Source organism: Arcticibacterium sp. (assembly GCF_055134445.1).
Genome location: NZ_JBSRVI010000135.1, coordinates 57,672 through 99,764 on the forward strand (window position 1 = coordinate 57,672; position 42,093 = coordinate 99,764).

The 42,093-nt window shown below is 37.0% G+C and carries 38 protein-coding genes (1 of these 38 cut by a window edge); 17 read left to right on the top strand and 21 right to left on the bottom strand.

From position 1 onward, the window contains the following. Nucleotides 1-880 carry the 5' portion of a malate dehydrogenase gene (mdh, locus tag ACTBZY_RS17590; RefSeq protein WP_463047664.1) on the bottom strand. Its footprint begins 59 nt before the window's first position, so only the first 880 of its 939 coding nucleotides appear in the window; its start codon is at nt 878-880; the stop codon falls past the left edge of the window. A 209-nt stretch (nt 881-1,089) separates the two neighbouring features. Between mdh and ACTBZY_RS17595 the strand changes: the two genes are divergently transcribed. The 6 genes from ACTBZY_RS17595 (at nt 1,090) to ACTBZY_RS17620 (ending at nt 6,962) form a co-directional block, all read left to right on the top strand. After that, the gene (locus ACTBZY_RS17595) at nt 1,090-1,524 is read left to right on the top strand and encodes a YkvA family protein (RefSeq protein WP_463047665.1); all 435 of its coding nucleotides are present in this window, start codon (nt 1,090-1,092) and stop codon (nt 1,522-1,524) included. A 70-nt stretch (nt 1,525-1,594) separates the two neighbouring features. Next, nucleotides 1,595-1,795 carry a Sec-independent protein translocase subunit TatA/TatB gene (locus ACTBZY_RS17600; protein ID WP_463047666.1) on the top strand — a complete coding sequence of 67 codons (201 nt, stop codon included), beginning with the start codon at nt 1,595-1,597 and terminating at the stop codon, nt 1,793-1,795. Nucleotides 1,796-2,038: 243 nt separating this feature from the next. Beyond that, a complete protein-coding gene (locus ACTBZY_RS17605; protein ID WP_463047667.1) occupies nt 2,039-3,922 on the top strand; it encodes a LysM peptidoglycan-binding domain-containing protein in 1,884 nt (627 codons plus the stop codon). Between the two features lie 367 nt (nt 3,923-4,289). Then, the gene (locus ACTBZY_RS17610) at nt 4,290-5,258 is read left to right on the top strand and encodes a threonine ammonia-lyase (RefSeq protein WP_463047668.1); all 969 of its coding nucleotides are present in this window, start codon (nt 4,290-4,292) and stop codon (nt 5,256-5,258) included. After that, a complete protein-coding gene (locus ACTBZY_RS17615) occupies nt 5,255-6,136 on the top strand; it encodes a DNA-3-methyladenine glycosylase family protein (RefSeq protein ID WP_463047669.1) in 882 nt (293 codons plus the stop codon). Before ACTBZY_RS17610 ends, ACTBZY_RS17615 begins: the two co-directional genes overlap by 4 nt. A 247-nt stretch (nt 6,137-6,383) precedes the next feature. Then, on the top strand, nt 6,384-6,962 hold the full coding sequence (locus tag ACTBZY_RS17620) for a Crp/Fnr family transcriptional regulator (RefSeq protein ID WP_463047670.1): 579 nt from the start codon (nt 6,384-6,386) through the stop codon (nt 6,960-6,962). Nucleotides 6,963-7,356: 394 nt separating this feature from the next. On the opposite strand, the gene ACTBZY_RS17625 is transcribed toward ACTBZY_RS17620, so the two are convergent. Together ACTBZY_RS17625 and ACTBZY_RS17630 are read right to left on the bottom strand one after the other, a co-directional pair. After that, the gene (locus tag ACTBZY_RS17625) at nt 7,357-8,118 is read right to left on the bottom strand and encodes a hypothetical protein (protein ID WP_463047671.1); all 762 of its coding nucleotides are present in this window, start codon (nt 8,116-8,118) and stop codon (nt 7,357-7,359) included. A 202-nt stretch (nt 8,119-8,320) separates the two neighbouring features. Further along, nucleotides 8,321-9,019: a 3-keto-disaccharide hydrolase gene (locus ACTBZY_RS17630; RefSeq protein ID WP_463047672.1), complete on the bottom strand. Its 699-nt coding sequence runs from the start codon at nt 9,017-9,019 to the stop codon at nt 8,321-8,323. Between the two features lie 240 nt (nt 9,020-9,259). On the opposite strand from ACTBZY_RS17630, the gene ACTBZY_RS17635 reads away from it, so the two are divergent. Genes ACTBZY_RS17635 through ACTBZY_RS17650 form a run of 4 tightly spaced genes read left to right on the top strand, consistent with a single transcriptional unit; the run spans nt 9,260 to nt 13,400 of the window. Continuing rightward, nucleotides 9,260-9,592: a PadR family transcriptional regulator gene (locus ACTBZY_RS17635; RefSeq protein WP_463047673.1), complete on the top strand. Its 333-nt coding sequence runs from the start codon at nt 9,260-9,262 to the stop codon at nt 9,590-9,592. Nucleotides 9,593-9,624: 32 nt separating this feature from the next. Then, nucleotides 9,625-12,057: a PspC domain-containing protein gene (locus tag ACTBZY_RS17640; RefSeq protein WP_463047674.1), complete on the top strand. Its 2,433-nt coding sequence runs from the start codon at nt 9,625-9,627 to the stop codon at nt 12,055-12,057. Nucleotides 12,058-12,108: 51 nt separating this feature from the next. Beyond that, on the top strand, nt 12,109-12,753 hold the full coding sequence (locus ACTBZY_RS17645) for a head GIN domain-containing protein (protein WP_463047675.1): 645 nt from the start codon (nt 12,109-12,111) through the stop codon (nt 12,751-12,753). Between the two features lie 50 nt (nt 12,754-12,803). Beyond that, nucleotides 12,804-13,400, top strand: coding sequence for a methyltransferase family protein (locus ACTBZY_RS17650; protein WP_463047677.1), 597 nt, complete (start codon nt 12,804-12,806; stop codon nt 13,398-13,400). 2 nt (nt 13,401-13,402) lie between these two features. Here ACTBZY_RS17650 and ACTBZY_RS17655 read toward each other — a convergent pair whose 3' ends face one another. Both ACTBZY_RS17655 and ACTBZY_RS17660 read right to left on the bottom strand, forming a co-directional pair. Next, nucleotides 13,403-15,481, bottom strand: coding sequence for a BatA domain-containing protein (locus ACTBZY_RS17655; protein WP_463047678.1), 2,079 nt, complete (start codon nt 15,479-15,481; stop codon nt 13,403-13,405). Nucleotides 15,482-15,495: 14 nt separating this feature from the next. Further along, complete coding sequence (locus ACTBZY_RS17660) at nt 15,496-16,233, bottom strand: glycosyltransferase family 2 protein (RefSeq protein WP_463047679.1); 738 nt, start codon at nt 16,231-16,233, stop codon at nt 15,496-15,498. Between the two features lie 266 nt (nt 16,234-16,499). Between ACTBZY_RS17660 and ACTBZY_RS17665 the strand changes: the two genes are divergently transcribed. From ACTBZY_RS17665 to ACTBZY_RS17675, 3 genes are read left to right on the top strand one after another with little or no spacing between them, the layout of a single operon-like run. Next, on the top strand, nt 16,500-16,850 hold the full coding sequence (locus ACTBZY_RS17665) for a YciI family protein (protein ID WP_463047680.1): 351 nt from the start codon (nt 16,500-16,502) through the stop codon (nt 16,848-16,850). Nucleotides 16,851-16,883: 33 nt separating this feature from the next. Continuing rightward, nucleotides 16,884-17,738 (top strand): RNA polymerase sigma factor, encoded by an 855-nt coding sequence (locus ACTBZY_RS17670; RefSeq protein WP_463047703.1) that lies wholly within the window; start codon nt 16,884-16,886, stop codon nt 17,736-17,738. Continuing rightward, entirely contained in the window at nt 17,726-18,145 is a 420-nt protein-coding gene (locus tag ACTBZY_RS17675; RefSeq protein ID WP_463047681.1) for a hypothetical protein, read from the top strand. The genes ACTBZY_RS17670 and ACTBZY_RS17675 overlap by 13 nt, the downstream gene beginning before the upstream one ends. Here ACTBZY_RS17675 and ACTBZY_RS17680 read toward each other — a convergent pair. The 3 genes from ACTBZY_RS17680 to ACTBZY_RS17690 form a co-directional block, all read right to left on the bottom strand. After that, complete coding sequence (locus tag ACTBZY_RS17680; protein ID WP_463047683.1) at nt 18,142-21,369, bottom strand: VCBS repeat-containing protein; 3,228 nt, start codon at nt 21,367-21,369, stop codon at nt 18,142-18,144. The genes ACTBZY_RS17675 and ACTBZY_RS17680 overlap by 4 nt on opposite strands. Nucleotides 21,370-21,606: 237 nt before the next feature. After that, the gene (locus ACTBZY_RS17685; RefSeq protein ID WP_463047684.1) at nt 21,607-23,184 is read right to left on the bottom strand and encodes a SusD/RagB family nutrient-binding outer membrane lipoprotein; all 1,578 of its coding nucleotides are present in this window, start codon (nt 23,182-23,184) and stop codon (nt 21,607-21,609) included. A 10-nt stretch (nt 23,185-23,194) separates the two neighbouring features. Continuing rightward, nucleotides 23,195-26,203 (bottom strand): SusC/RagA family TonB-linked outer membrane protein, encoded by a 3,009-nt coding sequence (locus ACTBZY_RS17690; protein ID WP_463047685.1) that lies wholly within the window; start codon nt 26,201-26,203, stop codon nt 23,195-23,197. A 643-nt stretch (nt 26,204-26,846) separates the two neighbouring features. Here ACTBZY_RS17690 and ACTBZY_RS17695 point away from each other — a divergent pair. Next, the gene (locus tag ACTBZY_RS17695; RefSeq protein ID WP_463047686.1) at nt 26,847-27,302 is read left to right on the top strand and encodes a hypothetical protein; all 456 of its coding nucleotides are present in this window, start codon (nt 26,847-26,849) and stop codon (nt 27,300-27,302) included. Between the two features lie 59 nt (nt 27,303-27,361). Here ACTBZY_RS17695 and ACTBZY_RS17700 read toward each other — a convergent pair whose 3' ends face one another. The 11 genes from ACTBZY_RS17700 to ACTBZY_RS17750 all read right to left on the bottom strand — a co-directional run bounded on the left by ACTBZY_RS17700 (nt 27,362) and on the right by ACTBZY_RS17750 (nt 35,197). Then, nucleotides 27,362-27,619 (bottom strand): nuclear transport factor 2 family protein, encoded by a 258-nt coding sequence (locus ACTBZY_RS17700; protein ID WP_463047687.1) that lies wholly within the window; start codon nt 27,617-27,619, stop codon nt 27,362-27,364. Nucleotides 27,620-27,820: 201 nt separating this feature from the next. Beyond that, nucleotides 27,821-28,282 (bottom strand): hypothetical protein, encoded by a 462-nt coding sequence (locus ACTBZY_RS17705; RefSeq protein ID WP_463047688.1) that lies wholly within the window; start codon nt 28,280-28,282, stop codon nt 27,821-27,823. Nucleotides 28,283-28,310: 28 nt separating this feature from the next. Then, nucleotides 28,311-28,826: a dihydrofolate reductase gene (locus tag ACTBZY_RS17710; RefSeq protein WP_463047689.1), complete on the bottom strand. Its 516-nt coding sequence runs from the start codon at nt 28,824-28,826 to the stop codon at nt 28,311-28,313. 33 nt (nt 28,827-28,859) lie between these two features. Next, the gene (locus ACTBZY_RS17715) at nt 28,860-29,771 is read right to left on the bottom strand and encodes a transporter family protein (RefSeq protein ID WP_463047690.1); all 912 of its coding nucleotides are present in this window, start codon (nt 29,769-29,771) and stop codon (nt 28,860-28,862) included. After that, complete coding sequence (locus ACTBZY_RS17720; protein ID WP_463047691.1) at nt 29,768-30,817, bottom strand: cytochrome-c peroxidase; 1,050 nt, start codon at nt 30,815-30,817, stop codon at nt 29,768-29,770. The genes ACTBZY_RS17715 and ACTBZY_RS17720 overlap by 4 nt, the downstream gene beginning before the upstream one ends. Before the next feature lie 3 nt (nt 30,818-30,820). Further along, complete coding sequence (locus ACTBZY_RS17725; protein ID WP_463047692.1) at nt 30,821-31,612, bottom strand: MbnP family protein; 792 nt, start codon at nt 31,610-31,612, stop codon at nt 30,821-30,823. A gap of 95 nt (nt 31,613-31,707) precedes the next feature. Further along, the gene (locus tag ACTBZY_RS17730; RefSeq protein WP_463047693.1) at nt 31,708-32,103 is read right to left on the bottom strand and encodes a hypothetical protein; all 396 of its coding nucleotides are present in this window, start codon (nt 32,101-32,103) and stop codon (nt 31,708-31,710) included. A gap of 62 nt (nt 32,104-32,165) precedes the next feature. Beyond that, the gene (locus ACTBZY_RS17735; RefSeq protein WP_463047694.1) at nt 32,166-32,675 is read right to left on the bottom strand and encodes a DUF2480 family protein; all 510 of its coding nucleotides are present in this window, start codon (nt 32,673-32,675) and stop codon (nt 32,166-32,168) included. A gap of 81 nt (nt 32,676-32,756) precedes the next feature. Continuing rightward, nucleotides 32,757-33,638 (bottom strand): hypothetical protein, encoded by an 882-nt coding sequence (locus ACTBZY_RS17740; protein ID WP_463047695.1) that lies wholly within the window; start codon nt 33,636-33,638, stop codon nt 32,757-32,759. After that, nucleotides 33,635-33,961, bottom strand: coding sequence for a nucleotide pyrophosphohydrolase (locus ACTBZY_RS17745; protein ID WP_111374082.1), 327 nt, complete (start codon nt 33,959-33,961; stop codon nt 33,635-33,637). The genes ACTBZY_RS17740 and ACTBZY_RS17745 overlap by 4 nt, the downstream gene beginning before the upstream one ends. 198 nt (nt 33,962-34,159) lie before the next feature. Then, a complete protein-coding gene (locus ACTBZY_RS17750) occupies nt 34,160-35,197 on the bottom strand; it encodes a VOC family protein (protein ID WP_463047696.1) in 1,038 nt (345 codons plus the stop codon). Between the two features lie 121 nt (nt 35,198-35,318). Here ACTBZY_RS17750 and ACTBZY_RS17755 point away from each other — a divergent pair, with 121 nt between their 5' ends. Both ACTBZY_RS17755 and ACTBZY_RS17760 read left to right on the top strand, forming a co-directional pair. Further along, a complete protein-coding gene (locus ACTBZY_RS17755; protein ID WP_463047697.1) occupies nt 35,319-36,425 on the top strand; it encodes a D-TA family PLP-dependent enzyme in 1,107 nt (368 codons plus the stop codon). 2 nt (nt 36,426-36,427) lie between these two features. Beyond that, nucleotides 36,428-36,802: a co-chaperone GroES gene (locus tag ACTBZY_RS17760; protein ID WP_463047698.1), complete on the top strand. Its 375-nt coding sequence runs from the start codon at nt 36,428-36,430 to the stop codon at nt 36,800-36,802. On the opposite strand, the gene ACTBZY_RS17765 is transcribed toward ACTBZY_RS17760, so the two are convergent. Together ACTBZY_RS17765 and ACTBZY_RS17770 are read right to left on the bottom strand one after the other, a co-directional pair. Then, complete coding sequence (locus ACTBZY_RS17765; RefSeq protein ID WP_463047699.1) at nt 36,794-37,210, bottom strand: thioredoxin family protein; 417 nt, start codon at nt 37,208-37,210, stop codon at nt 36,794-36,796. The two genes, ACTBZY_RS17760 and ACTBZY_RS17765, sit on opposite strands and share 9 nt — an antisense overlap. Then, nucleotides 37,207-38,532: a thioredoxin family protein gene (locus ACTBZY_RS17770; protein WP_463047700.1), complete on the bottom strand. Its 1,326-nt coding sequence runs from the start codon at nt 38,530-38,532 to the stop codon at nt 37,207-37,209. The genes ACTBZY_RS17765 and ACTBZY_RS17770 overlap by 4 nt, the downstream gene beginning before the upstream one ends. Nucleotides 38,533-38,702: 170 nt before the next feature. On the opposite strand from ACTBZY_RS17770, the gene ccsA reads away from it, so the two are divergent. After that, on the top strand, nt 38,703-41,228 hold the full coding sequence (ccsA, locus tag ACTBZY_RS17775) for a cytochrome c biogenesis protein CcsA (RefSeq protein WP_463047701.1): 2,526 nt from the start codon (nt 38,703-38,705) through the stop codon (nt 41,226-41,228). The last annotated feature ends 865 nt before the right edge of the window (nt 41,229-42,093 follow it).

A 42,093-nucleotide genomic window follows, 5' to 3' on the forward strand; every position in this document is an offset into this window, starting at 1 on the left:
CAGCTTTCTCTTCGTTGCTTAATCTTACATTGATGATTTTTTGCCATCCACCTTTTCCTATTACTACTGGCACACCTATACAAATATCTTTCTGACCGTACTCACCATTTAGGTAAACACAAGAAGGTATAATTCTTTGCTCATCTCTTACAATAGCTTCTACCACTTGACAAATAGCAGCTCCTGGAGCGTACCAAGCAGAAGTACCTAAAAGACCTGTTAGAGTAGCTCCACCAACTTTCGTTTTAGCAGCTACCTCGGCTAAATCATCAGAGTTGATAAATCTACTAACTGGAAGACCATTCCAAGTAGCCAAACGGGTTAAAGGAATCATAGTGGCATCTCCATGACCACCGATTACCATACCGTTGATATCGTTGGTTGAAGTATTCATTGCTTCGCCCAATCTGTAACGAAAACGAGCCGAATCAAGAGCTCCGCCCATTCCGATAACACGTTTTTTGTTGATACCCATTTCTTGAGCTATTTGATACGTCAAATAAGTCATGGTATCCATCGGGTTAGAAACGATAAGAATGACCGCTTTTGGAGATACTTCCAAGGCATTGGTAACCACCGTTTTTACAATACCCGCATTTATTCCAATTAAATCCTCACGGCTCATACCTGGTTTTCTAGGAATACCAGAAGTTACCACAATGACATCAGATTTAGCAGTCTTGCCGTAATCATTTGTAGATCCAACGATAGTACTGTCAAACCCTTCAATAGAAGCCGTTTGCATTAAGTCCATAGCCTTACCTTCCGCTATGCCCTCTTTAATATCCAATAATACTACCTCGTCAGCTACTTCTCTGCGAGCAATCACATCAGCGGCCGTTGAACCTACTGCACCAGCACCTATAACAGTTACTTTCATTATCTTTTTGTATTTTCTTAGCAATTCCCGTTACATGGAGAACCACAGGATTATAATATTAATCTCAACTGGGTTAGTCCCTAATTGTTTGACAAAAATATTGCTCGAAAGGCCTTAAACCAAAACTATCTGAGCTATTTTTGAGAAAAATGATGTAAAAAGTAATTTTTTTTAAGATACCGTTGTTTTAGTATCAAAAAGCATTCTTAATGAGTTCTAATCAAAATACAGAAGACTTAATTTCCAGGGTTCTAAATTCTATTTTCTTCAAGAGTTCTCTTGGAAAAGCCAATAGGATTTCCAAAAACTCTAAAAGCCTTTTGGCCTTGTTAAAAAATGCACTTAACAAGTCTAAGAATTTAGGTGTGGGTGGTGTATTCGATTCTATACGGACCAAACTAGTAACCATTGGTAGTTTACTGAAAGCTTATGCATCTGGAGAATATCGTGATATAGAATTAAAGAATTTGGTCATCATGATTGCTAGCCTTGTCTATTTTATTTCTCCTATTGACCTATTGCCTGATTTCTTACCCTTTTTAGGTTATGCTGATGACATTGCCTTACTTACATTTGTTTTAGGAAACATGGGGGAAGAGCTAGAAAAGTTTGATCTTTGGTTAATTAACAAAAATATCAACTGATTAAAGCGTAGTTTCCTGTTCCTTACATATCTTTTACTTATCTTTGTTTAATTATATATCTGAAAATATCATGGAATTAGCTACATTATTATTCTTGGGAAATTTAGGTGGAACGGAAATTTTCGTTATCGTCTTTGTAATATTATTATTTTTTGGTGCTAAGAAATTACCTGAATTAGCCAAAGGCTTAGGTAAAGGAATCAAAGAATTTAAAGACGCCACTAAGGATGTTAAAGAAAACATCGAAAAAGCAACGAAGGGAGAAGATTGATACTTTCATTTTCTTCATTTGAGTAAAATGCAACAGCACATTTAGGGTGCTGTTGCATTTTGTTTTGTGGCTTTCTCAGAAAGCTTTTTCAATAAAAAAACAAAAACAGCTTAGAAGTTTGACTAAACATCTATTCATAGACGTTAAAAGTTAAAATAATATTGACTTTTTGGATTTACCAACATACATTTGAACAACTTCCTAATAATAACGTGTTTCATTCGGATATAATTACTAAAATTTATGGTCAACTCTAAATCTGCTGCACTGTGTGCAGTTCTTTCATTTCTTGCAATAAATTTCAGCTTTGCACAGGCAGACTCGATAACGAATGCCATTGTTCCGGTGAAACAAATTGTTATTGGCAACAAGCCCAATAAAGAAATTAAAACGAATCAAGTTTCTTCAGAACCAGCTTCTAAAGATTCTATTTCTAAAAAAATTGCGGTCAATCCGAAAGCTACGTTTCCGGGTTCTATTACCGTAATGGACGAAAGGGATAAAGTAGAATTTCAGATTATTCCGGCAGATGATGACGTTTTAGCGGCTCGAGTGCAAGGTCTAGAAAACATTATGCCCATGCCTTACAATGAGCACGTTAAAAAATACATTGATTATTTCTTATACAGGCGTCCTAACTTTGTAAAGCAAATGCTAGAAAGGAAAGAATTTTACTTTCCAGTATTTGAAAAATACTTAGCCAAGGCTGGCATTCCTGATGAGATGAAATATCTAGCTCTTTTAGAGTCTGGGCTTAACCCAACGGTTGTGTCTCATGCAAAAGCGGTAGGACTATGGCAATTCATGTCTCCTACTGGAAGAGAATATGGTTTGAAAATCAATAATTATGTGGATGAAAGAATGCACATAGAAAAATCTACCGAAGCATCTTTTAAATACCTTACTTGGTTACACAATTACTTCCACGATTGGGAATTGGCTCTGGCTTCTTACAACACAGGACCAGGAAACATTAGAAGAGCCATCAGAAAGTCTGGCAAAACGGACTATTGGGAATTACATGATTATATTCATAGAGATACAAGGGCTTATGTTCCTCAGTGGGCAGCATTGAATTACTTAATGAACTATTCTGCTGAGCACGGTATTTTCCCTGACATCGAAAAGACCCTCTACCCTATTGCTTCTAAAGATTTGATTCTGGATGGCCCATTAAATTTGGCTGCATTTGCTGAATTAAATTATTTGGACTTAGCCACCATCCAAAGGTTAAATCCTCATATCATTACCACGGATATCCCATCTTATGCAAAAGGTCTGGACATAAAAATTCCACTAGAAACCTATGCGTATTTTAGAGATAACCAAGACTGTATCATGGAATTAGCCTCTAATTTATCTACAGTTTCCCCTACAGACGACATTGTTTCCATTACGGACGCAAAAGGCAGTTTTCATTATGAAACAAAAACTGTAAAAAAATACCATAGAGTAGGAAGTGGCGACTATCTAGGAAAAATAGCATCATCTAACGGTGTTGGAGTATCGGAGCTGAAAAAATGGAATAACCTGAACTCAAGTACCATACAAAAAGGACAAAGGTTAGTTTATTACACTACGGAATCCACTAAAGTTTATGATGAATTAACTCCTTCCAAGACAGCTAAGGTTGAGAACAAAACACTCATTGCTGAAAATACCAACGAGGAAAGAAGTAATGTAAAAGTAGTAAGCCATGAGGCAAAAGAAAATTCTAAAGTAGAACAGCCTAAGGTAGTAGCCAAAGCAGCTCCTAGTACGCCTTCATATAGAAATGAAACAAGAACTGTAAAAAAATATCATACAGTTGGAAGAGGTGATAATCTAACACATTTGGCAAGAGACTATGGTACATCCATTTCTGATTTAAAACAATGGAATAACTTAAAATCAAACGAAATCCAAAAAGGACAGCGTTTGGTTTATTTCACTACTGTTACAGAAAGAGTATACGACAAAGTAAAATCAACAGACGACACCAATATTGTGATTTACACTGTACAGGCAGGTGATACCCTATGGGCTATTTCTCAAAGATATGGTTACTCTATAGAGCAAATTAAGCAACTAAACGGTATGTCTGACAATACAGTTAAAGTTGGTCAGAAAATAAAAGTAAAAGCATAAGGCCTACTTTTCAAGTTCTTTAAGCCCGAGATGTTACACATCTCGGGCTTTTCTTTTTACCGCGAGTATGTCGACCTATCCAAAGATAGTTTACGAGTAACTAATCTTTACTTGATGAACACTTATAAGGCCATACTAGGCTTTCCGTAATTTCCAAACTGGGTGACTGCAGAAATAAAATAAAACACTAATTCCGAGTTAAATTCGAGACAAACCGCTCCTTCATTATAAGTCCCTGAATATGGCAATAGATCCACGTACAAAAAATTACTAAATCCGTTTTCAACCGTTTGTTGCTACTTCTTTTCCCTATCTATAGGTACCATAATACAAAAAGAGTTAATTTCCCTATCATAAAATAAAGGAGATGGAAAGTCATTTAGAACCCACTAAACAAGAAATCATTGACTGTCATGAAAGAATAAAACCCTATATCAATAGAACTTCACTAGTTACAAATAGAGATTTAAACAATGATTTAAATCTAGAACTGTATTTTAAATGTGAAAACGAACAAAAGATAGGAGCTTTCAAAGCAAGAGGAGGTTTGAATGCTGTTTTACAGCTCACCCACCCTGAGATCGACCGCGGCTTGGTAACACACTCCTCTGGCAATCATGCACAAGCCTTAGTTTATGCTGGTAACATCAGAAATGCTAAAAGCTGGATAGTTATGCCAGAGACGGCTCCAGACATTAAAGTAAATAAAGTAAAAGAACTCGGAGCGGAAGTTATATTTTGTAAAAATACACCGGAAGCAAGGCAAAATACTGCCAATAAAATAGTTCTAGAATATGGAGCTATTTTCATTCATCCATTCGACAATCATCATGTGATTACTGGTCAGGCCACAGTGGCCAAAGAGATCATTGAGGATATTCCAGAAATAGAAATCATTATTCCTCCCGTAGGTGGCGGTGGACTCTTAAGCGGAACAGGATTATCTGTGCGTTATTGGTCAAACAATTGCGAGGTGTATGGGGCAGAACCGGAAGGTGCCGCGGATGCCATTTTTTCATTTAAATCTGGAAAAGTAGAGCATGCAAAATACGTTGATACTATTGCAGACGGACTACAAACACATTTAAGTGAAAGAACGTTAGGTATTATCCGGAATCACGTAAAAGGCATTCTTTTAGTGAGTGAAGATGAGATCTTGAACGCTTTGAATTTGATATACAAACATCTCAATATTATAGTTGAACCTTCTGCCGCAGTCTCTTTTGCGGCATTAATAAAGCACAAAGAAAAATTTAAAGGCAAGAAGGTGGCGGTTATACTTACGGGTGGAAACCTAGATGAGAAACTAATCCCAAAATACCTAAGCAAGGCATGATAGCCATACCATTACCAAATCCATTTAACCAGAAGGCACTTTTTCAATACCTCAAAAGATCTATTCATGAAATAACTTTTACGATAGATAGTAATGATGTTATTTGGAAGGTTTTCCCTTTCGATAAAACCTTAATTTTAACCAAAATCACCTTCTCTCCTACGCATATTACCTTAAGTTTCCCTGACAAAATACCCACAGAACATCAAGCCTCAAAAATCACATACTATATTAAAGAATGGTTTGACATAGAAACAGATCTTACTGCATTTTATAAGCTTGTAGAAAATGACAAAATACTAGGAGGGTTTATTCAAGAATTTAAGGGTTTAAGGATTGTCAAAGCCCCTGAACTTTTTGAGGCACTTTCCTGGAGTATCATAGGACAGCAAATAAACTTATCATTTGCTTACAGCTGTAAAAAGGCTTTAGTAGAAAGTGCTGGAAGAACTTTAGATTTTGAAGGTAAAAGCTTTTATACTTTCCCGAGCCCTACAGCCATACTAGAAATTCCTGATGAATCCTTTAGACAAATGAAGTTTTCAAGCCAAAAAGTCAAATACATTCGTGGCGTGGCTTTAGAAATAATAGATGGCTCTTTGTCTAAGGAGCTCTTAAGTATTTTGAATTTTGAAGATGCTAAGAAACGACTTACTAAAATTAAGGGTATTGGTAATTGGTCTGCCAACTACACGCTTATGAGATGCCTAAACTTTAAGGAGGCTTTTCCGATAGAAGATGTGGGCATCCATAATGCCATTAAAAAACATTTATGTCTCCCAGAAAAACCTAATTTAAAAGAACTTGAAGACCTTTCTAAAAAATGGGAAGGGTGGCAGGCCTATGCCACCTTTTACCTTTGGCAAAGCCTACTTTAGTTCTACTTGTTTTAAATCGTCATCTCATAAAAAATGACGCTAAGATTTCTTATAGTAAATACCTAAATATTCCTATCATTCGTATCGACAAACCAGCCAGATGTCCATTTTCTTGCTTATTTTCAATCAATTTTATTGACATTTATATACATTTTATAGCCAAAAAAGTATTACACACTAACAACTTTCAAAGAATTCTGGATACCAGAATTTTCAGAATAAGTTCACACCTTTCATTCATGCCACGATGATTACATTGGAAACTACACTACAAGAACTTTTTCATTTCAAAAATGCCGAAGCATCAGAGATTCTGAAACTATTTAAGCCCGTTAATTACCCAAAACACGCTTTTTTAGTCCAGCAAGAAGAACTTTCTGAAAACATATTTTATATTACAAAAGGCTTAGCAAGAGAGTTTTTCACTTTTGATGCTAATAAAGACGAAGACAATACCATACAGTTTATTAAGGAGGGCGAATTCTACTTTTCTAATAATAGTCTTTTAGAAGTTCAAAAGTCAAAGTGTTTCACGCAGACCATAGAACCCATAAAAGCCCTTGTTTTAAGCAAAGAAAAACTTAAAGCGTTTAGCTACGAATTACCTTTTATAAACAGACTTGCTTTTTTGATGCTAAAAGAAACTGTAATTCGTCAAGAAAAAAGAACGGACATTTACATGAGGCATAGAAAAGGTGCAGACAGGTATAAGCTATTTTTAGAATCCTTCCCTAATTTAAGCCATAGAGTAAGTGACAAGTATATTGCCTCTTATTTACAAATGAACTCGTCAACTTTAAGCCGAATAAGGCGGCTTAAGGCCTAAAACATAATTAAGGTATATTAAAACCGCTTATGTATTAGAAAATCTCCCGATCGTTATCGGGACTGTAGCTAAATTGCTTCAAATCAGTTCGTAAATACACTTAAATTCAATCATCAGAACCCTTCGACTTTAGCTCAGGGTAAACTGCTATGCTAACCTCGTTTAAATGCCTGATTTATTCCACTTAAACCACTCATTACGATTCTCCAATGCATAAAACGGGTCGAAATTAGACCAAAAAATAGGCTGTCTCAAAAGTGTGAGACAGCCTATTTTTATTTAAACTCCTATCTGAGAATATTTTGAATAAGTAATTCTCAAAACTTACGTTTTACTTATGATACTTCCTCTTTTTTTGAGTATATCTGCCATCCTATTTAAAGGATTTCTGTTTCTACCTATTTAAACTACTACCCTTTTCAAGGATTTTCAATTCATTTTTTCCCATAAACTCTTTTATACTTTTAGATTTCTCCCAAGCATTAGCAAGCCTACCTAACTTAGTATTGGGTTCCCAATATACCACATCAATTCCGTCGAGTTCTGTGGAAGTAAAATCCCCGATTTCGTCATTATCTTCCTCTGCTATACGCTTAGTCCATTGTCTGTCGGAAACACCCATTACAAGATTTTCCATTTGGTCAAAATATATAAACAACAGCACAGGTTGTCTTTTATCAGTATCAAAATTCCAAGGAAGCCATTCTCCACTTTGCATCTGATTCTCTTTAAAATTTAATGGAAATGAAGCCAAAACTTTTCCTTTATGTTTAATCCCTTCATTTTCAATTTTCAAAACGTAAACCACTAAATCTTCTTTGTTTCCAACCAGCCCTCCATTACAAAGACCACCCATATAGAGTTCATTTCTGATATTCGTAATATTCGTAATTCTAAAATCTCCGTTATTACATAAAACAGAAACATCCGCCACCTTAAAGCTCTCCAAAGCTCCCTTAGGTGCACTTTTGCCAGAAACTAGCTGCATATGGTCTAATTCACCCTTGAATTCATAATTAGGTACAACCATAGACATGTCCTGTCCTTTGGAAGTAATAAAGGTGAAACACAATACAGTTATTGGCAATAAATAGCGACTCACTATTTTCATCATCTCAAAAATATTAGTTAGAGAAAGCCTTGTACAGGCTTTCATTTATAATTAAAATTGACAAAAACCATACCGACAAGCGGCTAGTCGCATAACTAAGAATATTTTTTTATTAAATAGACTGCCAAATAGCAGTCGTTTTTAATCCTTTAGCACTAACTCTAGATATTAAAAAGAAGAAATACCGCTGTAAATCACATCCCATAAGACCATTACAACAAACCTTCTGCCATTTACATATACAACCTTATTTGCTCATTTTTTTTATTGGCTGATAATCTACTTTTCTAAATTCTACCTCAGAACCTTCGGATTGCAATGCAAATCTCCCGCTTTGTGCTGTGGCATGATAACCATAATTAACAAGACTGCCATTCAACCAAACTTTTACTTTGTCCTTAAAACACTCAATCTGCATGCTATTCCACTCACCAGGTTCATTCTCCACGTTACCAGTCAAATTTGGAATTCTTCTATTTTTCTTACCATCTATTCCCCAGTCTTCCTTTGGACCTCTTCTTAACTCCATATTGGGCACCTCAATATTTTCACCGATACACCAGAAGTCTCCAGCGTTGGTATGTTTTAGCTGAACCTCCACAGACTGCGGAAACATGTCGTAAAGCCTTCTAGGCTTGGATACATGTACCAATGCACCGCAGTTTCCTGGCGTACCCACAAACCTGTATTCTAAATTTATACGATAATTTTTAAAAGATTCATCTGTAATAAGATGGCCACCCGGAGTACCCAGAGTGACGAGCTTCCCATCACGTACAAAAAATGGATTAACAGCTTCTGGATTTTTATCTATCTCAGGAACATCTATATGCCAGCCGTCTAGAGACTTACCATTAAAAAGTGGAACTACAGTTTGAGATTCTTGGGCATTACAGTAAGAAGAAATAATAATTACGAAAATAAAAGCAGTACTTAAAAGCTTCATGTTTGTTGGGTTGTTTTTATAAATATAAGGCCAAAACGTAAAACCTCAGCTTCCAAAGTCCTAAAATCTACCACTAAAACTCCCTTTAAAACCTATTATCCCGAAATACGAAAAATAATTCATATAGTATCTTGCATAACCAAGTACCTTCCATTATGTTTGTATCACAATTATGAAAAATCTAGAAACAATAATAGAAGGTGAGACCACCGTGTCTCATCTTTTAAAAATCAAAAACGAATGAAAATAGAGAATGCCAAAGTGCAGATGCGAAAAGGTATTTTAGAATACTGCATTCTGCATATTATTTCGAGAGGCGAGATTTACGCTTCCGAAATTTTAGATGAGCTCATTGAAGCCAAAATGATGGTAGTGGAAGGCACACTTTACCCCCTACTTACTCGATTAAAAAACGCAGGTCTCCTTGACTATAAATGGGTAGAATCAGTCTCAGGGCCACCGAGGAAATACTATATATTAACAGAAGGTGGAGAAACTTCTCTACAAGCCTTAGAAGGCACTTGGGCAGGTTTATCTGCATCTGTAAAAACTATTACATCTAAGAAGAAATAAGCACCATAATACTGGTTATCAATTATTTAGTTATGAAAAAGACAATACAAATAAATATATCGGGAGTGGTCTTCAACATTGAAGAAGATGCTTACGAAATTCTAAACGGCTATCTCAGCTCCATTCAAAAATACTTTTCCAATTATGAAAGTAGCGATGAAATAGTAGCTGATATTGAAGCCAGAGTTGCTGAGAAGTTCATCGGCAAAAACAAACCCGAGGAGCTTCCTGTCATTGGAGCGGAAGATGTGGCAAAGGTCATGGCCAGCATGGGGACCGTAGCCGATTTCCAAGCTATTGAAGAGGAGGAAGAAGAAGCCTTCTCTGCGGAAACCAACACAAAAACTGAAAATAAATCTGAGCAACAATCAGAAAGAAAAGCCTCTAAAAAATTATATAGAGACACCAAAAGAAAGGCACTTGGTGGCGTACTGGCTGGCTTGGCAAACCACTTCAATGTGGACGTCGTCTGGTTTAGAGTTATCTTTTTAGTAGCAGCCTTAGGCTTAATTGAGTCGGGCATTGGAGGATTCTTTGTACTTGCCTATATCATTTGCTGGATAGCCTTCCCAGCAAGCGAAAATCTCGAGGAACAAGAGAACATTAAGAAGTTTTATAGAAATGGCGAAAACAAAGTAGTCGCCGGTGTGGCCAGTGGTCTTGCGTCTTACTTTTCCTTGGATGTGGCACTTATCAGGGTCGTTTTTGTAGTAGGTGTAGCGTTCTTTGGCGTTGGTATAATAGCATACCTGGTACTTTGGGTGGCTTCACCAATAGCTCAAAGCTTAACCCAGAAAATGGAAATGAAAGGCGAACCTGTTACTATTGAAAACATTGATAGTAATATTAAACAAAACCTTTCTGATTCTTCTAGCCCAAACGTTAGTAACGAAAGTACCCTCACAACACTATTACTGTTGCCTTTCAGAATATTAGGAAAGCTATTTCAAGGAATTGGTCATTTGCTTTCTAAGCTAGGCCCCGTCTTTAGAGTTTTTATAGGCATTGGCTTAAGTGTTTTAGGATTGGGATTAACCGTTTCTGCGGTAGTAGCTACAGGAGCCTTTTTCGGACTCATGACCGAGCACTCCTGGTTTTCTCAAAATGATAGCATTGCGTTATTCACCAGAGATTTAGATCCTTCAGCTGGTATCTTTTTATTCCTAGCTACGGCCTTGCCAGCTATTGGAATATTAATTTCAGGCATTTTTCTTATCACCAACAACAGGCTCGGAAATAGAAACTTCTGGTTGACTGGACTTGGGCTTTGGTTACTAGGTTTAGTAGGTTTGGCTATTTATGGTGGAAAATACTCTATGAACTATGCTAAAAATGCATTTGTAACCCAGAATGAAACCTATAGCTTCACTAGTGATATTATTTATTTAGATGCCAATAACAACTACTTAGATAACGATTTCGACTTTAACACCCAAGTGAGAATATTAGAATCTGATAATAATGACGTAAGTGTTGAAAGAAAATATTCTGCATCTGGAAGAACGAGAGAAATAGCCAAAGAGAATGCCAAAAGTCTCACTTATAACATCGTTCAAAAAGATTCTGTATTAATTTTCGATGAAAGGGCTAGACTAGACCAAAACACAGGCTTTAGAAATCAAAAAGTCTATGTAGAAATCAAGCTTCCGGTTGGCCAAAGAGTACACATGAGCAATGAATTCGCCAGTAATCTATTAAAGGACAACTGGAATTTAAAAAGAAAATATGGTTTAGATGGAAACGACTTTGATGCCCTTATTTTTAAGATTAATAGCAATGGTGAATTAGAATGCGAGGGCTGCGAGGTTTTAGACGAAGATGCTCAAAAGGCGTTTAATAACAGAAGCCATTATGATTATAACGACAATGACAGAGATTTCGAACGTATGGGAGATGGTCCTAACCGTATTTTTGACATAAAAAACTTCGATGGAATAGAAGTGGGAGGATCTTTTCATGTTTTAATTATGCAAGGGGACACTTTCAATGTGGAGTTTATGGCAGAAAGAGAAAGGGATATTGAAGATCTAAATATCAAACTCAATGGCCGTGAGCTAGATATTGATTTCAAAGATAGATTTTTCGAGAACAGAGGCAGAGTATTGGCATACATTACCATGCCAAACATTGAATCTCTTGATATATCAGGAGCATCGAAAATCAAAGTTCTATCCTTTGAAAATGTAAATAATTTAGACATAGACCTTTCCGGAGCATCTAATGCCAAACTAGATATAGAAGCCAAAAAAGTGAGAGTAGATGCCTCTGGGGCTTCCACTTTAGAAATAAGAGGCACAGCCGAAGACATTGAACTTGACCTTTCTGGGGCTAGCAGATTTAACGGAAAGCGTGCTGAAATAGAAAGAGCATATGTGGATGCCAGTGGAGCCAGTCATGCAGATTTTGGAAAAGTAGGCTCTTTACGCTCAAACACTAGCGGTGCTAGCTCTGTAAATAGAGATTAACTGCAACCATCTTTAAGGAAGATGCATCTAACCTGCAACAAAACTATTATTATGAAAAAGCTAATTTTACTCCTTACCTTAATTTGCTCACATCTTTATGCCCAAGACGGGTTCAAAAGAAGTTACAAACTCAGCAATTTTAATGCGATTGACGTAGGTGGGTCTTTTGAGGTAAGGGTAAAACAAGCTAGCGAATACAGCGTAAAAGTTTTAGCAGAAAAGAAAAAAGACTTAGAAGATCTAGAAGTGAGCGTAAGCCATGGAGAATTAAACATTGGTTTTAATAACAACTGGAACTTCTGGGACAATATCACCGGTAGCAGAGGAAAAGTAAAAATATACATCACTATGCCAGACATTGAGTCTTTAGATCTTTCTGGTGCCAGCCAGCTCAGCTTATATCCCTTTAAGGGTCTGCATGACTTAAATGTGGATGTTTCTGGTGCAGCCAAAGCAAAAATAGCCGTCGAAACTGAGGAGTTAAATGTAGATGCTTCTGGAGCTTCTCATATAGAAATAAAAGGAAGAATAGAAAAAATGAACGTGGATTTATCTGGTGCTAGCCACCTCAAAGCAAAAGAAGCCATTGTAGGCAGAGCTAATGTAGAAGCCAGTGGTGCTAGCCATGCTTCCTTCGGAAAAGTTAAAGACTTGGATTCCGACACCAGTGGTGCTAGTCATGTAAGCAGAGATTAAAAGATATCATCTTCCATTTAAAAGTGCTAATTTCAAGTCAAAAAAAAGATTTGAAATTGGCACTTCCTACTTTATTGATTTTCTTTGGCTGGCTAGCTTATGGTTTATTCCATAGTTTATTGGCTAGTACTCAGGCTAAGGGTTTTGTAGCTCAACATTTACCTTCATTATTTAGAAAATATAGACTTTTCTTTGTTTTGTCTGCCGTAATTACACCGCTTCCATTACTATACTTTCATTTTATAACAGACTCGGAAAATGTATGGGAAAACTACCGAGAAATAAGATTAGCCGGAGGTGTTATGGCTGGATTAGGCTTAGCCATACTCAGAAAGGCCTTTAAGGTCTATGACACTAAAATGTTCTTTGGTCTTACTTTTTCCGCTACAGATACCGAACCTTTCAAAACGAATGGCATTTTAAGTAAAGTAAGACACCCACTTTACACGGCCACATTAATGATTTTCTGGGGTTGGTTTCTTTTTAGTAATACATATTTGAACTTGGCTTTTTGCATGGCAAATACCATTTACATATTGATTGGCATAAAATGGGAAGAGAAAAAGCTCATTAAACTATATGGAGACCAATACCTTAAATATAAATCTGAGACGCCTATGTTAATTCCTAAGTTCAGAAAATCCTAGCATTAGCCCTTCATAAACCTAACCATTAAGACTTCCATAAGAAGAAACACCAATGCAGCATATAAGAAATATTTCCACAGCTGTTTCCCGAAGTTTTGCTCCGCAAAAGTGCTGATAAAATCGCCATCCTGAACATTGTCAAACACGGTTATATTGGACATTCCCTTAAATGCTTCTCTTAGTTCATCTGGCGTATAGTTTCCCATTCTAGACTCTTTGGAGTCGTGATTTAGCCCTAAAACGGTTTTGGTTACACCGTCTACTTTTAATTCATAAAAGCCCGATTCTAATTCCTGGTTATCCGATAAATCTGCAGAAGAAGGCAATTCCAATAAAAGGTTATTTCCTCTTACTCTCTGTATAGGTAATATCTCAAAATCGCCTTTCTTTAGACTATAAATGGCATTTTTTGGGGCATTAGGAAACGGAATCACCAATGTACCCTCATTGAAATTATAGGCCAACTTTTGAGGTTTAATACTTAAGGCCGCTATTTTAAAAAGCGTAGGCACAAAAAGAGCATGCTCTGCAAAATTCCCGTAATTGCTGAGTAATGGGGATGATAATAAATACAAAGAACCTTTACCAAAGTCTGTTTTACTTAAAAACGACTTTCCACTCTTTAGATTTAATAATCGTTCTCCCAAGCCTGTCCACTGAATAACCGGCTGCGTGGATGGCAAGTTTAAAACCACAGAAGAGGAAGAATACTCAAACACATCAGAAAAGAAAGACTGGTTTTTGTCTGGGACTTCCAGCTCCACCCTGTTATTCACGGAAATACTGTCCATGATACCTGTAAGTGTATTTATACCTAATCCGGAAACCAACCCTTGATAAGATAAAATATCTGGACGAGTGTTAGGAATAACTATCAAACTACCGCCACTTTTCACGAAAGTCTGAAGTGCATTCCTCAAGTTTTCATCTATTACTGAAGCTCCTTCTAACAACACCAAGTCTGCGGAAGAAACCCTAGAAAGATTGACATTTCTAATGCTGAATTGCTCAAAGTTAAAAAGGCTATCATCGTCATAAAGTTTAGCCACATAATCAGAGGGGCTTTTTTCTTGAAACAGATGTAAGATATTAATGGCCGGAGAAACGTCAATGACAAAATACTGCTCATTATCAAAAGTAATAGGCTGATCATCAAAACTGACAGAGCCTTTGTGCTGCCCTTTAGTTCTAACCGTAAAATTAAAGCTGGCCGTAGCATAACTCTCTGGCCCTACCGTCACAGAAGACGTGGAAGTCTGCACACCATCAATCATCAGTTTGATAGGCATTTTCTCTACTGTCTCATTACCCGAATTATACACCTTTACATTAACAGAAGAGTTTTGCATCTCTCTTATGAAAGGTGAAGACAACCAAACGGAGTCCACAAAAACATTCCTGGAAACCTCTCCCTGCACTGGTACTAGATAGATCTTGTTCAGGCTATCCGTCTTTAGCTGAGCTAAATCTCCTGAAGTACTTTTTTGAAAGTCGGAAAACCAAAAGAAATTATTTTCTGAACCCGAACTTTCTTTCTCTGCCATGCTCACTTGCCTTCTGTAAATGGCTGCTAAGCTTCTTGCTTCCGGAGAAAACTTCACAGCCGTTAATCTATCCTTTACTTTGGTGGCACTATTGGCAAACTGGTCTTCACCAGAGAAGTCATTCGTTGTTAACTGAATATTCTGTTGATTTTTAAAAAGCGAAAGAAGTTCGTCAATTTTAACTACCGCTAAATCAATGAAACGCTTATTATCTGAGGTATTCTGCATACTCAAGGAATTATCCAGATACAATCCGTTTATTCCCAAAGCACTCGAATTCGAACTCGACCCATTTTGAGCAGGTAAAAAAGGCTGAGCAAAAGCTAAAACTAAGGCCGCTAAAAAGAGCATTCTGGCTGCCATAATGAGCCATTGCTTGAGCTTTCTGAAAGAGGAAGTTTCGGTTTCTACTTTCTTTAGAAAAGCTACATTAGTAAAATACACTTTCTTGGTTCTACGGAAATTAAACAAATGGATAACCACTGGTACCGCTAGCACCAACAAACCCCATAAAAGCCCTGGATTTAAAAACTGCATATACTATTGTAGATTTAGGATTTTTTCATGTAGTCACCTCGAGAGAAATATTTTTCAATAAAACAGTACATCAAAATGAAGAAATAACGGCTACCCATTTCTTTTATTTTCAGTTTCGACTCGCCGTACTTTCTATTAGTCCAACTGTTTGGAACTACAGCGTAAGAATAACCCCTTACCATCGCTTTGAGCGGTAGCTCAATAGTCAGATTAAAATGCGGCGACATAAATGGCTTAAGACCATCCATGGTTTCTCTTTTATACAGTTTAAAGGCATTGGTAGTATCATTGTAGTCAATTCTCATCAACATTTTAACAATAAAATTGGCCATCCTATTGATTACCCTCTTGTGCTTTGGATAATCTATCACCTTACCACCTTTAATCCATCTGCTACCAAAAACACAATCGACGTCCTTTAGCTGCATGGTTCTATAATACTTGACCAAATCCTCAGGGTCGTCTGACATATCAGCCATAAAAACTGCTACGCAATCACCAGTAAACCTTTCCAAACCATATCTTACAGCGTAGCCGAAACCGTTTGGTCCTTCGTTGGTCTCAAAAACCAGTGTTGGTATTTCTTTCTGAAGCTCTGTTAAAACTTCTATCGTATTATCTTTCGAATTATCATTGGTCACCCATATTTCATGGTCAATATTATGCTTCGACAAACAACTGTGTAAAGACCTCAGGGTTTCAGGAATAGATTCCGCTTCATTATAAGCAGGAATTACAACGCTTAATTTCATCTAGCAAAAATGCTTAGAAAAGCTGATTATGACAATTTAGTTTTGGAGTTTTGGAAGCAGGTATTTAAATCTCTTTAATTTTAAACACGAGATATGGCCTCAAATTTTAGAAAACTATCTAGCAAATCAAAAAAGCATACCTTAACCTACTGAATAATAGGTATATTATATAAACTTCAAAAATAAATCTTATTTCACTGTCCAAATAAAGCATCTGAATTCGTCTTAAACCTGAAAACGATGTTTAACAAAAAATTACAACAATCATGAACACTTACTTATTATTATTTAGAGGCGGAGACGGTCAAATGGCAACACAATCTCCAGAAGAGCAACAGGCTCACATGCAAAAATGGTTTACCTGGATGGGCGGCTTATCAGAAAAGGGTTTAATGTTAGGAGCTGAACCCTTACACCAAACGGGTAAAACTATAGCAGGAAAAGACAAAGTAGTTTCTGACGGCCCATTTATGGAAGGCAAAGAAATGGTAGGTGGCTACCTTATCTGCAAAGCAGCTAATTATGATGCTGCAGTGAAAATTGCCAACGATTGCCCTGTTCTAGAATTTGAAGAAGGCAATGTAGAAGTAAGAGAAATTCAGGTAATGAATATGTAATACCGGAATAGTATCTCTACGTCAAGCACAAATATTGAACAGTTAACAGACCATCTTTTCAGGCAAGAAGCTGGAAAGATGGTTGCTGTTCTGACCAATATATTTGGCCTAGCCAATCTAGAATTAGCAGAAGATGTGGTACAAGACACCCTAATTCAAGCTTTAAACACTTGGAAAATTAAAGGAGTACCCGACAAACCCGAAGCTTGGCTTTTTAGGGTGGCAAAGAATAAGGCCATTGACCAGATTAGAAAGAACAAACACAGCGAAAGCTTTGACTTTACAGAAAACGAAAGGCAACTTCTAAATTCAGAATACACCATAAATAACAGCCTAGAAAATTACTGGAAAGAGGAACTTATTGAAGACCAGCAGCTCAAAATGATGTATATCTGCTGTTCACCCGAAATTAGCCCAGAAAGTCAGATAGCTTTGATTTTGAAAACGCTTTGCGGTTTTAGTACCCCAGAAATAGCCAAAGCATTTCTGACCTCAGAAGACACCATTTCTAAACGACTTTATAGAGCTAAGACCTTTTTCCGAGAGCATAAAACAAAGTTTGAACTGCCCGAAAAAGAAAAACTTCAAGAGCGAACATCAAAGGTCCTAAATGCCATCTACTTACTTTTTAACGAAGGTTATAACTCTAGCAGTAATAAAAATCTGATAAGAAAAGACCTCATTCATAATGCCCTTATGCTGGGTATATTAATTACCGACAGCCCAGTTACCATCAATCAAGAAGGCATGGCTCTAGTGGCACTAATGTGTTTTCATGCGGCAAGAGAAGAAAGCAGGTTAAGCCCAGAGGGCAATATCATTTTACTAGAACATCAAAACAGAACACTTTGGAATAAAGAACTCATAAACCTTGCATGCAATATTTGAATAGGGCAAGTGCTGGTGAAAACCTTAGTTCTTATCATATAGAGGCCGCTATTGCTTTTGAGCATTGCAAAGCAACAAGTATTGAAGAAACGAACTGGAAGCACATTTTGACGCTTTACAACCTCCTCTATCAAAGTAACAAATCGCCTATAGTGGCTTTCAATCGTTTGGTGCCTTTTCACCAAATTCATGGTGCAAAAAAAGCCCTCAAAGAACTGGATAAAATTAAAGAGTTAGATAGTTACTACCTCTATCACAGCTTTAGAGCACAACTCCTTAAAGAAACTGGAGATACTAAAAAAGCCATTAGTACCTACCACATAGCACTTAAATTAACAGACTCAGAAGCTGAACAGGATATGATTATCCAGAGAATAGTCAATTACGAGAAAGAGCAAAGTGCTTAATTTGCAGTGATGTAAGTTGTAATTGGTAAACCATTCCTAGCAAAAAGTAAGATTAGGCTATTATTGGAAGATTTGACACAATGAACATCTCTTACTTCTCCTGAAATATTCAAACCACTTTCTTCAAGTTTAAGCGGAACAAATTGGCCATCACCTTTTCCTATAAGAACAAGTCCTTTATTCGCGTCATATCTACCGTACTTAACTCTAGTTCCATAAAAGTTTCCTGCTAAAATAAGATCCAATTTATTATCCTTATTGACATCTAAAACGCTAATGGCATGGATAGGAGCTAACTGTGCTGCGGAAGGTAAACTTGATAATTTAAATCTATTATTTCCTAAATTTTCAAGATAGGACGTAGCGAAAGTTTTAGCTTTTAAAGTCATGGCTTCTTTTAACGCTTTCGAAGTGAAAATATCCGTTATTTCTTTATCGGCATAAGCAGAATAATTCACGTATTTCGATTTCACAAAATCAAGTTGTTTGCTGAGATCATCTTTGGAAAATACTGGATAGTTTTTCCCCAAATAATAATTGGACAAAATTGGATCAATAGAACCATTCCCATCGAAGTCCTTGGCATATAAAGTTACAGGCTCTTCTATACTAGCTTTGAGTTGGGAGTTTAGTCCAAAATTCCCTAAAATGTAATCCATATCTCCATCACCATCAAAGTCTCCTTCTTTAATGGTATTCCACCAACCCTCTGAATCACCTAAGCCGGAACCCAATGGGATTTCTTTCATTTTTCCACCATTGTTCTTAAAAGCTCTTATAGCCATAAACTCTCCGATAACAATCAAATCCACCTTGCTATCTCCATTAAAATCGCTCCATATAGCATCCGTAACCATACCAAACGATTGAAACCCACTACCCACTACGTCAGACGTAATGTCTTTAAAGTTACCTTTTCCATCATTTTGTAGCATATAACTACCTGGAGCATTAGGGTATTTACCAGGCTCCAAACGACCGCCAACAAAAAGATCCAAATCGCCATCTGAATCATAATCTCCGGCTTTTACGCAAGAACCACTTATGAACATTTGAGGTAAAGCTTTTTTCTTAAAGCCACCTTTCCCGTCATTTATATACAATCGATCTTGTAATTCAGGAGAATTAACCGCCACCTCATTACCTCCGCTTACCACATACAAATCTTGATCGCCATCTCCGTCCGTATCAAAAAACAATACGCCAACATCTTCGCAATCACTATCTTCCATAAAAGATAAATTGGATTGCTTTACGAAACTTCCGCTGCTGGTTTGATAGAAAAGTGTTCCACTATACCCTTTAGCTCCACCAATAAACACATCGGCTAGGTTATCATTATTCACATCAGCTACGGCCATTCTAGGACCTTGAGTTGAAAGCTTGTGGGGTAACAAGACCTCTCTATTAAAGTCGATATATTCATTCTCTTGATGAATGAAAGAACCAAAAAGAGACTTTGTCATTTCTTCAAACAAAGGCTTTCCTGAATTAGGGGATTCGTCTCCGTCAATTAAAGCATTAGATTGATTGAGAGTTATGGTTTGATTAGGCTTTTGGCTACTTAATTTTTGCCTACGCCCATCGGGCCAAATAACAGTTAGGTGCTTAATTGTTTTTTGAGTCCCAAGGCCAAAGACTAAATCGTAAGAAACCGAAGATTGAAAGCCCCTTGTTGGCATAAGTTCCTGAGAAAGCGTTTTGTCTTCTAAATTTAGCTCCACTCTAGAGCCAACACCAAAGGTGTTTTTTCCCTCCCCTATGAGTTTAATTCTCAAATAATTATTCGCTGTCAGTTTCTCGCTATTGTTTCGGTAAATAAAAGCTTCAGAATCTGTATTGTTTACTATTAAGTCCAAATCACCATCATTGTCCAAATCTGCGTATGCGGCTCCGTTTGAAAGTGATTTCTGGTTTAAACCCCAATCCTTATTTACTTTAGAAAAAGTAAGATCACCATTATTGCGATAGGTATAATTTTCTTCAATGGATGAAGGTATATTTTCCAGTAGTTTGTCAATTGACATCGGAATTCCGGTCTTGTTCTCATTCAATTTTTCTTGGACCGCAAAATTCATGAAATCCATATTTGTGTAGTCCTTTTTCACCCCGTTGGTGATATAAATATCCTTTAAACCATCATTATCCAAATCACAAAATAAAGTCGACCAACTCCAATCAGTTCCTTCTACTCCAGCAAATTGACCAATCTCGGAAAAAGACAATCCATCATTATTTAAATGGAGCATATTTCTCATACTCTGTTCGTAAAAGCCATTTTTAACGAGCATTTGGTATTTATCATAATTGTCTGGACCAGAAACCATCTTTTGACGCATATTACCTTCAGGCCACATATCTAGCGTCATAATATCAGTATATCCGTCATTATTTATATCGGCAATATCAGATCCCATAGAGAAATGGGAAGTATGACCAATATAGTTTTCTAAACTTTCGGTAAATGTTCCATTTTTATTATTCAGATATAGGTAATCCTGCTCGTTAAAATCATTTGAGACGTAAATATCTAACCATCCATCATTATTAATATCCGATATTGAAATGCCTAAACCAAAGCCCAAAACATTAGCCGTAAGTCCTGCCTCTTGTCCTACTTCAATAAATTTTCCGTTTTCATTTTTATATAATTTATCCTCAAAGAATGGCTCCCTTCTTGATTTTAAACCATTGGTTACAGATCTAAAACTGGCAAATTCTTGAATTGAGTGATTGAGCACATAAAGGTCTAAATCTCCATCTTTATCATAATCAAAAAAGGCTCCTTGCGTAGAATAACCATCATCTGCTATCCCATATTCTTCCGCTTTTTCTGTAAACGTAAGATTTCCATTATTTATAAAGAGTAGGTTTTTCCTTTTATGACTGTCTTTAGCCGCTGATCTACAGACATAAATATCAAGAAGTCCATCACCGTTTACATCCGCCATAGTTGTTCCAGTATTCCAAAATCCCGCAGCAAAAACGCCAGCCTTTTCAGCTATTTCTTCAAATTCAAAGTTCCCCTTATTCAAATATAACCTGCTACCCACCATGCTCCCTGTGAAATAGATATCTTGCAAGCCGTCATTGTTTATATCACCCACAGAAACCCCACCGCCATTATAGAGATAGCCATAGGTGAGGATATTAAACTCGGGAGTTTCTTGAATTAAATTTTTAAATTTGATACCCGTCTGGTTACTAGGGAGTAGTGAAAACATTTTTGAGTCATCCACCCTATTACAAGAAATGAATAAGAAATTGAATAAGACTAAAAAGTATATAGCCGTTTTGCTTAGGTAGTTTTTCACTTAAATCAAAGATTTGTTCAATTGAACCTAAAATAATATTTACGATTGAAATAAGCTTTCAATATGCTCTTCTTTATGGGCTAGGACAAAGACAAAAAAAGCATGTGTTATAAAAACACATGCCTTTTTTAGACTCACTTCTTCAATTTAGAAATTGGCTCCACCAGTATCCCACCATAAACGTGTACCAATTTCATCTGGTCCTTTTAATTTGGCTGTGGCATCAGCAACACCTTCCGGATTACCATTTCTTTCTGCAATTACGAAAGGCATCCTTCTTAAAATTTCTCCTTTAGGAATTGTTCCCCAATCGGCGTTACTACTATTTTGATAAACCGGCGGTAATTTTGGATAACCCGTTCTTCTATGATCCATCCAAGATTCCATTTCATTGGTATAACAAGCAATCCATTTTTGAGTAATTATTTTCTCTAATTTAACCTCTTTAGATGCCGCTTCGTCCCAAGCCACCGTATTGGTAATGGCATTTTTAAAGGCATTCACTCCAGCAGGAGCTTTGGGATCAACATAATCAATTGGAAGGCTCTTACTATCGGCTAAATAGGCATCTACGCCGCCTGCACCCCATAACTCAAAGGAAGCTCTTACTCCAGACTCATAATTTGATTTTGCATCACCTGCACCAACCCATCCTCTTAATGCAGCTTCCGCTTTTAAGAAATAAACCTCATCCGCACTTAACACTTTTCTCTTGGTTACTTTAGCTGGGTCATTAAAAGTAATATCAAGCGTTGAGAAACTTAATCTATCATCTTTGGCTACTAGTGTTGCTCCATTTCTAATTCCTTTATATGGCCATCCTGGATGATCCTGCACTAATGACAAGTCTGAAACTGGATCGAAATACTTCTCTATTCTGTTGTCTTTATAACCAATTAAAATAGACTCCATAGATGCACTCATACGTGTATCTCCCCATTCGAAACAAATCTGAGCAGGGTGAAATTTAGCACCATATCCAGAAATATTGAAGTTGTCTGCATTGGATAGTATTAATCCAACAGGATCAGCAAGAGCTTTTTCTCCTTCCTTTTTAGCCAGAGCTGGATCTACCTTCGACACTCGCATGGCCAATTGTAGTCTTAACGAGTTCGCATATTTAGCCCATTGCCTCACATTTCCGCCATAGCTGGCATCAAAATTATTAAGGCCTACATAAGCACTATTTTTGCTAAATTCGGCTATGATTCTGTCCAAATCACTAAAGAAAGCCTTGTAAAGAACCTCTTCACTATCGTACTTTACAGCACCCGTTTTACCATAATTTGTATAAATAATAGGGCCTTGGTATAGGGTAACTCTAGACATTGAAATAATTTTTATCAGATTCGCCCACTCCACAAATACAGAATATCCATCTTTTTCAGCCAGCTCAATTACTTGTTTGGCTGGTGCCATTACATTATTGTACTCTCTACCCCAATACCCATTCCAACGTATGTAATAGGTCGTATTATTAACTCCACCCACAAAAGGTGTTGGTGTCGCCAAATGTTGAGAATAAGTCACATTGGTTAGGTTATGGTCAATTTGATTCCCGAAAATCTGACCAAGCATAGAAGGATAAAATGATCCTACGTGATTAAAGTCTTGTTTTAATGATTCTGTCGAGATCTGGTAGGGGTTGGTATTGATCTCTTCAAAACTGTCCGTACAGCTTGCAAACGCAAAAGCTGACGCAATTAGATATATAAACTTCTTCATGTTTTCTTATTTAGAAAGTTAATTTTAGGTTTAGACCGTAAGTTCTTGTTGAGGGCAGATTAAAGTTATCCAGACCTTGAGCATTTTGATTAGTACTCATTGCTAGTTCAGGATCGAATGGTGCAACCTTATATAAGAAAAGTAAATTGTTACCTATGAAAGAAAGGTTAGCGGCTTTAATTGGAAGCTTAATTTTAGCCAAGTTTAAATCATATCCAATATTTAGCTGTCCTACTCTAATATTTGTGCGATCGAAGATATAAGCTTCGCCAATTCCATTTCTATCGCCAATTGCTCTATACCATGTCTCAGGATCAACAGAGGTTATCGCAGCATCTGTAGATTTATCCACGCCATTTACAACAACCCCACCTGCATCTCGTGCTTCTGCAGTCCTTAATGAAACTCCGGCACCATCCAGCATAGACTCAGTTTGGCTGAAAACCTTCCCGCCAAACTTACCATTAACAAGAATACCCACATTAAGTCTCTTGTAGGTGAAATTGTTATTCCAACCCAGAGACCACTTTGGGTCTAAATTGCCTATGAGTTCTGTTGTAGCTGTTCTAAGTGGTTTTCCTCCATCGAAGATTATTCTACCTTGATCATCTCTTTGAAATTTCAATACGTATATATCATTGAATCTACCACCTTCAACTAACTTAGAATCGAAACCTTCTGAGCTGCCCAATTGAATAAACTTGTCATCATCTGGTCCTATATCGACTATTTTGTTGACGTTTCTTGTAAAGTTAAATGCTGTTACCCACTCAAAATCATTTGTTCTATATGGCGTTGCACTTATGGTAAGTTCTATACCCTTATTAGAAATTTCCCCAGCATTAATATACTCAGTGGTGTATCCACCTTCTCCAGAAATAGTAGGAACTGGGATAAATTGATCTTTACTTGTTATATCATAATAAGTAAAGTCTAAGCCTAAACGGTTATGGAAAAACCTCCAATCGGCACCAAACTCTAAACTTGTAATAATTTCAGGTTTCGCATCAAAAAATGGTTTTACCGTATTTCTTACAACCCCACCACCGGCATTTATGGTATTTTGAGGGAATATTCTATTAAACGGCACCTCATTACCCACTTGCGTATAAGATGCTCTCAGTTTACCAAATGTAACAAAAGAAGGCATTTGAAACATTTCACTCACAATACCCGTAAGTCCAACAGATGGATAGAAATATGAATCATTTCCTGTTAATGCCAAAGTTGACGCCCAGTCATTTCTTCCAGAAAGATCTAGGAACAAAAATTCTTTCAAACCAAACTGAAGGTTACCAAATAGGCCTTGCTTTACAACACTTCCATTGGTGTTAGAACTTACCTGAACATTGGTTGGTAGGTTTTGAAAGTAGAATTCATTTGGGTATAAAAGTCCAACAGTCCCTGTGGCTACATTAACTCCTACACCATAATCAGTTTTTTGATAACTACTACCTACAACCGCATTTAGACTTAATTCTTTTGTTAGGTCAGTATTGTAGGTCAAAATTGCATCTGCGTATGCCAGCTGGTCGTCATATTTGTTATAATCCCAAGCACCATTTGGATGAACATTGGTAGAGTTGGAAGTTGCTGCGTGCTGCTGTTCTAATAACTTATTAGCATAATCGAAATTTCCTCTGACTTGAAATGTCAAATTCTCAAGAATATTATAAGCAACGCTCATACTGGCAATCACCCTTTTAGAATCATTTGTTTTGGGCTCGTTATTTAGAATCCAATAAGGGTTAGATTGATGATGATCAGAAACAAACCAGTTTTGTTGGTTCAAATTACGATTCTCATTAAATATCTGGTAATTATCCTTATAATCATCGAAATTCCTTTCTCTTGGAAACATGTATAACCCTGTAAGTGGATTTAAATAATAACCCGCTGGCAATCTATTTTCCGTTTCTTCTAAAGCAAGTATAACATTTGAACTCACAGTAATTTTATCATTCAGTAACTTGGTCGATTGTTTGAATGAAAAGTTATTCTTAGCGTAGTTGTTATTTGGTGTAATACCACTCGCTTTGGTATTGGCATAAGAAAAATAGGCTTTCGTTTTATCTGTACCACCACTTATGGTCAGTGCGTTGTACATGTTATGCCCAGTTTGAAAAAAGTCTTTAACAAAAGTATCGTCGTAATTACCTGCCGTGGTAGACCAACTTTCTTTTGCATTACCTATTGCTCCATATTTATATTGTAGCTCAGGTAATTCTATAATTTGCTCATTTGTAAATCCAGAATTTAAGGTAACCGATGCTTTTCCTGAAGCCCCTGATTTTGTAGTTATCAAAACCACACCGTTGGCTCCTTGACTTCCATAAAGAACAGCTGCATTAGAACCTCTTAAAACGCTGATACTTTCAATATCCTCTGGGTTAATAGCAGAAAGCCCGTCTCCTCCATCAGTTCCTCCCCACATTCCTGGCTGGCTACCTCGGTTGTTTGCCATTGGTATACCATCTATTACAAATAAAGGAGAGCTGTCACCACTTAGAGATTTATTGCCTCTTAAAACAACCTTTGTAGAACCACCTGCCCCTGAGCTACTTTTCTTTATTTCAACACCCGCAGCTTTACCTGCAAGGCTATTCATGAAGTTAGGGTCTCTGGTTCGAACTAGCTCTTCTGAGCTTACTGTTTGCTGTGCATAAGTCAGCGTTTTTTCCGCTCTTTTTATCCCTAATGCCGTTACAACTATAGCGTCTAATTGGTTTGCATCAGTAAGTAAAGTAACATCAAGTGTACTGTTATTAGCCACCTTAACATTTTTGCTTTGCATGCCAATAAAAGAGAAAATCAATACGTCATCGTTGGCAGCACTTATAGTGTATTTTCCGTCAGAATCTGTAAGTGATCCGACAGTGGTACCTTGTATCACAACACTTACACCAGATAAAGTGGAGCCGTCATCCGAATCAGTAACGGTGCCGGAAACCGTTCTCTTCTGTGCCATGACCGGGAGAATTCCCATTATCAGCACAATAATTAGTAGTTTTTTAATCATAATAAGTTTGTTAAATAGGTTAAGGAATCGAAATTTAGATGAGTGAACATTTCTATACAATATTCCACTAAATTTTACAAAATCCTATCTTTGCCATAGATAAAACTTCAATCATCTAGATCTAGCCTCCATAACTAATATTTATTCATATTCTCAGAACAAATTTTACAAGCATTTTAATAAGCTTTCAGGATGTCAAAGGAATTAGAATGATACTTCAAACTTAGTTTTAAAGACCGGCATTTGATGTGTTTTCGCACCACTAGAGAAAAGAGAAGATTTAGCCCTTAGGGCAACATCATTTTGCTCAAATAACAAAACTAAGAGCTGTAGGTTGATTAAGCTCGATGTTCATAAATTATAATATGCCAAGTAAGCCTGAGTTCTAACATCAGTTCATATCTTATGGAAGCGACAAAAGACTAAAAATGCCACTAGCACCTTCCCAATAGATTATGAAATTAACAGACTCCGAGGAGGAAAAATGGAGCAACTGAATATTGTCTACTAATAATATTCTATCGTAAAAACCATACCATATAATAAGTTTAAAAGAATCATTTTTATATGATACATACCTTTTTTATAACTTTAAAAATGGCTTTAATAATTTTGCCTCAATCCATTTAACTATTTCATGCCAATGAAAAAACTAATCCCAATCTTAGCACTTTCATCTTTTCTAGTATCATGTGGAGATAAGGATTCCGTATCAGCGGAAGAAGTATCAAAATGTTATGTACGCAATGCAAAGACATTTATAGCAGTAGAAGGTGCGAGATATAAAGTGCAGAAAGGTCTTCTTGAAAATGGAGAAACCTATGTCAATATTTACTATGCTGAAGGTGATGATTATTTAGAGAATAAGACGACACTAAAGTATTATGTAAAAGGAGCCAGAGAACTTTTCCCTCCTAGTTTTAGAACTTGTGAAGCACCAGATTTTCTAGAGTCGGGAATGTATATTAAAGTTTGGGGAAAAGTGAATTCGGACTCCACTAGGGCATTTGACCCAGCTTTATACACAGAAGAAGCCACTGCAAACGTGAGCTTTAACCCGCCCACTTTAGAATTCTCTAAAATCGAAATAATTGACTAAGCCAGCATAATTTGAATTAGAACCTTTTAGATCCATGAGGAATCCTTGTGGCTCTAACTTTAATACATGGTATTCGGGTTGGCAGATTTCTCTGGAATTTGCTGAATAGCATCCCAGTGTTCACAGATTTTACCGTTCTCATCAAACCTGAAAAAATCCATGGTTACGTATTGGTCGTTCCCAGGCCATGTCTGATGCGTATGCAGCGAAACTAAATCGCCTTCGGCAATACACCTCACAAAGGCAATAGACTTCTCAGGATACTCTTCCTGCATTCTATTGAAATAGTCTATAAAACCTTGTTTGCCATTTGCCAAAAGGTTGCAATGACGTATTCAAGAGTGTTCGTTGGTTAAACACTTTACCCAAAAATTTTAAATAAACAATATGGAACTACTTAGATGGACCAGATTTTAGTAAGTGAGATTACTGCATTTGAACATGCTATTAAAACTCAAATACTCGCAACACATAGAAAACTTAAGCATGTGCTGTTCTTAGTACACCTTTTACACTTATCAATATTTCCCTTTTACCCAACCTTCGGGAATACTATCCCAAATATTAATTTTGGAATCATCAAAGCATTCATCCAATGAACACACTAAATCCCATCTAATTCTATGATAGTCTGGAGTAATAGTAGAAAATTGAACTAAAATATCTAATTCTTTGACTCGAACCATGTCCTCTTTTTCAATCCAGCCATAATCCATATCATCTGCTCCTATAATTTCCGAAGCATTTATGGTGTCTAAATCCGTTAGATACCAGTAGTTGATATTTAAAAATCCCTTTCTGCGATATGCTTTTTCAACAATTACTTTAGTATACTTAGAACCTTTATGTAAATATGCCGTTTTCCGTTTTTCTAATATTGTAGTACAAGTCAGAGCAATTAATGATAAAATACCACCCATAATTAGTGAGAACTTTTCCCTTTTTATCCACTCTACAACCTTATTTAGTATTTTTTCCATTTCTTCAGTAATTGACACTAAATCCGTACTACCTCTCCTCCCTCAAAAGCAAAGAAATCACAAAGTCGTATTGATTTTTTTCGTCTTTGGCGAAGAAACGAGAATCTACGGTTTCCCAACCTTCTAATAAATTGAGGTCAAAGAAAGCGTCTCCTTCTGGTTCGGCATGTACGGCGGTTAGGTGAATTCTATTGGCATCTGCCAAAGCTTGTGTATAAATATTGGCTCCGCCAATCACAAAAATCTCTTCGTTTCCATCGAGTTCCATCGCTAACGAATAAGCTTCCTCTAAAGAATGTACCACATGGCAGCCTTCTATTTTAAGGTCCTTATTTCTAGAGACAATGATGTTATGCCGTTTTGGCAATGGTCTCCCTATAGAATCATAGGTTTTCCTACCCATAATAATACTGTGCCCAGAAGTTAGCCTTTTGAAGTTTTTTAAATCTTCTGACAGCCGCCAAATAAGCGTATTATCTTTCCCAATAACACTGTTTTCTGCTACCGCAATGATAAGAGAGATGTTTCTTTCTTGATTTTCCACGGTGCCAATTTACTAAAATTGAAATCGTGGTTTTTAAAATGCTCTTAAAATACCGATAGAAAACATAGATTTAAATTCTAATTCGCCGTCAGAAAGGTTTTGAGCCACCGGCAACTGCCCATTGATGCTAAAATTAAAACGTGGTGTATATATTTCTACTCCCACATTGGCTGCTGCAAGCCAACCGCCAGTCAATTCATTTTTGATACCATTTTCTTGGTTCATGCCTGACTGCTCTGCATAAATACCCAGTAGCGGAAGTATGGTCCAATTTTGCGTGTACATGGTTCTAAAAAAAGTACCCGCTATCACAGACCTATTGGCAAAACGATAACCATCTTTATTGGTACCGTTAATTTGATAGGTAGCATTCATGTTGAACCCCATTTTCTTATGTTGCAGCGTATAAATAGCCTGCAAAGGAAAATCCCAGCTGCCCGTACCTAATTGGAAATTGGCATTGGCCACCTGCGTGGCATCATACGTGTCAAAACTAAACTTTCCCAAAGGGGCTTTTACGCCTCCTCCTAATAGCAATTGATGATTAAAATCTAAGGTCCACGCCGAATCCATAGAGGTGTTTATAACATTATAATATAACAACACACGGGCATCGCCAAAACCTTGGTCACTCTTCTTTACGCCATCATACGTTAATACCTGCTCATTAAACTGATAAGGCAAAAACGCCATCAATTGAAGGTTCTTTGCTGGATATGTTCTTAGTCTTAGCTCTGCAGTTTGAAAGTATTCTTCACTGCCTAAAAATTTGCTACTAATGTGTGATTGATAACTTTTTGAAAAGTACCTAAGCCCTATTAGTTGTTGATTCATATTGGGCATAATGCCCATAAAAGAGCCTCCATTGGCACAGCCACAAATATCGCAGGCCATGCTTACCTTAACGGAGGCTAGAAGTATAAAAAGTAAAATTAATTTTCTCATGGTAATCCAAATGCTGTATTCTTGATGAAAGTAGGGTCGTCTAAAGTTTTTAGAAAAGCCAGTAGGTCAGTCTTTTCATCTTCTGTTAATGGAATCCCCAATTTTCCTTCTTTTTTTAATTCAGGGTCTAGTGTTTTAGAATCGTAAACCCCGTTATCGTAATGTTCTAATACCTGCTTTAAAGAAAGAAACTGCCCATCGTGCATGTATGGAGCCGTATACCCCACATTTCTTAAGCTTGGCACTTTAAATTTGTAATTATCGTCTGTGTTTTCGGTAATAATAGCTCGTCCTAAATCTGGGTCTCTGGCATAAATCTGTAAACCATTATTTCTAAAACTACCATCAGTAAAAAGCTCTGTCCCGTGGCATGACGCACACTTAGTTTTGAAAATAGAAAGTCCAGCTATTTCCGAATCTGTAAAGTCTCCTCCTGGCTCATTCCTCACAAATTTATCATACTTAGAATTTGCCGAAACTAAGCTGTTCATAAACTGACTAAGAGCCTTAAGAAACCTATCGGTGGTTATTTCTTCGGAGCCATAGGCTGCTTTAAACATCTTAGGATAATCTTCTGTTGCCCTTAATTTGTCAAGGACATTGCCTAGCTGCTCATCCATTTCCACTGGATTAGTAATAGGAGCCACCGAAAAGAAATCTAAGTCAAAAACGCCTCCGTCCCAAAAGAACAATTTCATAAAAGCCGTGTTTTGAACAGCAGGAGCATTTCTAGTGCCTATTTTATCATCAATACCATGACTGATTGAATGTCCATGATGTGTAAAAGCGTAGGTCTGGCTATGACATTCTGCACAGCTGATGGTGCCATCCCTAGACAGCTTACCGTCATAAAACAGTTTACGACCTAGTTCAAAACCCTCGTCAGTTACCGGATTCTTAGAAAAATCATAGGTAGGCTGAGGAAAATTCTCTGGCTGATAAAACAGCTTTTCTCCAGTTTCCTCCACAGGGTTTGGCACTGTTGATGACCCATTACAAGCCATCAACAGTGAACCCAAAGCAGCTAAACAGATTAGCTTTTTCATATTTTAGTGTACGTGATCTACCGCAAAAGCAGATACATAATTTGCTGCCACTCGTGCTCCTGGAACTGGGCCATGAATAGCCGCAGTTTCTGCAAAAGAGATGGTATTCGTACCATCCATTACTTTAGAAACATCAAAAATCACATGTATTTGTGGAGACTTAGAAGCACTTACTTTTACGTTATTCAAATGCAGTTCAACCTCCTTGATGTTATTTTGAGCAGGTGTTTCGTAACCACCAAAACCACCAATATGGAAGGCAAACTTATTACTTCCCTTAGCATCATACACATCAGAATTTCCTTCTATTTTGAAGAAAATATAGCCCATACTCCAGCTCCACCACATATTGTCGTCTCCATAAGATGCCACATCTAAAACACCCGTTCGAACGCTAGCATCTGCAACACTTTTGGCACTATCTACACCTACTGTGAAGGTTAAATGAGCATAATTTCCGCTCGGTACTTCTGGTAAATCGATGAATTGAGAACCTGTATCTGACTCTTTTACCAAGAAATATTGGTCTGGAAAAGAAATCATTTCTCCCATGTCTGACATCAAGCTAACGTTAGAAATAAAATAGTTTAAAGTGCTTACCGTGTACTCTTCTCCGCTAGCATTAGTAGCCTTAGTAGTTCCTAAGACTAAGTCCGTAGAGCCAAATCTGTTATCAAATTCTAGTTGAACCGTATTGGTAGCGTTTGGATCTTCTACATCCATTTTATCATCACATGAAAAAGCAAAAAAAGACAGGCCTAAAAGGCCAATATATAATTTGTTAGCAATCTTCATTTCAATTGTTATTCTTAAAAATTTAGTAAATAGTTGAATAGACGCACGTAGCAGCTTCAAAACTTGAAGTGCCAAACGGTCAATACAATAAATAATTAAGAAATAAGCCGCGGAGGATGAAAGATAGAGAAAGCCAGTTCGCTCCCATTTAAATGCTGATGACCAGCAATAAGCCCTTGTAATGCTGTACTAGCAACAGTCAGAGAAAAGTGCCAATCTAAAGTATCAGATACGCACTCAAAACCTAAAAGCTTATCCACAAAAGAAGCAGTTGCTTCATTTTCGTCGTGATTTTGAGCAGCCTTTAATTGTTTAGCCAAATAACATTGACCATCACAATTTAACTCTGGACGCTCTTTATTGACACAAAAGTTTTCAATGATGAAATCTTTGCGAAGCTCATAATTGAAAAAGATAGCAGGTACCACCATTGCCTTTACCAGAAGTAAAGTCAGCAAGCTAAGTGCCCCTATTTTTCTTAAATTCTGCATCCTTTTGAATTACTTCACAAAGCTAGGACGTAATCTTTTAAAAAATATTGCGGTTGGTCATATTATCTTGGCTTTTTGTAGAGCGGCACCGTACTGCATGGCTCACCAAACATTAGGCTCTTCACTATAGGCTGAAGTTTTCGAGAGACTTCTACATATATTTCGGCTGGTACATCTACTTTGCTGCAGCCTTTTACCACCACTCTAGCATCTCGGTATTGTTCAAAATCCATATTCAGAAGTGCTTCTTGATATAATTTCACTTCTAAATCTTTCAAAGAGCCTTTTACCACACAATTTGCCACTGGTTCTAACTTTAAAGTCAAAAGCATGTACGCCCACGTAGGAATGATGACGTCTTCAGAACAAGTGATGGCCACATTCTTACCTTCGTACTGACTCCAATCATATTCTTTCAGAAAAGTCCTAAAGTCTTTCTCTTTCAGAATCATGTCCATAAAAAGGTTGTCTTTCAAGTCATACACCACACGCTCACCTGCATGATAATACTCCTCTAAATCCAAACTAACCAGCCCACTAGTGGCTACTCTATTAATGATTTCTTCTGCCATATATTAAGAACCTTCTTCTTCGTCAGAAAGTTTGGTTTCGTCCGATTCTTCATCGTTTTTGAAAGCTTCTGCTTCAAAGACTTATGCTACTATTACTGGGGGAGCTAAATTAACAGGCACTTGCTCAAAGTACTCTAAAGCCAAAGCATAATTCCAATGCTTTAAAACAAACTTGCTGAAGACAAAAAGCTGCTGAAAAACTGCCATTAAAACGATGGTAAAAGCCGAAGTCATACCTATATATTTATCTATCAACATATAAATCAATAGAAAACCAAGACCTAAGCCAATAGTCAACCAGAAGTAAAACAATGGCTTTTTCTGCCTAAAAACATAATAAAAAGCTTCCCAAAAAGGCTTCACAAAACCTATTCGCCCTTCTTTATAAATGAATACCTTAGCATAAAACCCTACGCAAAGTCCATAAGACATTAACACAAAAAGAAAAATACTGGGCGGGATAAACCATAAAACATAACCTCTTTCTGTACTACCATCCGCTATAGAAGCGAATATAAAAAAGACCAAGCCACCTACTAAAAAGAACACAAAAAGCAAAAGACCGATTAGACACAGAAGCCCAAAGTATTTAGGAAAAAGCGAAGCTGATTTCTTAAAGAAGCGTCCGAAAGAAAAATGTTTTTTTGGATTAGCCAACTGGTCAATTACCCCTCCCGAGAAGAAAGTATAGATGATGGAACCCACAAAACCAGCCAATAAACCATATCTAAAAACATGTTTAAAGGCTTTGCCTGAAGCTTCCATAAAGTCACCAAATATCATGAAGCTAAAGTCTGGCACCAACTCACTCAATATCATACTATGAGCGGCTTCCTTTTCCAATATTTGGTAAAACAGAACTAATGGTAAAGCCGTAATAAAAAGACCTATGAAGTACATATAAAGGTGTACCCGCCATTTTTTCTTAATGACTTCAAAAGATGTGCCTAGCGTTGATTTCATTGTAACTTCTTATTCTCTTTATGACGGTTTAAGTCACGTTTGGTCTTTTTCTCCAGATTCTTTTTCAATGCGTCTGTCAGGTCTATTCCAGTTTGGTTTGCCAAACAAATCAACACAAAAAGCACATCCGCCATTTCATCCGCAAGGTCTTTATCTTTATCTGATTCCTTTTCTGACTGTTCCCCATATCGGCGAGCCATAATACTGGCCAACTCCCCTACCTCTTCGGTAAGAATCGCCGTGTTGGTTAGCTCGTTAAAATAACGCACGCCTATGGTGTTGATCCACTCGTCTACTATTTCTTGAGATTCTTTTATGGTCATTCTTTATCTAGATTTAAGACAATAGATGTTAGACGATAGACTTTTTTGCCCGAAATCACTGTCTGCCGACAGGCAGGCGTGGAATCCGTGTGCTAATTTCCGTGTGCTTTAATATTTGAAGAGGTTAGTCTGTCTTCCCAGCCTGCCGACAGGCAGGGACTTCGCTCCTCGCCTATCGGACGAGCAGGGAACTGACATTTATGGTTTCACCTTACCCCAACCTAGCGTTCCAATCATCCAGTTTGGTAATGGCTTACGCATACCTCTCTTTTTTAGGTCAATGGAAATATTAAATTTCTTAAAAACAGGAACTTTATGTGTTTCTACAAACTCCAAAAGTGTGCCATCTGGATCGGCAATGTAAGAAAACCTTCCACCAGCATCACTCATTCCAAAATACCCTCCACTATCTACTGTAAAAGGGAAACCACTATCAGACGCCTTCTTTTTAAAAGCATCCATATCTAAACAATCAAAACAAAGGTGAATGAAGCCTAAATCTCCCCAACTTCTATCTTTCATTATCGTATTGACAGCACAATCTATCGCTTGTATCAATTCAATTTCTATGTTGCCGAAAAGTTTATAGAAGGCTCCGTCTGCCGTTTCCGTTTTCTTTAATAATACTCTTCTCACTTTTCTTTCACCACCCTTAAGGCCTTTCAAATCTGAGAATACGCCGGTTTTATCATAAATCACTTCAGAAATCCCCAAGGTATCTTTATATAGTGTTAAAGCTTTCTCCATATCACTTACACCTATGATAGCACCCAAAACACCTCCTGTATTATTCGGTTTCTTTTTAAACCAAGAGTTATCAGAAACTATTTGAAGTTGATTTCCGTAAGGGTCTTTTATCCAAGCATAAGGTGCTCCTGCAGGAGATGCTACCGTTTCCAGACCCAACTCCATGGCCAGTTGAGAGACATTCGAAGACTTTATTTTAGCTGCAAAAATGCCTAAATCGCCTATAGCTGGTTGCTCCACTGGAGCTATTGGTAATGGATCTTTTGATTCCCAAATTTCTGCACCACCACCTCCTGCTATGTTGACCGCCAAAATAGCACGTCTTTCTCTTACTATTCCGTTGGTATGTGGTGTCATTAATTCCGCTCTCGCCACGTCGTCAAAAACTGGCACATTTAAGCCTAAATGCTTATTGTACCATGAAAAAGCCGCACCAGCATCTGGTACACCAATCCCTATTTGCTGAATACCTGTCAATAAATTCGCCATCTATGAAATTCATTTTTAAATTCGAATGGCAATTAAATCACTATTCTGATTAAAATGAAGTCAATCAATTATTATCCTTCTATTTGATATTACTTTTGAATAACAAAACACCCTCGAATACATGAATTGGTACGACATTGAAAACATTGACGAAGTAGATTCTCCATCCCTTGTTTTATATGAATCACGTATGGATGCCAACATCCAAAAAATGATTTCCATGGTGAATGGCAAAGTCGAAAACCTTATGCCACATGTCAAAACCAATAAAACACCTGAGGTAGTTAAAAGAATGGTGGATGCTGGAATTGTCAATTTCAAAGCCTCAACCATTTCAGAAGCAGAAATAGCAGCCGAACAAGGTGCCTCTGAAGTGCTGATAGCTCATCAATTGGTTGGTCCCAAAAGAAAGCGACTCGTAAAACTTATAATGGCTTATCCAGCAACCATATTATCCACCATCATTGATAATCTTGATTCTTTAGATAAACTAAATTCTTTAGCTATCGTCCAAAATATCACCATTGATTTTTATATAGACATCAATAATGGGATGGACAGGTCTGGTATTAAATTAGGAGCTGTTTTAGATGAGCTAATAGCCCAAATCCCTAGTTTCAAAAACATGCGTTTCAAAGGACTCCATGTTTATGATGGCCATCTTCATCAAAAATCTTTTGACGAAAGAAACACCAAAGTAGAAGCTGGTTTTGTGGAAGTAGAAAAACTCTTTGCTAGGCTAGAAACAAAGTTTAATGGTATTAAATTAATTTCGGGTGGTACGCCATCTTTCACTTCTCATTTGAAAAACTCTCACCGAATAGCCAGCCCTGGAACCTGCGTATTTTGGGATTGGGGTTATGAAGAAAACATTGAAGAACAAAGTTTTGATGCAGCGGTCTTGCTAGTTACCAGAGTTATTTCAAAACCTACCGAAGACATTGTCACCATTGACCTTGGTCACAAATCTGTAGCCGCAGAAAACACGATTGACAAAAGAGTGAAATTGTTAAATTTGACCGATTATAAGTTGCTTTCGCAAAGTGAAGAACATGGTGTATTGAAAGTTAAAAACTGGGAGTCAATAAAAGTAGGAGACGTTTTTTATGGAATTCCTTATCATATTTGCCCTACAGTAAACTTGCACGACGATCTTTCTGTTATAAAAGACAATCGCAAAGTTGATACCTGGCAAATAACTGCCAGAAGGAGAAAAATTAATATTTAGAAATGGAAATCACACCAGATAATAAGTTGAAACGACTAGAAGTAGTAGGGGATAAAATATTAATTAAACCTAAAAATCACTCTGGAAAAACCAATTCAGGTTTATTCTTACCACCCACGGTTACAGAAAAAGAAGAAGTGCGTAGTGGTTATGTGGTAAAAGTAGGTCCTGGGTATCCATTGCCAAATCCTGTGGAAGACGAGCCATGGAAAGGAACAGAAGAAAAAGTAAAATATATGCCATTACAGGCAGAAGAAGGCGATGTGGCTATTTATTTGCAAAGACACGCTATAGAAATCCAATACGAAGGAGAGAAATATGTTATAGTACCGCAAAGCTCTATTTTAATGCTAGAACGCTCAGAAGATCTATTTTAAGCTTAAAGCAAAGTCTGCCTCTTCTATCATTCCATCTGGCGTAAACACGCCTTCAAGGCGATATAGTACTTCCCCATTTGGCTTTAAGAAAAGGTAAGTGGGGTATGCATTTATATTATAAAGCCTTGCTATTTTAGCCCCTTCTGGACTCTGAATGTTTACCTTATAATTCACAAATGAGGCATTGTATTTTAGGCCAACGGCTTCTTTATTAAATACCTCTGCCTCCATTTTTTTGCATGGTCCACACCAAGTAGCGAATAGGTCTACAAAAATAATTTTATGCTGATTTTCGGCCTCTTTCTTTATAGATTCAAAGTCATAGGTCTCTCCCAATTTAAAGTCTATTCCCTCCGAAGCAAAAACTCCAATTAAAGTCAGTAAACAAAAAACTATTACTCCTTTCATTTTATTTTTTGAAATGCTTGTTTGAACGAGCTTGTTTCTAAATCCGCTTTTTGAGCTATTTTCAGGGCTTGTTTCATCGCTTTTCTAGCATCTTTATTTCTTCCTGATTTTTTCAAAAGAAAGGCGTACGTCTCCCAGTTAGCCGGTGTCGGATCTAATTTAATGGCATAAGCAGACCATTTAATCGCATTTTTAAAATCCATGTCGTCTGATGCCATTTCATAGTAACCTCTAGCAAAATCATTCAATTGAAAAGAAGCAGCTTTAGCAGCACCGTTTTCTAAACCGGCCAACATAGACTTAAATCTTTCGGTGGATTCTGGAATACCTCTCTCCTTAGCCATCCTTTTAAATTCAGAAATAGTAAACTCCGACTCCTTATTAAAGTCTTCCAAACTTTTACTCAATATTTGGGTTGCTTCTTCTTGTGCAATTAGTTGAAAGTGTGGAAAGTTTTTAGTTAGCTTGGCATAATCATACCTAAACTGCCTTTCTTCCGCAAAAGCAGCTTCCATACTGTATGAGGTGGCATGTACCGCGTCAATAAGCACATCGAAAAGTTGATCGTCTTTGTTTTGAACAGCTTTTCTAAAAGTAAATTTCTTTGAATTAGAAATACCTTTCATGATAGCTTTCTGCTGGGATTCGGTCATCATCATGAATCTAGAAAGACTCTCCGATAACACATAAAAACCCTTAGAAGACACCGATGTTACATTATCTGAAATTAAAGAAAGTACCTTTTCTGTTTGAAGTTCGCTCTCGGGAACAACTTCTAAATACCTGTCTAAGATAGTAGGCTGAGAACCTTCTTCATAGCTTTTCCGCTTTAAGTATTTATACAAGAAATCAGGGTCGGAGGAGCCTTTTTCATATGTTTGGTCTAAAGTACTTATCGGGATAAAGTGCTCAAAAGCTCTCTTAGCCTTAACGGCCTCAATCAACAATTTATGTGAAGACTGAAATCCAACAAGTTTTGAAACGATTTCTCCTTGATGATTAAGAAATAAATAGCTTGGATACTCTTCTATCCCATACTTTTCAACCAAATCCTTCCCTTCTTTTGAGTCTGTATTGATTTTGAGATTAACAAAACTCTCGTTAAACTCGCTTCCGACATCTTGTTTTACAAACACAGAATTTTCCATGGCCCTGCATGGTCCGCACCATTCCGCATAAAAATCCAAAAAGATAAGTTTGTTATTATTCTTAGCCTCCAAACTTGCCATACCAAAATCACTATGGCCAAAGTTTAGTCCCTGTGCGTTCACGGAAAACGCAAAGAAATAAAAAACAAAAAGATTTAAAGCCTGCTTTCTCATACTTACAAAACGAAATATATAATTCAAAATTAGTCAGATCCGCTAAAGTTCAGATTCAGCCCATTGCCATGAGATATTTAGAAGACAAAAAGGTGGAATTCAATCCATTTCCACGCAGCATATTGTCCATTTCATAGTACCTTTGATGTAAATTTAAGAGATATCACTTCATGCTACGACCTTATTTAGGAAACATTGGCCATATACTTACTATTTTGGCATTTATTAGTTCTTTAATGGCCACTTATGCCTACTGGCAAGCCTCTAAAGAAACGGAATCAAAGACGTTTTGGAAAAAATATGGCAATGGCATATTCCTAGGTCATACCGTTTTTGTGGTAGGTATCTGCCTAGCTCTTTTTACGATAATTTTTAATCATTATTTCGAATACCATTACGCATGGGATAATACTTCCTGGAGTTTGCCTTTGGGCTATGCTATTTCATGCTTTTGGCAAGACCAGGAAGGCAGTTTTCTGCTCTGGATTTTCTGGAATTCCATTATCGGTTGCATTCTAATCCTTCAATTCAGAAGTAAATCCAAGCACCTAACTTTAGGTTCTCCGAGCATGATGATAGTTTCCGGGATTCAAGCCTTCTTAACTTCCATGATTTTAGGCGTGGTTTTCTTTACAGAATATAAAATAGGAAGCTCCCCATTTCTTACACTCCAGGAAGTTAACCCTACAGCTCCAATATGGGCTCTAGACCCAGATTTTATTCCTAAAGATGGTAATGGATTAAATCCTCTACTTCAGAATTATTGGATGGTTATTCACCCGCCTACACTGTTTTTAGGTTTTGCACTCACCATGGTACCATTCTCACTGGCTCTAGCCTCCCTTTGGAAAAAAGACTACACAGGTTGGCTTTCGATAACGCTTCCATGGACTTTATTAGCATCGGTAGTTTTAGGAACGGGGATTATAATGGGAGGTGTTTGGGCTTACGAAACCTTGAATTTTGGTGGATATTGGAACTGGGATCCTGTGGAAAACGCCGTTTATGTACCTTGGATAATATTAGTCGCCTCTTTTCACACACTCTTTTTTGCACGTAAAAGCAGCTCTGCTTTAAAGTACTCCTATATCCTTATTATTGCCCAGTTTATATTAATTCTATATTCCACGTTCTTAACAAGATCTGGAATCTTAGGTAATGCTTCAGTGCATTCCTTTACAGATTTAGGCCTATCAGGTCAGTTATTACTCTACCTTTTAACCTTCCTCTTCGGAGCCATTATTTTGGCCGCTTTAAGATGGAAAGAACTGCCTAGAGATGATAAGGAAGCCTCTTTATACTCTTCAGAATTTTGGCTCTTCATGGGTGTTTTAACACTCGGATTGGCAGCATTTCAGGTTATCATTACCACTTCCATTCCTGTTTATAATAGTTTGGCGGAATCTTTAGGATTTGATTTAAATATGGCCTTGCCATCCAATCAGATAGAACATTACACCACATTCCAAATGTGGCTCTTCATTGTCGCTGTCATTTTAATGGGAATTGCTCAATATTTCTGGTGGAAAAAAATTAAAGGTGAGAGTTTCAAAGCTTTAAGCACCCCACTGCTAATATCAATGGTCTTATCCATGTTAATCATACTGCTGACAAAAGTAGATGATTGGAAATATGTAATTTTAGTATCAGGTTCCATATTTTCTATTGTGGTCAATGCTTCTATCTTAATTGACCTTTTCAGTGGTAAAATAAAAGTAGCCGGCGGAGCCATAAGCCATATTGGTGTTGCCTTAATGTTACTAGGTATTATGTTTTCATCTGCCTATGAAAAAACTGTATCCATTAACACTACAGCCACAGAACTTTTCTCGGACTCCGAAAAGGAGAGTAGAGAAAATGTATTATTATGGCTTAACAGACCCTATGAATTACCGGATTTTTCATTAACCTATAAAGGTCAATTTGTTGACGTTAGAGAAGTACCTGGCTATATTGAAAAAAGATTTATACAACCCGTAATTGGTTCGGGTTATAAAGGAATTGCAAGAGCAGACATTGTAGATGGCTCAGACACACTTAAATATCGTTCGGACACGGTCAAGTATGAGGCGGAGAATACTTATTATCAAATAAGCTACGAGCTTAAAAATGGCGATAAATTCAATTTGTATCCTAGATATCAAATTAATGAGAAAATGGGTAATGTCGCCTCGCCAGATATCAAACGCTTCTGGAATAAAGACATCTATTCTCATGTGAACTACGTTCAAAACGAACAAGAACGTGAATGGACTATTCCTATGGATTATCAAGTGGCTTTAAGAGATACATTCTTCTTAAATGATTATGTTGCCATTTTGGATGATGTTATTGGTGTAAGAGAAGTAGATGGCATGGTCTTAAAAGAAGGGGATGCCGCCGCCATGGCCAGCCTGAGAATATTAGAAAGGGATGGTGAAAAACTATTAAGACCCACTTTCGTTATTAAAGACAATCAAGTTTGGAGCAAACCTGTGGTAAGCAATGAATTGGGTCTTAAAGTTCAATTGAACCAAATTGACCCGTTGACTGGCAATTTTACATTCGGTATCTCCAGAAGCGAAAGAGAATATATTGTGTTAAAAGCCATTGAAAAGCCATTGATAAATCTACTATGGCTTGGTATCATTCTCCTTATTATTGGCATTGCATTCTCATCATACAGAAGATTCAGAATAGCCTTAAGAAAAGAATAATTTATCCTTACTAATTGTGTTAATGTTTTCTCCTCAAAAGAGATTGCATTAACACATTTTTTATGCTCTTTAAACGCATAAACACTCCCCAGAATATCGCATTGGATAGCTTCTTACCTTCAAGCAATTCCAGCAGCTTTACCTCGTACTTTCCTTTTTTAGTTATGCTAAATCCTGTTTTTAGTTATGACCAAATAGAGCATTCTCTAAGATTTAGTCTGTCATTATGTGGACTTCTTCAATTATCAATAAGTAATGCCTATTCTAAAACATAACTTATTCGTTGATAAACGAAAGTGATTAGTCAGAATGGGTCCTGAACTACGCAATAGCTTTTTTAGTTGCTAGCAGAAGTCTCAAAAGCAATAAATTTCCCCCAATTAAGAATCATACACCTCTACATGAGTTCTTTCATTTGAGAAACTAACTAACACAGTTTCTGCGTTACTGTGGCGGGGGATTTAACTTTAGAACCCAACCATTATTAAGGAGTAATCGATTTTCATTGGCTACTAAACTGTAAGAAAAACTGGCTTAAAAGCCTTTCATTGGATTACAACACTTTCCCGGGCATTATTACAAAACCCTTTGACCCTTAGGTCAAAGACATCAGCAGATTCCTTCAACCCGGTTTATACATTGCAGAATCGTAATGAGTTTTAAAGTGGAATAAATCAGACATTTAAACAAGATTATCATAGCGGTTTACCCTCAGCTAATGTCGAAGGGTTCTAGTAATGGACCAAGAACAAAAGTTGGGGGATAGCTGTTAAATTCTGAATTTTGGAGAAATTTAACATCTATAAAATTGGAAGAACTAGTAAAGCTATTGTTGCCCGAATTGTTAGTCGATAATTTCAATCTG

Excerpts from the sequence above, each read along its gene's own strand:
- ACTBZY_RS17595 (WP_463047665.1), top strand. The coding sequence starts at position 1,090 with ATGAGTTCTAATCAAAATACAGAAGACTTAATTTCCAGGGTTCTAAAT.
- ACTBZY_RS17600 (WP_463047666.1), top strand. The coding sequence starts at position 1,595 with ATGGAATTAGCTACATTATTATTCTTGGGAAATTTAGGTGGAACGGAA.
- ACTBZY_RS17605 (WP_463047667.1), top strand. The coding sequence starts at position 2,039 with ATGGTCAACTCTAAATCTGCTGCACTGTGTGCAGTTCTTTCATTTCTT.
- ACTBZY_RS17610 (WP_463047668.1), top strand. The coding sequence starts at position 4,290 with ATGGAAAGTCATTTAGAACCCACTAAACAAGAAATCATTGACTGTCAT.
- ACTBZY_RS17615 (WP_463047669.1), top strand. The coding sequence starts at position 5,255 with ATGATAGCCATACCATTACCAAATCCATTTAACCAGAAGGCACTTTTT.
- ACTBZY_RS17620 (WP_463047670.1), top strand. The coding sequence starts at position 6,384 with ATGATTACATTGGAAACTACACTACAAGAACTTTTTCATTTCAAAAAT.
- ACTBZY_RS17625 (WP_463047671.1), bottom strand. The coding sequence starts at position 8,118 with ATGAAAGCCTGTACAAGGCTTTCTCTAACTAATATTTTTGAGATGATG.
- ACTBZY_RS17630 (WP_463047672.1), bottom strand. The coding sequence starts at position 9,019 with ATGAAGCTTTTAAGTACTGCTTTTATTTTCGTAATTATTATTTCTTCT.
- ACTBZY_RS17635 (WP_463047673.1), top strand. The coding sequence starts at position 9,260 with ATGAAAATAGAGAATGCCAAAGTGCAGATGCGAAAAGGTATTTTAGAA.
- ACTBZY_RS17640 (WP_463047674.1), top strand. The coding sequence starts at position 9,625 with ATGAAAAAGACAATACAAATAAATATATCGGGAGTGGTCTTCAACATT.
- ACTBZY_RS17645 (WP_463047675.1), top strand. The coding sequence starts at position 12,109 with ATGAAAAAGCTAATTTTACTCCTTACCTTAATTTGCTCACATCTTTAT.
- ACTBZY_RS17655 (WP_463047678.1), bottom strand. The coding sequence starts at position 15,481 with ATGCAGTTTTTAAATCCAGGGCTTTTATGGGGTTTGTTGGTGCTAGCG.
- ACTBZY_RS17660 (WP_463047679.1), bottom strand. The coding sequence starts at position 16,233 with ATGAAATTAAGCGTTGTAATTCCTGCTTATAATGAAGCGGAATCTATT.
- ACTBZY_RS17665 (WP_463047680.1), top strand. The coding sequence starts at position 16,500 with ATGAACACTTACTTATTATTATTTAGAGGCGGAGACGGTCAAATGGCA.
- ACTBZY_RS17675 (WP_463047681.1), top strand. The coding sequence starts at position 17,726 with ATGCAATATTTGAATAGGGCAAGTGCTGGTGAAAACCTTAGTTCTTAT.
- ACTBZY_RS17680 (WP_463047683.1), bottom strand. The coding sequence starts at position 21,369 with ATGTTTTCACTACTCCCTAGTAACCAGACGGGTATCAAATTTAAAAAT.
- ACTBZY_RS17685 (WP_463047684.1), bottom strand. The coding sequence starts at position 23,184 with ATGAAGAAGTTTATATATCTAATTGCGTCAGCTTTTGCGTTTGCAAGC.
- ACTBZY_RS17690 (WP_463047685.1), bottom strand. The coding sequence starts at position 26,203 with ATGATTAAAAAACTACTAATTATTGTGCTGATAATGGGAATTCTCCCG.
- ACTBZY_RS17695 (WP_463047686.1), top strand. The coding sequence starts at position 26,847 with ATGAAAAAACTAATCCCAATCTTAGCACTTTCATCTTTTCTAGTATCA.
- ACTBZY_RS17705 (WP_463047688.1), bottom strand. The coding sequence starts at position 28,282 with ATGGAAAAAATACTAAATAAGGTTGTAGAGTGGATAAAAAGGGAAAAG.
- ACTBZY_RS17715 (WP_463047690.1), bottom strand. The coding sequence starts at position 29,771 with ATGAGAAAATTAATTTTACTTTTTATACTTCTAGCCTCCGTTAAGGTA.
- ACTBZY_RS17720 (WP_463047691.1), bottom strand. The coding sequence starts at position 30,817 with ATGAAAAAGCTAATCTGTTTAGCTGCTTTGGGTTCACTGTTGATGGCT.
- ACTBZY_RS17725 (WP_463047692.1), bottom strand. The coding sequence starts at position 31,612 with ATGAAGATTGCTAACAAATTATATATTGGCCTTTTAGGCCTGTCTTTT.
- ACTBZY_RS17730 (WP_463047693.1), bottom strand. The coding sequence starts at position 32,103 with ATGCAGAATTTAAGAAAAATAGGGGCACTTAGCTTGCTGACTTTACTT.
- ACTBZY_RS17735 (WP_463047694.1), bottom strand. The coding sequence starts at position 32,675 with ATGGCAGAAGAAATCATTAATAGAGTAGCCACTAGTGGGCTGGTTAGT.
- ACTBZY_RS17740 (WP_463047695.1), bottom strand. The coding sequence starts at position 33,638 with ATGAAATCAACGCTAGGCACATCTTTTGAAGTCATTAAGAAAAAATGG.
- ACTBZY_RS17745 (WP_111374082.1), bottom strand. The coding sequence starts at position 33,961 with ATGACCATAAAAGAATCTCAAGAAATAGTAGACGAGTGGATCAACACC.
- ACTBZY_RS17750 (WP_463047696.1), bottom strand. The coding sequence starts at position 35,197 with ATGGCGAATTTATTGACAGGTATTCAGCAAATAGGGATTGGTGTACCA.
- ACTBZY_RS17755 (WP_463047697.1), top strand. The coding sequence starts at position 35,319 with ATGAATTGGTACGACATTGAAAACATTGACGAAGTAGATTCTCCATCC.
- ACTBZY_RS17760 (WP_463047698.1), top strand. The coding sequence starts at position 36,428 with ATGGAAATCACACCAGATAATAAGTTGAAACGACTAGAAGTAGTAGGG.
- ACTBZY_RS17765 (WP_463047699.1), bottom strand. The coding sequence starts at position 37,210 with ATGAAAGGAGTAATAGTTTTTTGTTTACTGACTTTAATTGGAGTTTTT.
- ACTBZY_RS17770 (WP_463047700.1), bottom strand. The coding sequence starts at position 38,532 with ATGAGAAAGCAGGCTTTAAATCTTTTTGTTTTTTATTTCTTTGCGTTT.
- ccsA (WP_463047701.1), top strand. The coding sequence starts at position 38,703 with ATGCTACGACCTTATTTAGGAAACATTGGCCATATACTTACTATTTTG.